The sequence below is a fragment of the Pseudomonas sp. NPDC088414 genome, assembly GCF_044753325.1.
Lineage (GTDB): Bacteria > Pseudomonadota > Gammaproteobacteria > Pseudomonadales > Pseudomonadaceae > Aquipseudomonas.
In genome coordinates, this window is sequence record NZ_JBIVMY010000009.1 from 43,734 (window position 1) to 101,404 (window position 57,671).

Annotated in this window: 49 protein-coding genes and 1 pseudogene (1 of these 50 only partly in view); 28 read left to right on the plus strand and 22 right to left on the minus strand. The window is 60.6% G+C overall.

The genetic code is table 11. The features are described from left to right. Positions 1 to 90: pseudogene (locus tag ACIP8I_RS11185) on the minus strand (HU family DNA-binding protein); the annotation flags it as partial. 531 nt (positions 91 to 621) lie between these two features. On the opposite strand from ACIP8I_RS11185, the gene yejK reads away from it, so the two are divergent. Then, positions 622 to 1,626: a nucleoid-associated protein YejK gene (gene yejK, locus ACIP8I_RS11190; RefSeq protein WP_400761000.1), complete on the plus strand. Its 1,005-nt coding sequence runs from the start codon at positions 622 to 624 to the stop codon at positions 1,624 to 1,626. Continuing rightward, entirely contained in the window at positions 1,626 to 1,976 is a 351-nt protein-coding gene (locus ACIP8I_RS11195) for a glutaredoxin family protein (protein ID WP_400761003.1), read from the plus strand. Before yejK ends, ACIP8I_RS11195 begins: the two co-directional genes overlap by 1 nt. Before the next feature lie 162 nt (positions 1,977 to 2,138). Here the strand turns inward: ACIP8I_RS11195 and ACIP8I_RS11200 are convergent, their stop codons facing one another. From ACIP8I_RS11200 to ACIP8I_RS11220, 5 genes are all read right to left on the minus strand, one after another. Then, positions 2,139 to 3,074, minus strand: coding sequence for a glutathione S-transferase family protein (locus ACIP8I_RS11200; RefSeq protein ID WP_400761005.1), 936 nt, complete (start codon positions 3,072 to 3,074; stop codon positions 2,139 to 2,141). Between the two features lie 84 nt (positions 3,075 to 3,158). Further along, a complete protein-coding gene (locus ACIP8I_RS11205; protein WP_400761007.1) occupies positions 3,159 to 3,461 on the minus strand; it encodes a GIY-YIG nuclease family protein in 303 nt (100 codons plus the stop codon). 39 nt (positions 3,462 to 3,500) lie between these two features. Beyond that, entirely contained in the window at positions 3,501 to 3,971 is a 471-nt protein-coding gene (locus ACIP8I_RS11210; protein ID WP_400761009.1) for a nuclear transport factor 2 family protein, read from the minus strand. A gap of 234 nt (positions 3,972 to 4,205) precedes the next feature. Next, positions 4,206 to 5,492: a CynX/NimT family MFS transporter gene (locus ACIP8I_RS11215; RefSeq protein WP_400761011.1), complete on the minus strand. Its 1,287-nt coding sequence runs from the start codon at positions 5,490 to 5,492 to the stop codon at positions 4,206 to 4,208. Continuing rightward, positions 5,482 to 6,141 (minus strand): FadR/GntR family transcriptional regulator, encoded by a 660-nt coding sequence (locus tag ACIP8I_RS11220; protein ID WP_400761014.1) that lies wholly within the window; start codon positions 6,139 to 6,141, stop codon positions 5,482 to 5,484. Before ACIP8I_RS11220 ends, ACIP8I_RS11215 begins: the two co-directional genes overlap by 11 nt. A gap of 262 nt (positions 6,142 to 6,403) precedes the next feature. Between ACIP8I_RS11220 and ACIP8I_RS11225 the strand changes: the two genes are divergently transcribed. After that, entirely contained in the window at positions 6,404 to 8,029 is a 1,626-nt protein-coding gene (locus ACIP8I_RS11225; protein ID WP_400761017.1) for a S8 family peptidase, read from the plus strand. Positions 8,030 to 8,095: 66 nt separating this feature from the next. Here ACIP8I_RS11225 and ACIP8I_RS11230 read toward each other — a convergent pair whose 3' ends face one another. From ACIP8I_RS11230 to ACIP8I_RS11245, 4 genes are all read right to left on the minus strand, one after another. Continuing rightward, positions 8,096 to 8,860 carry an amino acid ABC transporter ATP-binding protein gene (locus ACIP8I_RS11230; RefSeq protein ID WP_003221897.1) on the minus strand — a complete coding sequence of 255 codons (765 nt, stop codon included), beginning with the start codon at positions 8,858 to 8,860 and terminating at the stop codon, positions 8,096 to 8,098. Positions 8,861 to 8,873: 13 nt separating this feature from the next. Continuing rightward, complete coding sequence (locus ACIP8I_RS11235) at positions 8,874 to 9,971, minus strand: amino acid ABC transporter permease (protein WP_041064780.1); 1,098 nt, start codon at positions 9,969 to 9,971, stop codon at positions 8,874 to 8,876. Positions 9,972 to 9,981: 10 nt separating this feature from the next. Continuing rightward, complete coding sequence (locus ACIP8I_RS11240) at positions 9,982 to 11,163, minus strand: amino acid ABC transporter permease (protein WP_007965186.1); 1,182 nt, start codon at positions 11,161 to 11,163, stop codon at positions 9,982 to 9,984. 65 nt (positions 11,164 to 11,228) lie between these two features. Beyond that, on the minus strand, positions 11,229 to 12,260 hold the full coding sequence (locus ACIP8I_RS11245) for an amino acid ABC transporter substrate-binding protein (protein WP_007965188.1): 1,032 nt from the start codon (positions 12,258 to 12,260) through the stop codon (positions 11,229 to 11,231). Between the two features lie 468 nt (positions 12,261 to 12,728). Between ACIP8I_RS11245 and ACIP8I_RS11250 the strand changes: the two genes are divergently transcribed. From ACIP8I_RS11250 to ACIP8I_RS11270, 5 genes are all read left to right on the plus strand, one after another. Continuing rightward, the gene (locus ACIP8I_RS11250) at positions 12,729 to 13,385 is read left to right on the plus strand and encodes an alpha/beta hydrolase (protein ID WP_400761020.1); all 657 of its coding nucleotides are present in this window, start codon (positions 12,729 to 12,731) and stop codon (positions 13,383 to 13,385) included. Positions 13,386 to 13,481: 96 nt separating this feature from the next. After that, positions 13,482 to 14,954 carry an ATP-dependent RNA helicase RhlB gene (gene rhlB / locus ACIP8I_RS11255; protein ID WP_400761022.1) on the plus strand — a complete coding sequence of 491 codons (1,473 nt, stop codon included), beginning with the start codon at positions 13,482 to 13,484 and terminating at the stop codon, positions 14,952 to 14,954. 136 nt (positions 14,955 to 15,090) lie between these two features. Then, positions 15,091 to 16,035 (plus strand): ornithine cyclodeaminase family protein, encoded by a 945-nt coding sequence (locus tag ACIP8I_RS11260; protein ID WP_400761025.1) that lies wholly within the window; start codon positions 15,091 to 15,093, stop codon positions 16,033 to 16,035. Positions 16,036 to 16,184: 149 nt separating this feature from the next. Beyond that, positions 16,185 to 17,312: an NAD(P)/FAD-dependent oxidoreductase gene (locus tag ACIP8I_RS11265; RefSeq protein WP_400761027.1), complete on the plus strand. Its 1,128-nt coding sequence runs from the start codon at positions 16,185 to 16,187 to the stop codon at positions 17,310 to 17,312. A gap of 92 nt (positions 17,313 to 17,404) precedes the next feature. Further along, positions 17,405 to 18,031 (plus strand): transcriptional regulator, encoded by a 627-nt coding sequence (locus ACIP8I_RS11270; protein WP_400761030.1) that lies wholly within the window; start codon positions 17,405 to 17,407, stop codon positions 18,029 to 18,031. A 124-nt stretch (positions 18,032 to 18,155) separates the two neighbouring features. Here ACIP8I_RS11270 and ACIP8I_RS11275 read toward each other — a convergent pair whose 3' ends face one another. The 6 genes from ACIP8I_RS11275 to ACIP8I_RS11300 all read right to left on the minus strand — a co-directional run bounded on the left by ACIP8I_RS11275 (position 18,156) and on the right by ACIP8I_RS11300 (position 23,412). Beyond that, positions 18,156 to 18,932, minus strand: a complete 777-nt coding sequence (locus ACIP8I_RS11275) for an ABC transporter substrate-binding protein (RefSeq protein WP_108589921.1) — start codon at positions 18,930 to 18,932, stop codon at positions 18,156 to 18,158. Between the two features lie 263 nt (positions 18,933 to 19,195). Further along, complete coding sequence (moaE, locus tag ACIP8I_RS11280; protein ID WP_007965204.1) at positions 19,196 to 19,648, minus strand: molybdopterin synthase catalytic subunit MoaE; 453 nt, start codon at positions 19,646 to 19,648, stop codon at positions 19,196 to 19,198. Positions 19,649 to 19,651: 3 nt separating this feature from the next. Beyond that, the gene (gene moaD, locus ACIP8I_RS11285; RefSeq protein ID WP_007965206.1) at positions 19,652 to 19,894 is read right to left on the minus strand and encodes a molybdopterin converting factor subunit 1; all 243 of its coding nucleotides are present in this window, start codon (positions 19,892 to 19,894) and stop codon (positions 19,652 to 19,654) included. Next, positions 19,891 to 20,364 carry a cyclic pyranopterin monophosphate synthase MoaC gene (gene moaC, locus ACIP8I_RS11290; protein WP_367083210.1) on the minus strand — a complete coding sequence of 158 codons (474 nt, stop codon included), beginning with the start codon at positions 20,362 to 20,364 and terminating at the stop codon, positions 19,891 to 19,893. Before moaC ends, moaD begins: the two co-directional genes overlap by 4 nt. 239 nt (positions 20,365 to 20,603) lie before the next feature. Beyond that, positions 20,604 to 21,998 carry a PhoH family protein gene (locus ACIP8I_RS11295; RefSeq protein WP_007965210.1) on the minus strand — a complete coding sequence of 465 codons (1,395 nt, stop codon included), beginning with the start codon at positions 21,996 to 21,998 and terminating at the stop codon, positions 20,604 to 20,606. Between the two features lie 337 nt (positions 21,999 to 22,335). Further along, positions 22,336 to 23,412 (minus strand): polysaccharide deacetylase family protein, encoded by a 1,077-nt coding sequence (locus tag ACIP8I_RS11300; protein ID WP_400761161.1) that lies wholly within the window; start codon positions 23,410 to 23,412, stop codon positions 22,336 to 22,338. 375 nt (positions 23,413 to 23,787) lie between these two features. Between ACIP8I_RS11300 and yaaA the strand changes: the two genes are divergently transcribed. The 13 genes from yaaA to ACIP8I_RS11365 all read left to right on the plus strand — a co-directional run bounded on the left by yaaA (position 23,788) and on the right by ACIP8I_RS11365 (position 42,154). After that, positions 23,788 to 24,567 carry a peroxide stress protein YaaA gene (gene yaaA, locus ACIP8I_RS11305; RefSeq protein WP_400761033.1) on the plus strand — a complete coding sequence of 260 codons (780 nt, stop codon included), beginning with the start codon at positions 23,788 to 23,790 and terminating at the stop codon, positions 24,565 to 24,567. A gap of 811 nt (positions 24,568 to 25,378) precedes the next feature. Next, positions 25,379 to 26,695 carry a nucleotide sugar dehydrogenase gene (locus tag ACIP8I_RS11310; RefSeq protein WP_007965217.1) on the plus strand — a complete coding sequence of 439 codons (1,317 nt, stop codon included), beginning with the start codon at positions 25,379 to 25,381 and terminating at the stop codon, positions 26,693 to 26,695. Between the two features lie 97 nt (positions 26,696 to 26,792). Further along, positions 26,793 to 28,274, plus strand: coding sequence for a mannuronan synthase (gene alg8 / locus ACIP8I_RS11315; protein ID WP_400761035.1), 1,482 nt, complete (start codon positions 26,793 to 26,795; stop codon positions 28,272 to 28,274). A 35-nt stretch (positions 28,275 to 28,309) separates the two neighbouring features. After that, the gene (locus ACIP8I_RS11320) at positions 28,310 to 29,479 is read left to right on the plus strand and encodes an alginate biosynthesis protein Alg44 (RefSeq protein ID WP_098967301.1); all 1,170 of its coding nucleotides are present in this window, start codon (positions 28,310 to 28,312) and stop codon (positions 29,477 to 29,479) included. A gap of 9 nt (positions 29,480 to 29,488) precedes the next feature. Beyond that, the gene (gene algK / locus ACIP8I_RS11325; RefSeq protein WP_400761038.1) at positions 29,489 to 31,000 is read left to right on the plus strand and encodes an alginate biosynthesis TPR repeat lipoprotein AlgK; all 1,512 of its coding nucleotides are present in this window, start codon (positions 29,489 to 29,491) and stop codon (positions 30,998 to 31,000) included. Continuing rightward, positions 30,997 to 32,478 carry an alginate export family protein gene (locus ACIP8I_RS11330; RefSeq protein WP_400761041.1) on the plus strand — a complete coding sequence of 494 codons (1,482 nt, stop codon included), beginning with the start codon at positions 30,997 to 30,999 and terminating at the stop codon, positions 32,476 to 32,478. Before algK ends, ACIP8I_RS11330 begins: the two co-directional genes overlap by 4 nt. Positions 32,479 to 32,504: 26 nt before the next feature. Then, on the plus strand, positions 32,505 to 34,076 hold the full coding sequence (algG, locus tag ACIP8I_RS11335) for a mannuronan 5-epimerase AlgG (protein ID WP_097086741.1): 1,572 nt from the start codon (positions 32,505 to 32,507) through the stop codon (positions 34,074 to 34,076). Positions 34,077 to 34,086: 10 nt separating this feature from the next. After that, positions 34,087 to 35,547, plus strand: a complete 1,461-nt coding sequence (locus ACIP8I_RS11340) for an alginate O-acetyltransferase (protein WP_400761043.1) — start codon at positions 34,087 to 34,089, stop codon at positions 35,545 to 35,547. An 8-nt stretch (positions 35,548 to 35,555) separates the two neighbouring features. Continuing rightward, positions 35,556 to 36,680, plus strand: coding sequence for a mannuronate-specific alginate lyase (locus tag ACIP8I_RS11345; RefSeq protein ID WP_400761046.1), 1,125 nt, complete (start codon positions 35,556 to 35,558; stop codon positions 36,678 to 36,680). A gap of 392 nt (positions 36,681 to 37,072) precedes the next feature. Further along, positions 37,073 to 38,638: an MBOAT family protein gene (locus tag ACIP8I_RS11350; RefSeq protein WP_123587186.1), complete on the plus strand. Its 1,566-nt coding sequence runs from the start codon at positions 37,073 to 37,075 to the stop codon at positions 38,636 to 38,638. Between the two features lie 10 nt (positions 38,639 to 38,648). Next, positions 38,649 to 39,821, plus strand: a complete 1,173-nt coding sequence (locus ACIP8I_RS11355) for an alginate O-acetyltransferase (RefSeq protein ID WP_108589908.1) — start codon at positions 38,649 to 38,651, stop codon at positions 39,819 to 39,821. Between the two features lie 15 nt (positions 39,822 to 39,836). Beyond that, positions 39,837 to 40,493, plus strand: a complete 657-nt coding sequence (locus ACIP8I_RS11360; RefSeq protein ID WP_127651075.1) for an alginate O-acetyltransferase AlgF — start codon at positions 39,837 to 39,839, stop codon at positions 40,491 to 40,493. Positions 40,494 to 40,702: 209 nt separating this feature from the next. Then, a complete protein-coding gene (locus tag ACIP8I_RS11365; protein WP_007969551.1) occupies positions 40,703 to 42,154 on the plus strand; it encodes a mannose-1-phosphate guanylyltransferase/mannose-6-phosphate isomerase in 1,452 nt (483 codons plus the stop codon). Positions 42,155 to 42,228: 74 nt separating this feature from the next. Here ACIP8I_RS11365 and ACIP8I_RS11370 read toward each other — a convergent pair whose 3' ends face one another. Next, the gene (locus ACIP8I_RS11370) at positions 42,229 to 45,081 is read right to left on the minus strand and encodes an RHS repeat domain-containing protein (protein WP_400761051.1); all 2,853 of its coding nucleotides are present in this window, start codon (positions 45,079 to 45,081) and stop codon (positions 42,229 to 42,231) included. 178 nt (positions 45,082 to 45,259) lie between these two features. On the opposite strand from ACIP8I_RS11370, the gene ACIP8I_RS11375 reads away from it, so the two are divergent. Beyond that, entirely contained in the window at positions 45,260 to 45,724 is a 465-nt protein-coding gene (locus ACIP8I_RS11375) for a hypothetical protein (protein ID WP_007969553.1), read from the plus strand. 35 nt (positions 45,725 to 45,759) lie between these two features. Next, positions 45,760 to 46,584, plus strand: a complete 825-nt coding sequence (locus ACIP8I_RS11380) for an SDR family oxidoreductase (protein ID WP_400761054.1) — start codon at positions 45,760 to 45,762, stop codon at positions 46,582 to 46,584. Positions 46,585 to 46,717: 133 nt separating this feature from the next. On the opposite strand, the gene ACIP8I_RS11385 is transcribed toward ACIP8I_RS11380, so the two are convergent. Then, on the minus strand, positions 46,718 to 47,599 hold the full coding sequence (locus tag ACIP8I_RS11385; RefSeq protein WP_400761057.1) for a LysR substrate-binding domain-containing protein: 882 nt from the start codon (positions 47,597 to 47,599) through the stop codon (positions 46,718 to 46,720). A 109-nt stretch (positions 47,600 to 47,708) separates the two neighbouring features. Here ACIP8I_RS11385 and ACIP8I_RS11390 point away from each other — a divergent pair, with 109 nt between their 5' ends. Both ACIP8I_RS11390 and ACIP8I_RS11395 read left to right on the plus strand, forming a co-directional pair. Beyond that, positions 47,709 to 49,079, plus strand: a complete 1,371-nt coding sequence (locus ACIP8I_RS11390; RefSeq protein ID WP_400761059.1) for an MFS transporter — start codon at positions 47,709 to 47,711, stop codon at positions 49,077 to 49,079. Further along, positions 49,076 to 49,474 (plus strand): DUF4440 domain-containing protein, encoded by a 399-nt coding sequence (locus ACIP8I_RS11395; RefSeq protein ID WP_400761061.1) that lies wholly within the window; start codon positions 49,076 to 49,078, stop codon positions 49,472 to 49,474. The genes ACIP8I_RS11390 and ACIP8I_RS11395 overlap by 4 nt, the downstream gene beginning before the upstream one ends. Positions 49,475 to 49,621: 147 nt before the next feature. On the opposite strand, the gene ACIP8I_RS11400 is transcribed toward ACIP8I_RS11395, so the two are convergent. The 4 genes from ACIP8I_RS11400 to ACIP8I_RS11415 form a co-directional block, all read right to left on the minus strand. Further along, entirely contained in the window at positions 49,622 to 50,485 is an 864-nt protein-coding gene (locus ACIP8I_RS11400; RefSeq protein WP_041064862.1) for an HlyD family secretion protein, read from the minus strand. A 10-nt stretch (positions 50,486 to 50,495) separates the two neighbouring features. Beyond that, positions 50,496 to 50,696 (minus strand): DUF1656 domain-containing protein, encoded by a 201-nt coding sequence (locus ACIP8I_RS11405; RefSeq protein ID WP_003221811.1) that lies wholly within the window; start codon positions 50,694 to 50,696, stop codon positions 50,496 to 50,498. Then, complete coding sequence (locus tag ACIP8I_RS11410) at positions 50,686 to 52,878, minus strand: FUSC family protein (protein WP_400761064.1); 2,193 nt, start codon at positions 52,876 to 52,878, stop codon at positions 50,686 to 50,688. Before ACIP8I_RS11410 ends, ACIP8I_RS11405 begins: the two co-directional genes overlap by 11 nt. Positions 52,879 to 53,050: 172 nt before the next feature. After that, a complete protein-coding gene (locus ACIP8I_RS11415; protein WP_400761067.1) occupies positions 53,051 to 54,550 on the minus strand; it encodes an efflux transporter outer membrane subunit in 1,500 nt (499 codons plus the stop codon). A gap of 282 nt (positions 54,551 to 54,832) precedes the next feature. On the opposite strand from ACIP8I_RS11415, the gene ACIP8I_RS11420 reads away from it, so the two are divergent. The 3 genes from ACIP8I_RS11420 to ACIP8I_RS11430 form a co-directional block, all read left to right on the plus strand. After that, positions 54,833 to 55,801 (plus strand): LysR family transcriptional regulator, encoded by a 969-nt coding sequence (locus tag ACIP8I_RS11420; protein ID WP_258678510.1) that lies wholly within the window; start codon positions 54,833 to 54,835, stop codon positions 55,799 to 55,801. A gap of 384 nt (positions 55,802 to 56,185) precedes the next feature. After that, entirely contained in the window at positions 56,186 to 56,560 is a 375-nt protein-coding gene (locus tag ACIP8I_RS11425; protein WP_367083188.1) for a DUF6124 family protein, read from the plus strand. Between the two features lie 765 nt (positions 56,561 to 57,325). Continuing rightward, positions 57,326 to 57,671, plus strand: partial view of a 2-hydroxyacid dehydrogenase gene (locus ACIP8I_RS11430; protein WP_400761070.1) — the start only. 629 nt of this gene lie beyond the right edge of the window; the window shows 346 of its 975 coding nt (coding positions 1-346); it begins with the start codon at positions 57,326 to 57,328; its stop codon lies beyond the right edge, outside the window.

Genomic DNA, 57,671 nt, shown 5'->3' on the forward strand with positions numbered 1-57,671 from the left:
CAGTTGGTCCAGAGCGTTACGCGCGGTGGTTTTCGGCGCGTCGATAGCATCAGCGATGTCGGCGATCAGATGGTCTTTAGTAAGAGCCATGTAGTGTTCCTTCCCTATCAAATTCATATGGATTGCAGAGTGCAGTGTCAGCCATCGAGCCCGATCTTCTGGATCTGGCACCCTCGGCGATAACCACGACGAGTCGGGGTTATAGATGCCGAAATCAGGGTTTGGTTCGACCTGACAAATGCTGAATGCACGCTTAACGCAGTGACTTCGCGTAAGACCGGGCAAAACTAGCACAGAGACGGGGAAATATCCGCCTCTAGCTACCCATTTGGTCAGCTTTATTGCTCTAAATCGGTAAAAAACTGCATAAGGCCGGGCGCTTGCCCCGGATTTGCCCTTCCACCCCCTGATTACGCCGCCATGGGCCGCAATTTTTTGCTGCGCCCTGTTTTTGTAGGAGCTGCCGAAGGCTGCGATCTTTTGATCTTGTTTTTGAAAAATCAAAGTCAAAAGATCGCAGCCTTCGGCAGCTCCTACAGGGAGTCTCGGATGGAGTTTGCGGTACACTGGGCGCTTTTTCGGGGGAGCCTGCCCTCCTCCCTTCCACCAGCCGAGAAGCCCATGCCGATCCGTCATTGCATCGTCCACCTGATCGACAAAAAACCCGACGGCACGCCCGCAGTTCTGCACGCCCGTGATACAGAGCTCGCTGAATCCGCGGCCATCGAGAACATGCTCGCCGACCTCAACGAGAGCTACAACGCCAAACAGGGCAAAGCCTGGGGTCTGTTCCATCCGGAATCCGGTGCGTTCCCGTTCAGCGGCTGGTTGAAGGAATACATGGAAGGCGGCAAGGACTTCACCGCGTTCAGCAAAGTCGCGGTCGAGCATCTGCAGAAGCTGATGGAAGAGTCGAACCTGTCGGTCGGTGGCCACGTGCTGTTCGCCCACTATCAGCAAGGCATGACCGACTACCTGGCGATCGCCCTGCTGCACCACAGTGAAGGCGTGGCGGTGACCGATGAGCTGGACGTGACCCCGTCGCGCCACCTCGACCTCGGCCAGCTGCACCTGGCGGCGCGGATCAATGTTTCCGAGTGGCAGAACAACAAGCAGTCCAAGCAGTACATCTCGTTCATCAAGGGCAAGAACGGCAAGAAGGTTTCGGAATACTTCCGCGACTTCATCGGCTGCCAGGAAGGCGTCGACGGCCCGGGCGAGACGCGCACGCTGCTCAAGGCCTTCAGCGACTTCGTCGAAAGCGAAGACCTGCCGGAAGACTCCGCCCGGGAGAAAACCAAGACCCTGGTGGATTACGCCAGCAGCCAGGCCAAGCTCGGCGAGCCGATGGGGCTGGAGGAGCTGTCGGAGCTGATTGACGAAGAACGGCCGAAAGCCTTCTACGATCACATCCGCAACAAGGACTACGGCCTGTCGCCGGAGATTCCGGCAGATAAGCGCACGCTCAACCAGTTCCGCCGCTTCACCGGCCGCGCTGAAGGCCTGTCGATCAGCTTTGAAGCGCACCTGCTGGGTTCGAAGATCGAGTACGACGAAGAGGCTGGCACCCTGATCATCAAGGGCCTGCCGACCTCGCTCACCGATCAGCTCAAGCGCCGCAACTGATGCTCGGCAATGTGCTGAAGAAGGTTGCGCTGGTTCTGCTGGTGGTGGTGATCTATCAGAACTGGGGCAAGATCGAGCGGGTGTTCAACCCGTCGCAGATGGTCTCCGAGCAGACGCGGGCGCAGGCCCGCGTTGTGCTGTATGCCACCGACTGGTGTGCCTACTGCAAGCAGACCAAGCGTTTTCTCGACAGCAAGGGGATTCCCTTCAAGGAGTTCGATATCGAGAAGGACGCCGAGGCGCGCAAGGCGTATGAGGCGCTGGGTGGGCGCGGGATTCCGCTGATTGACGTGAATGGCACGTTGATTCGTGGGTTCGACCCGGACGAGATCCTCGCCGCCCTGAAGTAACACACACACCTGTGGCGAGGGAGCTTGCTCCCGCTGGGCTGCGAAGCGGCCCCCGCTTTTAAGGGCGAGAACACGTTCGCAGGTTTACGACTGCTGCGCAGTCGAGCGGGACGGTGCGACGATTCGACAAGCTCCCTCGCCACAGGATGTTGTGTGTAACCGTTACTTGGCTTCGATACGGAAACCAAAGCGCGGGAAGTGCACATGCACCCCACCGCCACGCGGATCTTCACGACGCAGGATCAGCTCTTCGCGGCCAGCAAACAGCAATTCACCCACCACCGGGTCAACCCCGTAGTCTGTCGCGGCAATCGCCACCTGCTGCCCCGCCTTGAAGCCGTTCGGATCGACAAACTGCTCATCCGGCAGCGCCGCCGGCGTGGAACTGCGCGCGACTTCCAGCGCCTCCTCGGCAGTCATCGCACTCGCTGCACCATGACCAAAGCCCAGCACACGCCCCAGCCAGGCAGTCACGGCCGGATATTCATCGACCAACGGCGCAGTGACGTGCGTCGCCTTGAGGAACCACAGCGGATGCGCCAGGGCGAAGTCGGCAATCGACGGCTCGCCGAACAGGAAGTCGCCCTGCTCGCGCTGCAGCTGCTGCTCCAGCCGCGCCATGAGCGTTGGCCATTGGTGCTTGGCCTGCTCGGCGGACAGTTTGGTTGCCGTGCCACCACTGAACAATCCAGCACGGTCAGCAATGAACGCCTTGATCGCTTCCGGCGGCAACTTGCCGAAACGCACCGCCACCGATTCCGGCTGGAACACCAGGCTGACGGCATGCTGAAACACCACCGAGTCGGCCCATGCCGCGAAACTGGCGCTGATCATTTCCTGGCCTTCGGGGAAAAACGCCGGCAGGGCCTTTTCCTGCTCCAGACGACGGGCGATCAGCGATGTGTCGCAATAGATATCGGCACCGATCTGCAGCACCGGGGTCTTGCGGTAGCCGCCAGTCAGCGCGGTCAGATCCGGCTTGGGCATCACCGGCGAGATGTGCACCGAGCGCCAGGACAAGCCTTTGAAACCCAACAGCAGGCGAGCCTTTTCGGCAAATGGAGAGGTCGGGTAATGATGCAGAATCAACTCGGACATACTCGGCTCCGCCGCACAGAAAGTGAGTCGGCAGCTTAGCGCGCATTTGATTAGCAGCCTACAGATCTGCCTGATGGGAACCGATCAGTCAGATTGATAAGACGCGACCAGACATTCTTTGGCGCTCTTGCGCAGTTTTTTGATCAGCTGTTCCTGACGCAATGCGTCGCTCTTGTCGCGGCAACGCTCGGTGTAGACCAGCGCCAGCGCCGGGCTGGACAGGAAGAAGCGTGCGCCCTTGCCGCTTTGATGCTTGGCGAAGCGGCGCACCGGGTCGTCGCTGATCCCGCAGTACAGCGAGCCATTGGCCGCGCGCACGAGGTAGACGAACCAGGATTTGCTCACTGGCTCGACGACTTCAACCGGTTTTTCGCTGAGGCTGGTCACTTCGGGATCTGGGCATGTAGGAAACAGGCCGCGATCTTATCAGCGACCGGCCTGAAATGCCTTCAGCCCTTTCAACGCCTGCGCGCGGACCGCGTTGCGCACCAGCGGCGTCCAGCCCAGCAGCAGGCCCTTGAACCCCAGAGCCTGTCGCGACCAGCGCCACAGGTCGAAGTGGTCGTGGTGCTCGCAGATCTTGCCGTCACGAAAGACGAAGCGCGCCTGAATGTCGTTGATTACCACGTTGCCGGTCTGGCTGAACAGATACGTCGCCACCCAGTGCGCGCCGCCGCTGCGCTCGTCGGCGCGGACATTGTCGAAGGTCAGGGAGAAGTCCTTGGCGCGGGTGGTGAGCATGCGCCACATGTCGCCGGCATCGCGCCCGCGCAGCTCACCGAAGGCCGGATCGCTGAATACCACATCGTCGGTGTAGCACGCGGCCATGGCCTCGGCGTCGAGGCGCTGGAAGGCCTGATAGAAGTGGGTGATCAACGCGGCGTGGGCTTCGCTCATGGGCAAACTCCGGGAAATGGACAGATTGCCAGCACGATAAGCTGCAAATCGAAGAAACACTATCGGCATTCGCAGAGCGAATACCACGCAAGATTTAAAGCACCGCAAAAACTGTGGGAGCGAGCTTGCTCGCGAAGAGGCCGGCACATTCAACATGATCTGTGCCTGAACCACCGTCTTCGCGAGCAAGCTCGCTCCCACATGGGATATCACGCCCCAAAAAAGGGTTACGCGTCAGATCTTCTCGCTTTGCACTTGTACGTACAGCGCACGCCCGGCACCAAGGCCAGCAATGATCGCACCGGTGCCGATGATGCCGAAGATCCAGCCCACGGCATTCCAGCCGCCGGTCCAGTCATGCACCACGCCGACCGCGAATGGCCCCATCGACGCCAGGGTGTAGCCGAAGCCCTGGGACATGCTCGACAGGTTCGCCGCGACGTGTGAATCCCGTGAGCGCAGCACGATCAGGGTCAGCGCCAGACTGAACGTACCGCCCTGCCCCAGACCCAGCAGAATCGCCCAGCCCCACAGCCCTTCAATCGGCGCATACAGGCAACCGAACAGACCACCGAGGGTCAGCGCCATCACCAGCACGATCGCCAGACGCTGATCCTTGCCCCGGGTCGCCAGCCACGGTGCGGCCAGCGAACTGGCGAGCTGGATGATCACCGAGCCGGACAGTACCAGACCGGCCTGGGTCGGAGTCAGGCCGCGGCCGATCAGGATCGACGGCAACCAGCCGAACACGATGTACGCCAGCGACGATTGCAGGCCCATGTACAACGTCACTTGCCAGGCCAGCGGATCGCGCAGCAGCCCACGCACCCGATAGGCGACGTTGTGCGCGCCGTGTTTCTGCCCGACCTGCGGCAACCAGAACATCGCCGCCACCAGCGCCGGGATCACCCAGAAGCCCAGGCCCAGCGCCCAGCTGTTATCAAAATGTTCGCTCAATGGCACGGTCGAACCCGCCGCCATCGCCGCACCCAGGCACAGGGCCATGGTATACACGCCGGTCATGGTCCCGGCGTGTTTGGCGAAGTCGCGTTTGACGATGCCCGGCAGCAGCACACCGATGATGCCGATGCTCGCACCGCCAAGCACGCTACCTGCAAACAGCCCGATCTCACCGAAGTTGCTGCGCACAATGATCCCCGCGGCCAGGGTCAGCAGAATCCCCAACACCACCCGTTCAGCGCCGAAACGCCGCGCCAGAATCGGCGCCAGCGGCGCGAACAGTCCCAGGCACAACACCGGCAACGTGGTCAGCAAACCGGCCTGCGCCGCAGACAGACCAAGGCTTTTCGACACTTCGCTGAGCAGCGGCGCCATGCTCGACAGCGCCGGGCGCAGGTTCAGCGCCACCAGAATCAGCCCCAGCAACAACAGCCACGGCCGGCGCACCAGCGGATGGCTTTGCTGCACTTGCTCGTCGTCAGCCTCGGCGTCGATCAGCAATTCTTCAAGCTCGGCAGTTCTTTTGGGGATGGACAGGTTTTTTTCGCTTTCAAGGTTCATTGATCAACTGCCTCGATATGGCTTTGGCCCGTTCCGGGTCGCGTTGTTCGACGGCATCGAGCAACTCGATGTGCAGGTCGAACACTTCCTGACGGCGCGGGACGATGTTCAGCGTCTGGCGCAATTGCGCGCCGACGATGCTGGAGAAATAGCGATACAACTCGCTGAGGGTCGGGTTGTGCGCGGCGTCCACCAGACGGCGGTGGAACACCAGATCGCAGGAAATATAAGTGTCGAGATCGCCGTGGTAGTGGCTGCCGCTGGTGCCGAGCGCTTCGCGCAATGCGCGCAGGTCTTCATCGGTGCGACGTAACGCGGCCAGGCCGATCGCTTCCACTTCAAGGATGTGCCGGGTCTCACGCGCCTGCTCCAGCGAGCAACGGGACAACGCTTTGAGCGTGTCCATCGGATCGACCACCGCGCGCAGGTAACTGCCATCGCCCTGACGGATTTCGATCAACCCGGAAAACGCCAGCACGCGCATGGCTTCGCGCACGGTGTTGCGACTGATGCCCAAATCGGCGCACAGCTCAGGCTCCGTCGGCAGCCGTTCGCCGACCTGCCACACGCCATCGGTGATGCGTTGGCGCAACTGATCCAGGGCCTGATCGACCAGGGATCGCTTGATCAAAGGTGAAATGTCTGTCATGGAATTCGCCCTTTCATCCAATCATAGGATGAATTTTCTGACATGGTAGTCAGCTGCGGCGCTCCCCACAACCCCATGCAGGAAAGTACAACCTAGACATCAATCCTACTCGACCAGTTGTAAAAACCGCTGACAGGCGAAGTGATTTCCCACAGTCCGCAGGAATACTGCCGACATCTCTTGCAGACGCTGGACTGCAGACTTTGGACATTGATCCAGGGGCGTGTTGCCCCGTCATTATCCAAAGGAAGATGCACCGCTCATGGTAGAAGTCAATTTCGGCAAGCAGCACGACCGCCCTTTTGTTCTGCAGAAAAATCGCCAGTTGCTGGCAATCCGCAGCCATGCGGGAACGCAGTTGGAGCAAACGCTTTGCTGCGAATCTGCACACGCAGCGCTGGAAGGCTGCGAGCTGTTGCTGCATGTCGAGGACGCTGATGTGCAGATTTTCAAACTGCCCGGGCACTCGGACGCATCGCAACGCAAGGCGCGGTTACGCGAATTGCCCGACGTGCGCTTCGCGGGCAGCGTGCTGGTGGATCCCATCACTCAGGAGCCGGTGCTCTATACCGAAAATATCTTTTTGAAGTTCATCGACTCGCTGAGAGCCACTGAGTGCATGGTCATACTTGAAGAGCTGGGCCTGATGATCAAACAAGAAGTGCCGTATGCAAAAAATGCTTTTTTCGTCCATCACCCCGCCACCCATGGCATCGATATCTGCACCCTCACGAGTAAATGGCTGGAACGCGACGAAATCGAGTACTGCCACCCGGAGCTGCTGCGCCAGGGTCAACGCCGAGCGATCCATGCCAATCAGTGGCACCTGAAGAAAACCACCGTGACCTATCAGGTGGAAATCGATGCCAGCGCCAACGTCGAGGCCGCACATGAGCTCGCGCAGGGCGAAGGCGTCGTGATAGCGGTCATCGACGATGCATTTGATATCGACCATCCCGAGTTCGCCGGAGAAGGCAAAATCGTCGGCGCGCAGAACTTCGACCGGCGTAACTCGAAACAGGGCCCACGGCCGAAAAATGCCCAGGAACGTCACGGCACAGCCGCCGCCGGCGTGGCCTGCGCCAATGGTGAGGACGGCGCCAGCGGTGTCGCCCCCAAAGCCAGCCTGATGCCGTTGAAACTCACCAAACCCTTGGGCGCCCGCGCCGAGGCCGACGCCTTTTTCTGGGCTGCCGATCAGGGCGCCGACGTCATTTCCTGCAGTTGGGGGCCGGCTGAAGGGCATTGGGCCGACCCGGCGGACCCGCGCCACACGCAAGTATTCCCCCTGGCTGCCAGCACACGTCTGGCAATCGAATACGCCGCCACCAAGGGCCGCAATGGCAAAGGCTGTTTGATCTTTTTTGGCGCGGGAAACGGTAACGAATGTGCCGACAATGATGGCTACTCCAGCCATCCCCATGTGATTGCGGTAGGTGCCTGCAACGACCAGAACCGGCGCAGTGCCTACAGCGATTATGGCAAGTCACTCTGGTGCTGCTTTCCCAGCGGCGATCAGCAACACCCCGACCCGACGTTCAAACCTGCAACTTCTATCCCGCAGACCCGGGGCATCCGCACCACTGATTTGAGCACACAGTTTGCCGCAGCAAATTTGCCGGCCTACACCGACACCTTCAGCGGCACCTCCAGCGCATGCCCCGGCGCCGCGGGCATCGCTGCGCTGGTGCTCGGCGTCAATCCGGAGCTTGATCGCTCTGCGGTACGCCAGATCCTTGCCGATTGCTGCGACAAGATCGGCCACCCCGATGACGGGCCGCTCGGTCAATACGATGAAAACGGCCACAGCCACTACTACGGGCATGGGCGCCTCAATGCATTGCGGGCAGTGCAAATCGCACTGGGGCTCAAGGCCCGTGCGGGTTGATTCGCAGCATGAAAAAAGCCCCGCCGGGTATCCCGGTGGGGCTTGGTTCACTCAGCCGCTAAGCCATCAATGCAGGATCTGGCTCAGGAACAGCTTGGTACGGTCATTCTGCGGATTGTCGAAGAAGTCATTCGGTGCCGCCTGTTCGACGATCTCGCCCTTGTCCATGAAGATCACCCGATTGGCCACGGTGCGGGCGAAGCCCATTTCGTGGGTCACGCAGAGCATGGTCATGCCGTCTTCGGCGAGGCCGATCATGGTGTCCAGCACTTCTTTCACCATCTCCGGATCGAGGGCCGAGGTCGGTTCGTCGAACAGCATGATTTTCGGTTTCATGCACAGCGCACGGGCAATCGCCACACGCTGTTGCTGACCGCCGGACAGTTGCCCCGGAAATTTATGCGCCTGCTCCGGAATGCGTACGCGCTCCAGGTAATGCATGGCGATTTCCTCGGCCTTGCGCTTGGGCATCTTGCGCACCCACATCGGCGCCAGCGTGCAGTTCTGCAGGATGGTCAGGTGCGGGAACAGGTTGAAGTGCTGGAACACCATGCCGACTTCGCGGCGAATCGCTTCGATCTGCTTGAGGTCGTTGGTCAGCTCCACGCCGTCGACAACGATGCGACCCTGCTGGTGTTCTTCCAGACGATTGAGGCAGCGGATGGTGGTCGATTTGCCGGAACCCGACGGGCCGCACAGGACGATGCGCTCGCCCTGTTTGACGTTGAGGTTGATGTCTTTCAGCACGTGGAACTGACCGTACCACTTGTTCACGCCCTGCATCTGGATAATGCCTTCAGGGCCGACAGGCTTTTTGATTGCTTCGCTCATTTACAAAGAACTCCTAACGCTTGTGGCCAGTGTCGAGCTTGCGTTCCAGATGCATGGAATAGCGCGACATACCAAAACAGAAAATCCAGAACACCAGGGCGGCGAACACGTAGCCTTCGGTGGCCATGCCCAGCCATTTCGGATCGGCAGCGGCTTGCTTGACGCTGTTGAGCAGGTCGAACAGGCCGATGATGATCACCAGGCTGGTGTCCTTGAACAGCGCAATGAAGGTGTTGACGATGCCGGGGATAACCAGCTTCAGGGCCTGCGGCAGAATCACCAGGCCCATCGCGCGCCAGTAACCGAGGCCCATCGCCGCAGCCGCTTCGTACTGACCTTTGGGGATCGCTTGCAGACCGCCGCGCACCACTTCGGCGACGTAGGCCGACTGGAACAGGATCACCCCGATCAACGCCCGCAGCAGCTTGTCGAAGTTCATGCCTTCGGGCAGGAACAGCGGCAGCATCACCGAGGACATGAACAGCACGGTGATCAACGGCACGCCGCGCCAGAACTCGATGAACGTCACGCACACCACGCGAATCGCCGGCATGTTCGAGCGCCGGCCCAGCGCCAGAATGATCCCCAGCGGCAAGGCGCCGGCGATACCCACGGTGGCGATGACCAGGGTCAGCATCAGTCCGCCCCACTGGCTGGTCGCCACGGCGTCGAGGCCGAACACGCCGCCATGCAGCAGGCACCAGGCGACAATCGGGTAGATCACCAGAAAGCTCAGGCCGTACACCGCTTTGCGCGGGAAGCGCGAGATGAACAGTGGCGCCACGCCGAGCACTGCCAGCCATACGGTGAGGTCGACGCGCCAGCGCAGTTCCACCGGGTAGTAGCCGTACATGAACTGGCCGAAACGCTGCTGAATGAACACCCAGCAGGCGCCATCCTTGGTGCAGTCGGCGCGGGTGGTGCCGACCCAGTTGGCATCGAGGATCGCCCAGCTGAGGATCGGCGGCACAACGAGATAAATCAGGTAGAACGCAAACAGGGTCAGCAGGGTGTTGAGCCAGCTGGAGAACATGTTCGCGCGTATCCACGCCATCGGGCCGAAGACCTTGGCCGGCGGTGGCATGTCGGGTTTGAAAGTATGGGTTGTCATGCGCGTTTCCTCACCGCTCGATCAGCGCAATGCGCTTGTTGTACCAGTTCATCAGCAGGGAAATGCTGATACTGATCGCCAGGTACACGCTCATGGTGATGGCAATGACTTCGATCGCCTGACCGGTCTGGTTGAGCACGGTGCCGGCGAACAGCGAAACCATTTCCGGGTAACCGATACCGGCGGCCAGCGACGAGTTTTTCGCCAGGTTCAGGTATTGGCTGGTCAGCGGTGGAATGATCACCCGCAGGGCTTGCGGAATGATCACCTTGCGCAGGGTCGGGCCGTTGCGCAGGCCGAGCGAACGCGCCGCCTCGGTCTGGCCATGGCTGACCGACTTGATCCCGGAGCGAACGATTTCGGCGATGAACGCGGCGGTGTACACAGTCAGCGCCAGGGTCAGCGCCAGCAGTTCCGGGATCAACACCCAGCCGCCGACAAAGTTGAAGCCCTTGAGCTGCGGCAGTTCCCAATGCAGCGGAGCGCCGAAGATCAGCGCGCACAGGGTCGGGATCACCAACAGGATCGCCAGGCCAGTCCAGAACTTGTGAAACGGTACGCCGGTGTCTTCGAAACGCTTGTTGGCCCAGCGGCACATCAGCACGATGGCAACGATGGCCAGCACCACACTGATGACGAACGCCCAGAAACCGTCAGCCATTTGCGCGGCCGGCATGTTCAGGCCCCGGCTGCTGACGAAGAAGGTGTCGCCGAAGTTGTGGCTGTTGCGCGGTCCCGGCATGGTCAGGAACACCGCGAAGTACCAGAACAGGATCTGCAGCAGCGGCGGAATGTTGCGGAACACTTCCACATACACGGTCGCCAGTTTGCTGATGATCCAGTTCGGCGACAGTCGCGCCACGCCGATGATGAAGCCCAGCAGGGTCGCCAGGATCACGCCGATAACGGTCACCAACAGGGTGTTGAGCAGGCCGATCACGAACACCCGGGCGTAGCTGTCCGCTTCGGTGTAGGAAATCAGGTGTTGAGCGATGCCGAACCCAGCACTGCGCTCCAGAAAGCCGAAACCAGAAGTGATGCCCCGATGTTGCAGGTTGGTCTGGGTGTTGTCGAACAGATACCAGCCCATGGCGACGACCGCCACGACGGTGATGATCTGAAACAGCCACGCACGCACTCGCGGATCGCTGAGGCTGAACCTCTGCTTTGGTGCGCCGATTGAATTTTGCATGAAGTGCCCCGGAAAAAATGGAACAGAACATCACCCGGCGGTTGGCCCGCCGGGTGACAGAACCATTAGCGCACTGGTGGTGCGTACTGAATGCCGCCGTTGGTCCACAGCGCGTTCAGGCCACGGTCGATTTCCAGCGGAGTGCTCTTGCCGAGGTTTTTCTCGAAGATTTCACCGTAGTTACCGACCTGCGAAACGATCTTCACAACCCAGTCCTTCGGCAGTTTCAGGTCCTTGCCGTATTCACCGTCAGCACCCAGCAGACGGGCGACGTCCGGGTTCTTGGTGGACTTGGCTTCTTCCAGCACGTTTTTCGAGGTCACGCCGGCCTCTTCGGTGTTCAGCAGCGCGTAACCCACCCAGCGCACGATCGCCAGCCACTCGTCGTCGCCGTTACGCACGACCGGGCCCAGCGGTTCTTTGGAGATGGTTTCCGGCAGCACCACGTAGTCTTTTGGCGAGGCCAGTTTGCTGCGCTGTGCGTACAGCTGCGATTTGTCGGAGGTCAGCACGTCGCAACGACCGGATTCCAGCGACTTGGCGCTTTCATCGGAGGTGTCGAAAGTGATCGGGGTGTACTTCAGGCCGTTGGCACGGAAGTAGTCGGAGACGTTCAGTTCGGTGGTGGTACCGGCCTGGATGCAGATGGTTGCACCGTCCAGTTCCTTGGCACTTTTCACGCCCAGCTTGTTGTTGGCCAGGAAGCCCACGCCGTCGTAATAAGTGATGAAGCCCGGGAATTTCAGGCCCATGCCGGCGTCACGCGAGCTGGTCATGGTGGTGTTGCGCGAGAGCAGGTCGATTTCGCCGGACTGCAGCGCGGTGAAGCGCTCCTTGGCGTTCAACTGGCTGAACTTGACCTTGTTGGCGTCGCCGAATACGGCAGCGGCCACAGCGCGGCAGACGTCAGCGTCGATCCCGAGGATCTTGCCCGAAGCGTCCGGCACCGAGAAACCCGGCAGACCGTCGCTCACGCCACATTGCACGAAACCTTTCTTCTGCACGGCATCCAGGGTTGCACCCGCCTGAGCGAACCCGCTGACGCCGAGTACTGCTGCTGCAGTCACGACCGCCAGAGTGGATTTCAACATCTTCATTCAAACCTCCAGTTTTGCTCTTGTTGTGTCGGAGCTTGAGTCCAGTCGCACCCTTTTGAGGCGTTGTTGACCCGTGTTGGCTTTTTTTGGGGTCAACCGACGTAAGACCTTCGCTATGAGTCTAGTAGGAGAAAATCCACATCATGGACAACTCACTTCTCACCAATCGGCCGAACGGGCTGTAGCCCTTTCACGTTCGCTTTGCCCGTAGCGGCCAATGGCGAACATCCATCACCGGATTCTTTGCAATCCCTTCGCACGACGTACACTGATAGTGTTACCGCCACACGCGAGATCGGTTGCACGCTGAGAGCCATAGCAAAGCCCGTACCACACCGCTTGCTGAAGCGATTGCGCGACAGGTCAATAGCAAAACTTGTAGCCTTGCGACATCTTGTTAACGGATCGACCGGGCGCGCACGCAAATCACGCACTTATTGAGAGCGCCCGCACATTTTTGGAGCAGCCATGACCGAGCCCCTGATTCTTGAACCCGTAAAGCCTGCAGACGCCTGCGTTATCTGGCTGCACGGCCTGGGCGCTGACCGCTATGACTTTCTGCCGGTGGCCGAAGCGCTGCAGGAAAGCCTGCTGACGACACGCTTTGTCTTGCCGCAGGCGCCGACCCTGCCCGTCACCATCAATGGCGGTTATGCGATGCCGAGCTGGTACGACATCAAGGCCATGAGCCCGGCGCGGGCGATTGACCGTGAGCAGTTGGAAGCATCGGCGGATCGCATCATTGAATTGATCGAAAAGGAGCGCGCCAGCGGAATAGACGCTTCGCGGATTTTTCTCGCCGGGTTTTCCCAGGGGGGCGCCGTCGTTCTGCACACCGCTTATATAAAGTGGCAAGGTCCGTTGGGTGGCGTCCTTGCCCTGTCCACCTACGCCCCGACCTTCACTGACGAGATGGAGCTTTCAGCCAGTCAGCAGCGCATTCCAGCGCTGTGCCTGCACGGCCAGTTCGATGGCGTGGTGCAGAACTCCATGGGCCGCAGTGCTTACGAGCATCTGGTGAAGCATGGTGTCACCGTGACATGGCAGGAATACCCAATGGAGCACGAAGTGTTACCCGAAGAAATTCGCGACATCGGCGCCTGGCTGGGCGAACGCCTGCGTTGAATCTGAACGTTTAAAAACCCTTTGATCCGTCCCACTACGCCGCGCCCGTTTCTTGCATTACACTGGCCGGCGTACATTCCTTAACCAATTGATGAGATGACCGTGCTCAAAGCACTCAAGAAAATGTTCGGTAAAAGCGAGGCTGAGCAGCTCGCGCCAGTCCCCAGTGCGCCGTCGCACGCCCCCGGCCCTCGCAGTGAAGCGCCCAAGGTTGAACGTCCGGCTCCGGTAGCGACACCCCAGCCCGAGCCGAAACCCGCCAGCGCCACCGAACCGGTCCGCGCCGAAGCGCCGAAACCACCCCGGCCGCGCCGCGAACCGAAGCCCAAGGCACCGGTCATCCCCTGGAAGCTCGAAGACTTCGTCGTCGAACCCCAGGAAGGCAAAACCCGCTTCCACGATTTCAAACTCGCTCCGGAACTGATGCACGCCATTCAGGATCTGGGCTTCCCGTACTGCACGCCGATCCAGGCGCAGGTGCTGGGTTTCACCCTCGCCGGCAAAGACGCCATTGGCCGCGCGCAGACCGGTACCGGCAAGACCGCCGCGTTCCTGATCTCGATCATCACTCAGTTGCTGCAGACGCCGCCGCCGAAAGAACGCTACATGGGTGAACCCCGTGCGCTGATCATCGCGCCGACCCGTGAGCTGGTGGTGCAGATCGCCAAGGATGCGGCCGACCTGACCAAGTACACCGGCCTCAACGTGATGACGTTCGTTGGCGGCATGGACTTCGACAAGCAGCTCAAGCACCTTGAAGCGCGCCACTGCGACATCCTCGTCGCCACCCCGGGCCGTCTGCTCGACTTCAACCAGCGCGGCGACGTGCATCTGGACATGGTCGAAGTGATGGTGCTGGACGAAGCCGACCGCATGCTCGACATGGGTTTCATCCCGCAAGTGCGGCAGATCATTCGTCAGACCCCGCCGAAGTCCGAGCGTCAGACCCTGCTGTTCTCCGCGACCTTCACCGAAGACGTGATGAACCTGGCCAAGCAATGGACCACCGATCCGGCAATCGTCGAAATCGAAGTCACCAACGTGGCCAACGAAAACGTCGAGCAGCACATCTATGCCGTGGCCGCGGCCGACAAATACAAACTGCTCTACAACCTGGTCAATGACAACGGCTGGGAACGCGTGATCGTCTTCGCCAACCGCAAGGACGAAGTGCGTCGCATCGAAGAGCGCCTGGTGCGCGACGGCATCAACGCCGCGCAACTGTCCGGCGACGTGCCGCAGCACAAGCGCATCAAGACCCTCGAAGGCTTCCGTGAAGGCAAGATTCGCGTACTGGTGGCCACCGATGTTGCCGGTCGCGGCATCCACATCGACGGCATCAGCCACGTGATCAACTTCACCCTGCCGGAAGTCCCGGACGACTACGTGCACCGTATCGGCCGCACCGGTCGCGCGGGCGCCGATGGCGTATCGATCAGCTTCGCCGGTGAGGACGACTCCTACCAGTTGCCGTCGATCGAAGAGAAGCTCGGTCGCAAGATCAGCTGTGAAACACCGCCGACTCACTTGTTGCGTGCAGTGGAACGCAAGCGTCCGCAGCCGCAATAAGCGATCTGTAACGAAAAAAGCGCAGCCGGCGACGGACTGCGCTTTTTTTTGCCCGGCGTTTCAGCAGGTGCTTGCGATAGAAAACTAAAAGTCCATAATAGACAAATTAGTTTATTTCCAGATGGTGGAGCCTGACATGTCCAGTACACCCTGCGTGATCGACCAAACCCAGGCCCGCGAGCTGCTGGCGCGCATCGACGTGCCGCAGATCCTGCGCAAACTGTTCCGCGACCTCGCCGCCGGTCACGCCGTGCAACCGGCGCAGCAACTGGTGGAGTTTCCGCAAGGCGCCGGCGACTTCATCAACTATCTGGGGGTGCTGGCCGAGGACGGCGTGTACGGCGTGAAAACCTCGCCGTACATCGTCCGCGAGCAAGGTGCACTGGTGACAGCGTGGACACTATTGATGTCGATGAAAACCGGCCAACCGCTGCTGTTATGCGATGCCGGCGAGCTGACCACCGCCCGTACCGCCGCGACCACTGCAGTGGCGGTCGATGCCCTCGCCCCGCTGAATGCCTCGCGACTGGCGATCATCGGCAGCGGCAAGGTCGCTCAGGCGCATCTGCATTACGTGAAAGGTCTGCGTGACTGGCAGAGCATCAGCGTGTATTCGCCGAGCCTGTCTGAAGACGCTGAAACCCGGGCGCAGTTGCAGGAGATATTCCCCGGGGTGCAGATTGCCGACAGACGCGAAACCGCCCTCGACGAGGCCGACGTGATCATGCTTTGCACCTCATCCGCCGGCCCGGTGATCGACCCGGCCACCTTGAGCAAACCAGCGCTGATCACCTCGATCAGCACCAACGCCCCGCGTGCCCATGAGGTGCCGCCGCAGAGCCTGGGCGACATGCAGGTGTTCTGTGACTATCGTCTGACCACACCGGGTTCGGCGGGTGAGATGTTGATCGCGACCGAACAGCATGGCTGGGACAAGTCTGCGATTGTCGGTGACCTTGCCGATCTGCTCAGCGAGAAAGTGCCGCGCCCCGGTTACGACCGTCATGTGTTTTTCCGCTCGATCGGCCTGGGCCTGGAAGACATCGCGTTGGCCAATGCGGTTTATCACTTGACCAACTAACACCACAAATCCCCTGTAGGAGTGAGCCTGCTCGCGATAGCGGTATACCAGTCAACGATAATGTTGAATGTAAAAGCGCTATCGCGAGCAGGCTCACTCCTACAGGAGATCGCGAACTCCTTGATATTGCGTCCACACCGGAGACTTTCATGAGCCAGGCAGACTTCATCATCATCGGCGGCGGGATTGCCGGCGCTTCCACCGGTTTCTGGCTGTCGCCCCACGCCAAAGTGATCGTGCTCGAACGTGAGTCGCACCCGGCCTATCACTCCACCGGACGCTCGGCGGCGTTGTACACCGCAGCCTATGGCACGCCGCAAGTGCGCGCGCTGACCCTGGCCAGCCGCGAGTTTTTCGACCATCCCCCGAGCGGCTTCTGCGAGCATCCGCTGCTCACGCCGCGTGGCGAAATGACCGTGGATTTCACCGGTGATGCCGCCGAACTGAACAACCAGTACCTCAGCGCCAAGGCCACGGTGCCGGAGATGCAGTTGCTCAGCGCCGATGAAGCCTGCGCCCGTCTGCCGATTCTGCGTCGGGAAAAAGTCCACGGCGCGATCTACGACCCGACCGCCAGCGACATTGACACCGACGCCCTGCACCAGGGTTACCTGCGCGGTATCCGCCGCAACAATGGCGAAGTGCACACCGACTGCGAGGTGCTGGGTCTGACGCGCGACGCCGATGGCCTCTGGCAGGTGCAAACCAACGGTCAGAGCTTCAGCGCGCCGGTCATCATCAACGCCGCCGGCGCCTGGGCCGACCAGATCGGTGCACTGGCCGGCGCGCCAGCGCTGGGTCTGCAACCTAAACGTCGTGCGGCATTCATTTTCGCCGGCCCCGAGGGCGTGGACATTCATCACTGGCCGATGCTGGTCAGCCTCGACGAATCGTTCTACATGAAGCCCGACGCCGGGATGTTCCTCGGCTCGCCGGCCAACGCCGACCCGGTCGAACCGCATGACGTGCAGCCGGAAGAGCTGGACATCGCCATGGGCATCTACCAGATCGAAGAAGCCACGACCCTGACCATCCGCCGCCCGACCCGCACCTGGGCCGGTTTACGCAGCTTCGTCGCCGACGGTGATCTGCTCAGCGGTTTCGATCCGCAGGTACCAGGATTGTTCTGGGTCGCGGCTCAGGGCGGTTACGGCATTCAGACTTCACCAGCCATGGGTCAGGCCAGTGCGGCATTGGTGCGTGGGCAGGCGTTGCCTGAACACCTGCAACAGTTCGGCCTGACGAGCGCCATGCTCTCCCCTTCACGACTGCGCTGATGGCCCCTGCGGATGACGCGCCCAACGGATTGCGGCACACTCGCAGCGCCCCCGTGCACGGGGGCGCTGACGCCGCCTGGAGCTCCACAATCATGACCGCCCCCGAAATCGATCCGGCCCTGGATAACTTCCGTGCCATCGCCGACGCCATCGCCACGCTGTTCTTTCCCCACGCCGAAGTGGTGCTGCACGACCTGCGCACACAGAAGGTCGACTACATCGCCAACAACCTGTCCAAGCGCGAGATCGGCGACGATTCATCGCTTGAAGACATGCTCAGCGAGGAGATCAGCGAGCGCAACATCGGCCCGTACGAAAAGCTCAATTGGGACGGCCAGAAGATCCGCAGCCTGAGCACCGTACTGCGCGACGGTGAAGACCGGCCGCTGGCGGTGCTGTGTATCAATCTGAATATTTCGCTGTTCGAGAATGCCAAGGCCGCGCTCGACCTGTTCCTGTCGCCGAGCAAGCTGATCCCGCAGCCGGATTCACTGTTTCGCGATGACTGGCAGGAACGCATCAACACCTTCCTCCACGCCTGGCTGCGCGAGCGCCAGCTGAGCCTGAATCTGCTGACCCGCGATCACAAGCGCGAACTGGTGCTGGCGCTGCACGCCGAAGGCGCGTTCAAGGGCAAGAGCGCCTCGAACTATGTGGCCAATGTGCTGAACATGGGGCGGGCGACGGTGTACAAGCATTTGAAGGAATTGAAGGGCTGAAGATCTGCATTGGCGGTTCCGGCCCCATCGCTGGCAAGCCAGCTCCCACAGTTTTTTTGGTGTACACAAAATCTGTGCACGACTCGATCACTGTGGGAGCTGGCTTGCCAGCGATAGCAGACTATCAGTCGCCGTAGATGTCGGACTTGAAGTACTTCTCGGAAATCTTCTGATATTCGCCACTCGCCCGAATCCCGTCGATGGCCGTGTTCAACTCGCTGACCAGCTCGGTATTGCCCTTGCGCACCGCAATCCCCGCGCCCTCGCCCACGTACTTCGGATCCTTCAGCTCCGGCCCGACAAACGCATAGCCCTTGCCGCGCGGCATCGACAGGAAGTCGGTCAGCGGGATGGTGTCGGCAAAAATCGCATCGAGCCGCCCGGCCGCCAGGTCCATGTAGATTTCTTCGTTATTGCCGTAGCGCTTGACGTTGATGCCCTTCGGTTCAAAGACCTCGGTGGCATAACGGTCGGTGGTGGTGGCGCGCTGCACACCGACGGTCTTGCCCTTGAGGCTGGCGTACTGGTCATCGACCGTGGCGCCTTCCTTCATCACCAGCCGCGACGAGGTGAAGTAGTACTTGTGGGTGAAATCCACCGACTTCTTGCGGTCTTCGTTGATGGTCATCGACGACAAAGCCATGTCGATTTTCTTCACTTTCAACGAAGGAATCAGGCCATCGAACTCACCCTCGACCCACACACACTTGACCTTCATCTGCGCGCACAGGGCGTTACCGATGTCGTAGTCGAAACCGACGATTTCGCCCTTGTCGGTTTTCGAAGCGAACGGTGGATAAGCGGCCTCGATGCCGATGCGCAGGGTTTTCTCGGCGGCAAACGAGCTGGTGCACGCCAACAGGCTCAGGGCCAGACCGGTGATCAGGGGGAGTTTCTTCATGTTCGTTCTCTCGCGGGTTGTTGTTGGTTTGGCAAGACAGAAGAAAAGAGCTGAAATGGTTTTTTTGTACTTATAAATCCATATTGGACTGATGTGTACAAATCGTCAATTAGAGGAAAGAGAGGTTGTGGTGTTGCAGATGGCCTCATCGCTGGCAAGCCAGCTCCCACACGGTTCAGTGGTGTACATAAAATATGTGCACGACACAAAACACTGTGGGAGCTGGCTTGCCAGCGATGGCTGACTAAAGGGCGATGCAGAGATTACTTCTTCCAGCGATCCGCAGCAGCATGATCACTGTCACGCCCTTCGACCCAACGCGGGCCGTCGCTGGTGTTTTCTTTCTTCCAGAACGGCGCGCGGGTTTTCAGGTAGTCCATGACAAAGGCGCAGGCGTCGAACGCTGCCTGGCGATGGGCGCTGGCCGCGCCGACAAACACGATCGGCTCGCCCGGCTCCAGCGCGCCGATGCGGTGCAGCACTTCGAGCTTCAGCAGCGGCCAGCGCTGCTCGGCCTCGACGGCGATCTTGCCCAAGGCTTTTTCGGTCATGCCCGGATAGTGCTCGAGGAACATCCCCGCCACATCCAGCCCGTCGTTGAAGTCGCGCACATAACCGACAAAACTCACCACCGCGCCGACACCGACATTCGCCGCGTGCATCGCGTTGACTTCAGCACCCGGGTCGAATGCCGTGGACTGCACACGAATCGCCATGGCTCAGCCTCCGGTCACGGTGGGGAAAAACGCCACTTCGTCGCCATCGCTGACCGGCTCGTCGAGCTGGCACAGGTCTTCGTTACGCGCACACATCAGGTTCTGTTCGCTGAGCACCTCGGCGCCATCACGTTGCGCGAGCAGCGCACGCACAGCGTCGACCGTGGCGAAATCGCCTTCGACCTCGACCGCGTCCACGCCCAGCGCTTCACGATAACGGGCAAAGAATTTAACCGTCAGCTTCATGGCTGCTCCGCCTGAAAATGCCCGCTCTTGCCGCCGACCTTCTCCAGCAGTTTCACGCTTTCGATGGTCATGCCGCGATCGACGGCTTTGCACATGTCGTAGAGGGTCAGGGCGGCAACACTGGCGGCGGTCAGCGCCTCCATCTCCACGCCGGTCTGCCCGGACAGTTTGCAGCGGGCGACGATGCGCACGCTGTCGGCGCCCTCAGCGCTGAGTTCGACCTTGACCCCGGTCAGCATCAGCGGATGGCACAGCGGAATCAGATCACTGGTTTTCTTCGCCGCCTGAATGCCGGCAATGCGCGCCACGGCAAACACGTCGCCCTTGGGATGGCCGCCGCTGACGATCATCTGCAGGGTTTCGGGGAGCATGCGCACCAGCGCCTGGGCCGTCGCCTCACGGAATGTCACGGCTTTTTCGGTGACGTCGACCATGTTGGCGCGACCTTGGGAATCGAGATGAGTCAGCACGGGATTACTCCTGATCAGGAGCGTGGATTGTAAACCTGCGGGTCAAATTTCCGCATCACTGATTATGAATTCACCGTTGCCCCTGTGGGAGCGAGCTTGCTCGCGAAGGCGGTGCATCAGGCTACATCGATGGTGACTGACACACCGCATTCGCGAGCAAGCTCGCTCCCACATTGGGTTGTGTATCTATCCATAAAAAAACCGGGCGGCTTTTGGGCCGCCCGGTTCTGGTTGAAGGATTACAGATGCGATTCGGCGTATTCGGCCAGAATCGAGCGTGGCACCCCTTGCAGGGTGATGTGCACACCGTTGGGGAAATCCTTGAAGCGTTCGGTCAGGTAGGTCAGCCCGGAGCTGGTCGCGGACAGGTAAGGGGTGTCGATCTGTGCCAGGTTGCCCAGGCACACCACTTTGGAACCGGCGCCGGCCCGGGTGATGATGGTTTTCATCTGGTGCGGCGTGAGGTTCTGGCATTCGTCGATCAGGATCAGGCTCTGCTGGAAGCTGCGACCGCGAATGTAGTTGAGCGATTTGAACTGCAACGGCACTTTGCTGAGGATGTAGTCGACGCTGCCATGGGTGTTTTCGTCATCCATGTGCAAGGCTTCGAGGTTGTCGGTGATGGCGCCCAGCCAAGGCTCCATTTTTTCCGCTTCGGTGCCGGGCAGGAAGCCGATTTCCTGATCCAGGCCCTGCACGCTGCGGGTCGCGATGATCCGGCGATAGCGTTTGCTGACCATGGTCTGCTCAATCGCTGCGGCCAGCGCCAGAATGGTTTTACCGGAACCCGCTGCACCCGAAAGGTTGACCAGGTGAATGTCCGGATCCAGCAAGGCGTACAGCGCCAGACTCTGGTAGATGTCCCGTGGTTTGAGACCCCAGGCTTCCTGATGCAACAGCGGTTCCTGATGCAAGTCGAGGATCAGCAGCCTGTCTTCCTGAATTTCCTTGATCCAGCCGACAAAGCCTTGTTCGTCAATGATGAACTCGTTGATGTGCACCGCCGGCAGGTTGTCGATCAACTGCACCTGATGCCAGGTGCGGCCGTGATCCTGACGGGTTTCGACTTTGCTGACGCGGTCCCAGAAGGAGCCGGTCATGTTGTGGTAGCCGTTGGGCAGCAGGGACACGTCATCGACCAACTGGTCGGTGCTGTAGTCCTCGGCATCGATCCCGCAGGCGCGCGCCTTGAGGCGCATGTTGATGTCTTTGGTAACCAGCACCACGGCCTTCTTCGGATCACGGGTGTGCAGGTCGATCAACTGGTTGATGATTTTGTTGTCGTTCAGATGCTCGGGCAGAATCAGGTTCGACTCGGCCTGTTTGCTCATCAGAATTGACAGCAAGCCCTTTGGCCCGCCCTTGCCGCGCTGGATCGGCACACCCAGTTCAACGTCCTCGGGGGAGGCATCGCCCAGGGTCTTGTCGATCAGCCGGATCGCCTGGCGGCATTCGGCAGCAACGCTGTGATGGCCGCTCTTGAGCTTGTCCAGCTCTTCGAGCACGGTCATCGGGATCGCGACGTGGTGTTCTTCGAAATTCAGCAGGGCATTTGGATCGTGAATCAATACGTTGGTATCGAGTACATAAAGGATTGGCTGGTTGGAAGAAGGGCTACGTCCGTGATCATCCATACTCGGTCACCTTTGTGGGAGCCATTCGACGCAATACCTGGGCGGTGCTGCGCCTCGAAGTGACTGCCGAATTCATCCACGAGGGCCTGGATGAACTGCACACAAAAGGAGTCTTGGAAGACGCCACCTGTGTTGCAGGTTTCGGCGGTCTGTCTTCGTAATACTCCAAAACCCATGACATAAAAAAGCACTTTGACGGTTTTTTTAAGTTTATTTTGCAGAGTGACGAAAAGCCCTTGGCTGACCGTCCAGACCCCGCTAAAGTCGGAAGTCCGCCTGCATCGAATTCTCTAGAAAAATCACCCCAAGCCCAATATTTCCGGGCTTTTTCCGTTTGTCAGCGAAACCCGTCCTGACAATCTTCAAAGCCGATGCCGCTTTGCGCAGTTTGCGTGATCAGCCACGGCAACGCGGTCTTCACCGCGTCCTGTTTCATGTTGAAATTGATCACTCCGTGACGCCACAAGAGCATCAGGGTCAGCACCCGCTGCGCGCTCTGTGCGCCCTTGAGCTTGCCGGCGCCGTCCTGGGCATCGATATCCCACAGCGCCACTTGCAGGCCCTGATTGCGGAAGAAGCTGCCGGCATCAGGGCGGCGCTGACCCTCCGGCGGACGGAACAGCGGCACGTAGTTTTCCGGCAACTTGTTCTTCACCAGATCGGCGCTGCGGCGCACCGAGTCCTGCCAGTCCTGCCAATGGCTGTGGGAACGGAACTCCCAACCCTGCACGCCGACGCACTGTTTCGAGAACTCCGATTGCAGGTTGCTCACCGAGCGATCCGCCAGCCGCGCCTGCACATCCTTGCCCAACAGAAAGAACGTGCCGCTGAGGCTGGATTTGCGAAGGTAGTCGGCAATCCAGTCTGTGTTGTCCGGTTGCAGATTGGCGGCGCTGTCGAAACTCAGCAGAAACAGCCGGTCGTGCATCTCGTCGCCACCGCGCTCGTAGTCGCCAAAACGATCGACTTCGCTGCTGGTCTGCGGCGACAGCGCGGCCTTGCGCATCAGCTCGTCCAGGTACTGCAGATGAAACAGCCGGCTCGGCTCGGCCCACTTGGTGTAATAGCTGTCGTCGCTGACCACGAACTTGGCGGCCTGCTCGCGCAGGGTCGGCAGGTCTTCGACAAGGAAGCAGAACGAGGCGTCCTGATCGCAGCTCTGCTGGGCGAAGTTGTAGTTGGCCAACAGACGTTCCCAAAGCCGCTGCCGCAGGCGGCTGATCGCGTCGACGTTGATCGTGCGCAGCCCCAGACGCTGGGCCAGCGCAGCCTCGTCCAGCGCTTCGGTGCCCAGCAGCCCACGGGCGAACATGAGGATTTCCGCGCGCGAGGCGACGTCGAACAGCGTCGGGCTGCTCAGTTGTTCAGGCCAGGTGCTGCGATCCAGCGTCGCCACATCACCCGGCGCCGCCATGGCCCCGAAGCTCAACAGCCACGCGGTGAATAAAAGAACAATGCGCAAAGGGGTGTCTCCATTACCAAACCCGCGCGGCACTATAGCTGAAATGCTCCCCACTCCTCCTGAGGGATGACGCATTCTGTGGCGAGGGAGCTTGCTCCCGCTGGGTTGCGCAGCAGTCCCAAAAAACATCGAGCGCATTCCAGCACGAGGATTGGAGATACCGGTTTTTACGACCGCTGCGCGCTCGAGCGGGAGCAAGCTCCCTCGCCACAGAAAGATTTGCCAGCCGTTTCGAATATTTTGCCGTCGATCACCTATGGGCTTGATAGCTGGAGTCAACCCGGCCAACCCCCTAGAATCGCCCCCACGATTAAAGGAGACGACTTCATGCTGATGGTGATTTCCCCCGCCAAGACCCTCGATTATGAAACACCGCCGGCGACCCAGCGCTTTACCCAGCCGCAATACCTCGACCATTCCCAGGAGCTGATCCAGCAACTGCGCGAACTGAGCCCGGCACAGATCAGCGAACTGATGCACGTGTCCGACAAGATCGGCGGCCTCAACGCCGCACGTTTCGGCAGCTGGACGCCCGCCTTCACCCCGGAAAACGCCAAGCAGGCCCTGCTCGCGTTCAAGGGTGACGTGTACACCGGGCTTGACGCGCAATCGTTCAGCGAAGCCCAGTTCGACTACGCGCAAAAGCACCTGCGCATGCTCTCCGGCCTTTATGGCCTGCTGCGTCCACTGGATCTGATGCAGCCGTATCGTCTGGAAATGGGCACCAAACTGGCCAACGCCCGTGGCAAGGATCTGTACGCGTTCTGGGGCACGCGCATCAGCGAATGGCTCAACGAAGCGCTGGCCGAACAAGGCGATGACGTGCTGCTGAACCTGGCCTCCAACGAGTACTTCTCGGCGGTCAAGCGCAGCGCACTGAACGCGCGGATCATCAACACTGATTTCAAGGATCTGAAGAACGGTCAGTACAAGATCATCAGCTTCTACGCGAAGAAGGCCCGCGGCCTGATGAGCCGTTTCGTGATTCAGGAAAAAATCAGCGATCCTGCCCTGCTCAAGCAGTTCGATGTGCAGGGTTATCGCTACAGCGCCGAGCAATCTAAACCGGACAATCTGGTGTTTTTGCGCGACCACGCCCCGGAATAAAGCATGCCCATTGCACGACTCTTTCTATAAAGAGTCGTGCAGCTCGCACGACGTCAAAAATCCCTCGCAACATTTCGCCGTTTTATTGGCGCCATAAAATCGTCCTGCCCAATTCTAATTTTAGTTTCACTCGACAGCCGCACTTTTTTTCAGTAGTGGCACGTAAATTTTTTTACGGTAGTGGCACAAAACTATCTAGCTCGATTACGCACCGATTAACAAAGGCCCAAATCGAAAGTGCTATCAAATTGAGACCAGTGCCATCTTTGGCAATATTTCAAAAAATTTCAGATTTCGCGATGAGCGGGTAGGAACTATGTCCAAATGCATAGCTCATACCACCGGTAACGATTCTCGCCGAGTTTGTACGAGATAACTTACGCAGAGCGGAGAACCATGTAACCAAGTTGTCACAGCAACTTGCCTAGATGGTTCACTCATCTGATCAACTAACGATGGATAGGTGATACGCACCATAAACATCCTCTACAAGGCCAAGGCTGCGCCCCTGTAATTGTGCTCGCCTGAGCACCCAACCGCTTGATCTACGGGCCTTTCGTCCGACATCAGGTGGACTGAACACATGCACAAGAGTCTTCCAGCAAGAAGATCCGCTGCATAACAGGGCAAGTCATAACAACTAAGGCCTAGTTGCGCACATCTTGAGTGCACTTATTTAGACACTCGGAACTTAGTATGCCTGCACACGGCATTGTGGCGCCTGTATGCCGCACTTTCGAGTGCACTATGACCGCTGAACACCATTAACTCCGGCCATCTAATGGCTTGATAAAACACAGAGGTAATTGCGATGCGCATCAGCATATTTGGTTTGGGTTACGTTGGCGCAGTGTGTGCCGGTTGCCTGTCTGCACGGGGCCATGACGTGGTTGGCGTCGATGTTGCCAAAGACAAGATCGACATGATCAACGCCGGCAAGTCGCCGATTGTGGAACCGGGTCTGGGCGAACTTCTGGCTCAAGGTATCGAGACCGGTCGTCTGCGCGGTACGACCAACTTCGCCGAGGCGATCCGTGACACCGACCTGTCGATGATCTGCGTCGGTACGCCGAGCAAGAAGAACGGCGATCTGGAACTGAACTACATCGAGGCTGTGTGCCGCGAGATCGGTTTCGTGCTGCGTGAAAAGACCACCCGCCACACCATCGTGGTGCGCAGCACCGTGTTGCCGGGCACCGTCGCCAATGTGGTGATTCCGATTCTCGAAGACTGCTCGGGCAAAAAGGCCGGTGTCGATTTCGGCGTCGCGGTCAACCCGGAATTCCTGCGTGAATCCACCGCGATCAAGGACTACGACCTGCCACCGATGACCGTCATCGGCGAGTTCGACAAGGCCTCGGGCGACGTTCTGCAATCGCTGTACGAAGAGCTCGACGCGCCGATCATCCGCAAGGACATCGCCGTCGCCGAGATGATCAAGTACACCTGCAACGTCTGGCACGCGACCAAAGTGACCTTCGCCAACGAGATCGGCAACATCGCCAAAGCAGTCGGCGTCGATGGCCGTGAAGTGATGGACGTGGTCTGCCAGGACAAGACCCTCAACCTGTCCCAGTACTACATGCGCCCGGGCTTCGCCTTCGGCGGTTCGTGCCTGCCCAAAGACGTGCGCGCCCTGACCTACCGCGCCGGTTCCCTGGACGTCGAAGCGCCGCTGCTCAACTCGCTGATGCGCAGCAACGAATCGCAAGTGCAGAACGCCTTCGACATCGTTGAAAGCCACGACAAACGCAAAGTCGCCCTGCTCGGTCTGAGCTTCAAGGCCGGTACCGACGACCTGCGCGAAAGTCCGCTGGTGGAACTGGCCGAAATGCTGATCGGCAAGGGCTACGACCTGAGCATCTACGACAGCAACGTCGAGTACGCCCGTGTTCACGGCGCGAACAAGGACTACATCGAGTCGAAGATCCCGCACGTGTCGTCCCTGCTCAACTCGGACTTCGATTCGGTGATCGACAACTCCGACGTGATCATCCTCGGAAACCGCGACGAGAAATTCCGCTCGCTGGCCCAGGAAGCACCGCAAGGCAAACAGGTCATCGACCTGGTCGGCTTCATGGCCAAAGCCACCAACCCGGGTACTCGCACCGAAGGTATCTGCTGGTAAAGCAGCGCCAAGCGACAAGCCTCGAGCTGCAAGCAAAGCGTTTCGCTTGCAGCTTGAGGCTTGCAGCTCGAAGCCTCTCTTACCTTGGATGACGTCGATGACCAAGCTCAAACATTTCTTTCTGCAATCCGCCGGCTGGCTTTTGTTTCTAAGCCTGTTGTTGGGCCTGGCCTTGATGCTGCCCACGTCCACGTTCGACTCCGAGTCGAAGGACTTTATTTTCCTGATTGGCGCCGTGGGTATCTGGCGCTACTCGATGGGTGCAACGCACTTTGTGCGCGGCATGATTTTTCTCTACATCGTTTACCCGCACCTGCGCCGCAAAGTGCGCAAGCTGGGTAAGGCGGCGGATCCGTCGCATGTGTTTCTGATGGTCACCAGTTTCCGTATCGACGCGCTGACCACTGCGCAGGTCTACAGCTCGGTGATCCGCGAAGCAATCGACTGCGAACTGCCGACCACCGTGGTCTGCTCGATCGTGGAAATGTCCGATGAGCTGCTGGTCAAGGCGCTGTGGGCGCGGATGAATCCGCCAGACCGGGTGAAGCTCGACTTCGTGCGCATTCCCGGCACCGGCAAGCGTGATGGCCTGGCCTACGGTTTCCGCGCGATCTCCCGCCACCTGCCGGACGACCGCGCTGTGGTGGCGGTGATCGACGGCGACACCGTGCTCGGCGAAGGCACCGTGCGCAAGACCGTGCCGTGGTTCCAGCTGTTCGGCAATGTCGGCGGCCTGACCACCAACGAATTCTGCGAAGTGCGCGGCGGCTACATCATGAGCGAATGGCACAAGCTGCGTTTCGCCCAGCGCCACATCAACATGTGCTCGATGGCCCTGTCCAAGCGCGTGCTGACCATGACCGGGCGCATGTCGGTGTTCCGCGCCACCGTGGTGACCGACCCGGAATTCATCGCCGACGTCGAAAGCGACTCGCTGCAACACTGGCGCCTGGGCCGTTTCAAGTTCCTCACCGGCGACGACAAGTCGAGCTGGTTCAGCCTGATGCGCCTGGGCTACGACACCTTTTACGTACCGGACGCCGCGATCAACACCGTTGAGCACCCGCCGGAAAAGAGCTTCATCAAGGCCAGCCGCAAGCTGATGTTCCGCTGGTACGGCAACAACCTGCGCCAGAACTCGCGAGCGCTGGGCCTGGGTGTGAAACGCCTCGGCGCCTTCACCTCGGTGGTGCTGTTCGACCAGCGCGTGTCGATGTGGACCTCGCTGCTGGGCCTGACCGTGGCGATCATCGCCAGCTTCAAGTACGGCGGCGCGTTCATCCTCGCCTACCTGCTGTGGATCGGCATCACCCGCCTGATTCTGACCCTGTTGCTGTCGTGCTCCGGTCACCGGATCGGCCCGGCCTATCCCGTGATTCTGTATTACAACCAGATCGTCGGTGCGCTGGTGAAGATCTACGTGTTCTTCCGCCTCGACCAGCAATCCTGGACGCGCCAACCCACTTCCCTGACCCGTGATCTCGCCAGCTTTCAACGTTGGTTCAACACCTGGTCGTATCTGAACATGACCTTCTCCTCCGGCAGCATTTTCGTCGCCGTGCTGCTGATGATGGTCTGACCTGCCCCTATTGAATTAACAAGGAAATTGCCCCCATGAATACCGCCGTCAACGCCAACGTAGTGCATGAATCCGAAGCCCAGCGTCAGCACGCCCGAGTGAAAATCCCGGCCAAACTGCGCTTCTTCGGCCCGGACCGGACGCCGGTCGAAGCGCGGGTCCTGGACCTGTCCGCCGGGGGTCTGGCGTTCAACGCCGGGCAACTGCCGCTGACCCTCGGCGAGGTGTACAAGGCACGCCTGCAATTCGTCATCGACAACCTCGGCCTGGCCATGGACGTCGAACTGCAAGTGCGCTCCTACGACCGCCAGAGCGGCCGCGCCGGTTGCCAGTTCCAGAACCTGGAGCCGCAGGACATCTCGACCTTGCGTCACCTGATCACTTCGCACCTAGCCGGCGACATCGTCAGCATGGGTGAAGTGCTGGCGACCCTGCAGCGCGACAACTTCACCAAGGCGCGCAAGGTCAAGGACGGCGGCAGCGGCATGACCCCGTTCGGGCGGCTAAAAGCGGTGACCTTCAGCGCCGGCATTTTCGCCATCGGTCTGGTCGCGTTCGGTTTCGTCTTCAAGTCGGTGTACGGCATGTACTTCGTCAGCCATGCGCAAGCAGGTCTGGTCAGCGTGCCGGGGATGAACATCACCATGCCGCGTGACGGTACCGTGCAGAGCCTGGTCAAGTCTGACGGCGTGGCCGCCAAAGGCGCGCCGCTGGCGACCTTCAGCACCAGCATGCTCGACGTACTCAAGGGCCATCTGGACGAAGACCAGTTGCAACCGGCCAAGGTCGAAGAACTGTTCGGCAAACAAATGACCGGCACCCTGACCTCGCCGTGCGATTGCACCGTGGCCCAGCAACTGGTGGCTGACGGTCAGTACGCGAGCAAGGGCGACGTGATCTTCACTCTGGTACCGCGCAATACACAGGCCACCGTCGATGCACGCTTCTCCTATCGCCAGTTCGGCGACGTGCGTCCGGGTACGCCAGTGAGCTTCCAGATCGCCGGCGAAGACCAGACCCGCACCGGCAAGATCGTCAGCAGCACCAGCCTGAAAAGCGCCGACCTGTCCTCCGACATCCGCGTGCAGATCCAGCCGGACGAACCGCTGGACAGCAGCTTCGCCGGGCGCCCGGTGGAAGTGAACAGCGACCGTGGCCCGAACCTGAACTGGCTGATCGACAAAGCCATGGCTGCCGGTCTTTAAGTCGAGGACATGCCTGTGACCATCATCAGTCTCCTGAAAACACCGCGATCCCTGTGGGAGCTGGCTTGCCAGCGATTGGATCAACGCGGTCTGTCTGACACACCGAGCCGCCTGAATCGCTGGCAAGCCAGCTCCCACAAAGGTCACATGGTGTGCTCGCTGGCATTGGCCGTCAGCCTCGCCGGATGCGCCGGCCTGCCCGACCAGCGTCTGGCCAACGAAGCGCTCAAGCGTGGCGACACCGCCACCGCCGCGCAGAACTACCGTGCGCTGGCGGATCTGGGTTACAGCGAGGCGCAAGTCGGTCTGGCCGATATCCAGGTCGACAGCCGCGACCCCGAGCAGATCAAACAGGCCGAGGCGACCTACCGCGCCGCCGCCGACGTGTCGCCACGGGCTCAGGCCCGTCTCGGTCGCCTGCTGGTAGCCAAACCGGGTTCCACCGAAGCCGAGCACCACGAAGCCGAAAGCCTGTTGAAAAAAGCCGCCGCCAATGGCGAAGGCAACACGCTGATCCCGCTGGCGATGCTGTACCTGCAATACCCGCACAGCTTCCCGAACATCAACGCGCAGCAGCAGATCGATCAGTGGCGCAAATCCGGCTACCCGGAAGCGGGTCTGGCGCAGGTGCTGCTGTATCGCACCCAAGGCACTTACGACCAGCATCTGGATGACGTGGAAAAGATCTGCAAAGCCGCGCTCAACACCACCGACATCTGCTACGTCGAACTGGCCACGGTCTATCAGAAACGTGCCCAGCCGGAGCAACAGGCCGAGCTGATCAAGCAGATGCAGGCCGGTTACAGCCGTGGCACGGTCAGCGCGCAGCGCGTCGATTCGGTGGCCCGCGTGCTGGCCGATTCGACCCTCGGCAAGACCGACGAGAAAACCGCGCAGTCGCTGCTCGAACCGATCGCCCCGGGCTACCCGGCGTCGTGGGTGACCCTCGCGCAACTGCTTTACGACTTCCCGGAACTGGGCGACGTCGAGCAGATGATGAAGTACCTGGACAACGGCCGCGCGGCCGACCAGCCGCGCGCCGAACTGTTGCTGGGCAAGCTCTACTACGAAGGCAAACTGGTGCCGGCCGACGCGAAAGTCGCCGAAGAACACTTCCAGAAAGCCGTCGGCCGCGAAGTCGCCGCCGACTACTACCTCGGCCAGATCTATCGCCGTGGTTACCTGGGCAAGGTCTATCCGCAGAAGGCTCTCGACCATCTGCTGACCGCCGCGCGCAACGGCCAGAACAGCGCCGATTTCGCCATCGCCCAACTGTTTTCCCAAGGCAAGGGCACCAAACCCGACCCGCTCAACGCCTACGTATTCAGCCAATTGGCCAAGGCGCAGAACACCCCGCAAGCCGATGAACTGGCGACCACCCTGGCCGCGCAATTGCCGCCCGAGCGTCTGGCCGAAGCCCAGCGCCTGCTGCAACAGGAACAGGCCAGCCGTGGCGCCCTGAACCAGAACACGCTGCAACTGCACGCCCTGCAAGAAGAAGACGGCGAGGAATCCCTATGAAGTTGAATCCCTTTGTGAAGGCCGGCATTGGCCTCACGTTCGCGCTGATCTGGTCTTGCCCGACACTGGCCGCGATCACTGAAACCAAAAACTTCGGCCTGGAAGTGAAAATCACCGGCCAGTCCGAAGACGACCGCGACCTCGGCACCGCCAGCGGCGGCGACGTCAACGGTGTGGGCCTCGACCTGCGTCCTTGGATCTACGGCGAAAGCGGCGCGTGGAGTGCCTACGCCATGGGTCAGGCCGTGACCTCGACCGACATCATCGAGACCGACACCCTGCAGCAGTCCGACGGTGAGCAAACCACCGACAACAGCGACCGCAAAACCAAGAAAAACTACCTGGCGATGCGCGAATTCTGGGTCGGCTACAGCGGCTTCACGCCGTACCCGGGCGAGATGCTCAAGTTCGGTCGCCAGCGTCTGCGCAATGACGACGGGCAATGGCGCGACACCAACATCGAAGCGCTGAACTGGACCTTCGACACCACCCTGTTGCGCGCCAACGTCGGTGTCGCCGAACGCTTCAGCGAATACCGCACTGACCTCAAAGAGCTCGCGCCGAAAGACAAGGATCGCCTGCACGCCTACGCCGATGCCGCCTACCAGTGGACACCGGGTAACTGGGTCGGCATTCGCGGTCATCACACCCACGACAACGGCAAGCTCGATTACGCCGAACCGGGCGTGCCCCGCGACACCCTCGACAAAACCCAGAACGGCGACATCAGCTGGCTCGGTCTGACTGCTGACAGCGATGCCTACAACTGGCGCAACACCAACACCGTCAACTACTGGGGCAGCATCACCGGCATGAGCGGCGACCTCGATTCGGTCAATCCGCTGAACGCCGATGGCAGCCGTCCGGCACAAGCCAAGCGCAGTGATGACATCAACGGCTGGGCCACCGACCTTGGCGTGCGTCTGCGCCTCGATCCGCAGTGGCAGGTCGGTGCGGCCTACGCCCGCGCCAGCGCCGATTACCAGCAGAACGGTCTGGAGAGCAACCGCTCCAACTACACCGGTACCCGCTCGCGCGTGCACCGTTTCGGCGAAGCGTTCCGTGGCGAAATGAACAACATGCAGACCGCCACCCTGTTCGGTTCGTGGATGCTCAACGACCAGTACGACGCCAGCCTGATCTACCACAAGTTCTGGCGCGTGGACGGCAACAAACCGGTAGGCAGCAACGGCATCAACGCCGTGGAAAACAACACCGACGACGTCACCGGCGCAATCCTCTCCAGCACCTCGCTGCCACTGCAGGATGGCAACAAGGATCTGGGTCAGGAAATGGACCTGGTGGTGACCAAGTACTTCAAGCAAGGCTTGCTGCCGGCAGCCCTGAGCCAGTCGATCGACGAACCGTCGGCGCTGGTGCGCTTCCGTGGCGGTGTGTTCAAGCCCGGTGATGCCTATGGCAGCCAGGTCGATTCGTACATGCACCGCGCGTTCATCGACGTGATCTGGCGCTTCTGATGCAAACCGCCAAGGGAGTGCCCGACATGCACCATGCAAGGAAAGGCTCGCTCAGCCTGTTGGCCGGCGCCATGCTGCTGGCCTCCGCTGGCGCGTTCGCCACGGTGGAACCGGCCAAGCCGGTGACCACCGCCAAAGAGCTGCAACAAGCCAAGACCTACACCGTCAGCAGCGCGCCGACCGAGGCGCTGGAACTGGCCAAGCCGAAACTGCCCGACCTGTCCGGCTTCACCGCCGAAGCCGCTGCCGCGAAGATCAATCGCAGCAAACCGGGCAAGATCAGCGTGCGCCGGATGATGCAGGAAGACGCCCTGAAGGACTTCATCGGCGGCGACAACAAGATGGCCGAATGGGTGGTGCGTCAGCACGGCATCCCGCAGGCGATCTTCGTCGACGACGGTTACCTGAACCTCAAGGATCTGGCGCAGAAGCTGCCCAAGCAGTACTTCAGCGAGACCTCGCCGGGCGTGTACCTGGCGAAGCTGCCGATCGTGGTCGGCCGTAAAGGCATCCTCGAAATCGACGGCCAGACCCAGGAGTTGCGTCTGTCGCAAGAGGCCGGTTCGTTCCTGGTCAACGACGGTCAGCTGTTCGTGCGTGACACCAAAGTCACCGGCTGGCGCGAGAAGGACAACGGCCCGGCAACCTTCCGTTCGCCGAAGGAATTCCGTCCGTTTCTGCTGGCCTGGGGCGGCACCGAGACCTACATCGTCAACAGCAAGATGGCCAGTTTCGGCTACGCCAACAGTAAGTCGTACGGGGTGAGTATTTCCCAGTACACGCCGAACATGGCCAAAGTGCTCAAGCGTCCCGAGCCGACCGGCTGGATCGTCGGCTCCGAGTTCTCGGACATGTGGTACGGCTTCTACTGCTACGAGACCCGCGACTTCGTGGTCAAGGGCAACACCTACAAGGACAACATCGTCTACGGCATCGACCCGCACGACCGTTCCCACGGTCTGATCATTGCCGAGAACACCGTCCACGGTACGAAGAAGAAGCACGGCATCATCATTTCCCGTGAAGTGAACGACAGCTTCATCTTCAACAACAAGAGCTACGACAACCACCTCTCGGGCCTGGTGATCGACCGTAACAGCGTCAACAACATCATTGCCTACAACGAGATCTACAAGAACCACACCGACGGCATCACGCTTTACGAGTCCGCCGACAACCTGCTGTGGGGCAACAAGGTCATCAGCAACAAACGCCACGGCATCCGCATTCGTAACAGCGTGAACATCCGCCTCTACGAAAACGTCGCCATGGCCAACGGCCTGACCGGCGTCTACGGCCACATCAAGGACCTGACCGACACCGACCGGGACATCAAGCTCGACCCGTTCGACGCGCAAGTCTCGCTGATCGTGGTCGGCGGTGAACTGGCGGCCAACGGCAGCGGGCCGATGGCCATCGACTCGCCGTTGAGCGTCGAGCTGTATCGGGTATCGATGCTGGCGCCGACCAAATCCAGCGGCATCAGCTTCAACGGCATCCTCGGCGAGCGCCAGGATGAAATTCTCGACCTGCTGGTACGCCAGCAGAAAGCCGTGCTGATCGACCCTGTCGAACGCCAGACCGAATTGCAGGACTGAGGATAATTTTATGCACCCACACTTGATCAAATTACTCAGCCTGTCGGCCCTGACCGTGGGCATTCTGGCGGCCAGCAATGCTGCCCGCGCCGATGACACGGCGGGCGCCACCCCGCCAAAATTCAGCGCCGAACCGTGCTGCAACCTGTGCCCGGCCGCCCATGACGCGAAGAACTACACCACGCGCTACCAGCAGAACTTCACCACCCTGGTGCAGGCGCAGGGCGACTGGCTGTTCCGTACCCAGGAAGATTTGCGCACCGAGTTCAACACCACCCCGGCCGGCTACAAACGCCTGCAACAGCTGCACGATGCGTTCAAGGCCAAAGGCGTCGAACTGGTGATCGTCTACCAGCCGACCCGTGGCCTGGTGAACCGCAACAAGCTCAACCCGCAGGAAAAAGCCGCGTTCGATTACGAGAAAGCGCTGGGCAACTACAAGACCATGCTCGGCCGTTTCGCGCAGATGGGTTACGTGGTGCCGGACCTCTCGCCGCTGACCAACGAATCGCTGCCGGACACCCTGCCCGCCCACGATTTCTACTTCCGCGGCGACCAGCACTGGACCCCGTACGGCGCGCAGCGCACGGCGAAAATCGTGGCCGAGAAGGTCAAGCAGATCCCGGCCTTCGCCGACATTCCCAAGCGTGAATTCGAGACCAAGCGCACCGGGCGCATGGGCAAGACCGGCACCCTGCACAACATGGCCGGGCAACTGTGCGGCACCAGTTACGCGATCCAGTACATGGACCAGTTCACCACCGAGCCGAAAGGCGAGGCCGGTGACGGCGACCTGTTCGGTGATTCCGGCAACCCGCAAATCACCCTCGTCGGTACTTCGCACAGCGGCAAGAACTACAACTTCGCCGGCTTCCTCGAAGAGGCCATTGGCGCTGACATTCTCAACGTCGCCTTCCCCGGCGGTGGTCTGGAAGGTTCGATGCTGCAGTACCTCGGTAGCGACGAATTCCAGAAGACTCCGCCGAAGATTCTGATCTGGGAATTCTCGCCGCTGTACCGCCTCGACCAGGAAACCATCTACCGCCAGATGATGTCGCTGCTCGACAACGGCTGCGAAGGCAAAGACACGCAAATGTCCGCCAGCACCACGCTCAAGCCTGGCGGCAAACAGGAACTGCTGGTCAACAGCAAGAACCTGAATCTGCAGAACAGCAGCCATCAGGTCGACATACGCATAGCAGACACCTCGGTGAAAACCCTGCAAGCCACCCTCTGGTACATGAACGGTCGCCACGAGGACATCAAGATCGAGAAACCGGAAACCTCCGACACCGACGGTCGTTTCGCCTTTGAGTTGCGCACGGACGAAGACTGGGCCTCGCAAAACCTGCTGGCAGTCGAAGTCCAGGGCCCGGAAGCGGGCACCGCGCCACAAAAAGTCGAAGCGAAAATCTGCAAACGCAACGTATTCCCGGGCGCTGGGCCACAAACCGCTCAGCTCGGGCAATGAGGTCTGCTATGCGAAATCGAACGATCAAACACTTGCTTGCGCCATCCCTGCTGACCCTGGCGATGTTCGCCGGGGCCACTCAGGCCGCCGCGCCACTGCGGCCGCCGCAGGGCTACTTTGCGCCGGTGGATAAATTCAAGACCGGCGACAACAGCGAAGGCTGCGACGCGATGCCGGCGCCGTACACCGGGCCGCTGCAATTTCGCAGCAAGTACGAAGGCTCGGACAAGGCCCGCGCGACCCTGAACGTGCAGTCGGAAAAAGCCTTCCGCGACACCACCAAGGACATCACCACCCTGGAGCGCGGCACCGCCAAACGCGTCATGCAGTTCATGCGCGACGGTCGTCCGGAGCAGCTCGACTGCACGCTGAACTGGTTGACTGCATGGGCCAAGGCCGATGCGTTGATGTCGAAAGACTTCAACCACACCGGCAAGTCGATGCGCAAATGGGCGCTGGGCAGCATGGCCTCATCGTACATTCGCCTGAAGTTCTCCGATTCGCATCCGCTGGCCACGCATCAGCAAGAAGCGCAGCAGATCGAGGCGTGGTTCAGCAAGATGGCCGATCAGGTGGTCAGCGACTGGGACAACCTGCCGCTGGAAAAAACCAACAACCACTCGTACTGGGCCGCATGGTCGGTGATGGCTACCGCCGTCGCCACCAACCGCCGCGACCTGTTTGATTGGGCAGTGAAGGAATACAAGGTCGGGGTCAATCAAATCGACGCCGACGGCTTCCTGCCTAACGAACTCAAGCGCCAGCAACGCGCCCTCGCCTATCACAACTACGCCCTGCCGCCACTGGCGATGATCGCCAGTTTCGCCCAGGTCAACGGTGTCGATCTGCGTCAGGAAAACAACAGCGCGCTCAAGCGTCTGGGTGACCGGGTGCTGGCCGGGGTGAAAGACCCGGACCAGTTCGAGAAGAAGAACGGCAAAGAGCAGGACATGACCGACTTGAAAGAGGACATGAAATTCGCCTGGCTCGAACCGTTCTGCACCCTCTACACCTGCCCGGCGGATGTGATCGAGAAGAAGCACGGCATGCAACCGTTCAAGACCTTCCGCCTGGGTGGCGACCTGACCAAGGTCTACGACCCGTCGCACGAGAAGGGCAACAAGGGTTCATGAAAGGCGAACAGCAAAAGCCCCTCACCCTAACCCTCTCCCGGAGGGAGAGGGGACTGACCGAGGTGTTTTTTGAGAAATCCGCCGACCTGATACATCGAGTCGATCTCAGGTGTTGAAAAACAATCGAGATCAGGCTGCGCAGAAATACCGAGTTGATCTCAGGTGTTGAAAAACAACCGAGATCAGGCTGCACAGAAATACCGGGCCGATCTCCTCTTCTGAAAACCATGGAGATCAGGCTCCCTCTCCCTCCGGGAGAGGGCGGGGGGTGAGGGCAAGTTTTCAAGGCCCTGCACAACCCTGACAGAAACACCGTTTCACCCCTCCAATAGCACGGGGGGTTTGGGGGGGCTTTGGCCCTTGACTGTTGGTTCAAACATGGAGAGATCGGGATGGTATTTTCATCCAACGTGTTCCTGTTTCTGTTCTTGCCGATCTTTCTCGGCTTGTACTACCTGAGCGGGCAACGCTATCGCAACCTGTTGCTGCTGATTGCCAGCTACGTGTTCTACGCGTGGTGGCGGGTGGACTTCCTGGCGCTGTTCGCCGGCGTCACCCTGTGGAACTACTGGATCGGCCTGAAAGTCGGTGCCGCCGGCGTGCGCACCAAACCGGCACAGCGCTGGCTGCTGCTCGGCGTGGCGGTCGACCTGTGCATCCTCGGCTACTTCAAATACGCCAACTTCGGCGTGGACAGCATCAATGCGATCATGACCTCGTTCGGTCTGGAGCCGTTCATCCTGACCCACGTGCTGCTGCCGATCGGTATCTCGTTCTACATCTTCGAGTCGATCAGCTACATCATCGACGTGTATCGCGGCGACACCCCGGCCACCCGCAACCTGATCGACTTCGCGGCGTTCGTGGCGATCTTCCCGCACCTGATTGCCGGCCCGGTCCTGCGTTTTCGCGACCTCGCCGACCAGTTCAACAACCGCACCCACACCCTCGACAAGTTCTCCGAGGGCTGCACGCGGTTCATGCAGGGTTTCATCAAGAAGGTGTTCATTGCCGACACCCTCGCGGTGGTCGCCGACCACTGCTTCGCCCTGCAAAACCCGACCACGGGTGACGCCTGGCTCGGCGCGCTGGCGTACACCGCGCAGCTGTATTTCGACTTCTCCGGTTACAGCGACATGGCCATCGGTCTGGGCCTGATGATGGGTTTCCGCTTCATGGAAAACTTCAAGCAGCCGTACATCAGCCAGTCGATCACCGAGTTCTGGCGCCGCTGGCACATCAGCCTGTCGACCTGGCTGCGTGACTACCTGTACATCACCCTCGGCGGTAACCGCAAAGGCACGCTGATGACCTATCGCAACCTGTTCCTGACCATGCTGCTGGGTGGTCTGTGGCACGGCGCGAACATCACTTACATCGTCTGGGGCGCCTGGCACGGCATGTGGCTGGCGATCGAAAAAATGCTCGGCATCAACACCTCGCCGCGCAGCCTCAACCCGATCCGCTGGGCGCTGACCTTCCTGCTGGTGGTGATGGGCTGGGTGATCTTCCGTGCCGAAAACCTGCACGTCGCCGGGCGCATGTACGGCGCGATGTTCAGCTTCAGCGACTGGTCGCTGTCGGAACTCAACCGCGCCAGCCTCACCGGTCTGCAAGTGGCAACCCTGGTGGTGGCGTACGCAACCCTGGCGTTCTTCGGCCTGCGTGATCTGTACACCAATCAGCCTCCGGTCAAAACCAAGCCAGTGGTCAACGTCGAAACCGACGGCCCTGCCGCTGCGACCCCGGGCATGATCAAAGCCGCACCCGGCGAAAACCCGGCGAGCATCCACGAGCCTGGCTACACCGTCGGCGTCGAAGCCCAGGTGCAACCGGCTTACTGGAGCGCGGACTGGTCGCGCTACGTGATGCGCGGGCTGATCCTGCTGCTGTTCATCGCCTCGATTCTCAAACTCTCGGCGCAAAGCTTCTCGCCGTTCCTTTACTTCCAGTTCTGAGGGATCTGACATGACCCGCTCATTACGCATCTTCTACATCGCGCTGTTCCTGCTGACCCTGCTAGTGCTCGGTCTGTGGTCGGTGCGCAGCTTCTTCGGCTTCAGCACCAACGCCGATGCGACCGTGCTTAACGGTCGCTGGACCAAAGCCGTGGAAACCCACTACGACGATCAGTTTCCGATCAAGCGTCTGGGCACCAACCTCTGGGCGGCACTGGATTTCAAACTGTTCAACGAAGGGCGTCCAGGCGTAGTGCTCGGTCGCGATCAGTGGCTGTACAGCGATGAGGAATTCAACCCGATCGTCAACGAAGAACTGAACCTGCAAGGCAACTACGCGCTGGTCGAAGGCGTGCGCCAGACTCTGAAAGAGAAAGGCGTGAAACTGGTGATGGCGATCGTGCCGGCCAAGGTGCGCCTGTACCCGGAACACCTGGGTGAAGTGAAACCGGCGAGCATCCACGCCAACCTCTATCAGGACTTCCACGCCCGTGTCGCGGCAGACAAGATCCTCGCCCCGGATCTGCTCGGCCCGCTGCAAAAAGCCAAGCAGAACGGTCAGCAAGTGTTCCTGCGCACCGACACCCACTGGACCCCGGAAGGCGCTGAAATCGCCGCCAACACCCTGGCGAAAACCATCGCCGACAAGTTCCCGCTCAGCGGCGAGCCGCAACGCTTCGTCACCACGCCAGCGGAGAAGGTCACGCACAAGGGCGACCTGCGTCTGTTCCTGCCGCTGGATCCGCTGTTCGAAAACCTGATGCCGGCGCAAGAGCCGCTGCAAAAGCGCAACACCGTGGCCGCCGAGCAACCTGCCGGTGACGACGCACTGTTCGCCAGCAGCGAAGTACCGGTCGCACTGATCGGCACCAGCTACAGCGCCAACCCCAACTGGAACTTCGTCGGTGCGCTGAAACAGGCGCTGCACAGCGACGTCGTGAATTACGCCGAAGACGGCCACGGCCCGATTCTGCCGATGCTCAGCTACCTGAAAAGCGATGACTTCAAGAACAGCCCGCCACAGGTGCTGATCTGGGAGTTTCCTGAACGATATCTGCCTGTGAACAACGAAATCGGCGACGCCGACCCACAGTGGGTCGCAGAGCTCAAACAAGCCGGTGCTCGCCAACAAAACGTAGCCATCAACACTAAATCCGAGACGCCCGATCGGGCGCAAAACTGAAAGAGAGGTAACACCATGACTTTCACAACTACTCCTCGTCGTCTCGCAAAACGCTTCGCACTGGTTGCTGGTCTGAGCGTGCTGTCGGTCCAGGCTTTCGCCGGTGGTGACGCCGCGCTGTACGGCCCGACCGCGCCGAAAGGCTCGACCTTCGTGCGTGTCTACAACGCCAGCAACGCGGAAGTCAGCGCCACCGTCGGCAGCACCAACCTGAGCGACGTTGCACCACTGGCCAGCAGCGACTTCAGCTTCATGCCGGGCGGTGATTACAGCGCCAAAATCGGCAGCCAGACCCTGCCGGTCAAACTTGCCGGTGATCATTACTACACCCTGGTCAACAACGCGTCCGGCGCGCCGCAACTGATCGAAGAGCCGCCGTTCAAGAACAAGCAGAAATCCCTGGTGCGCGTGCAGAACCTCAGCGACAAGCCGCTGACCCTGAAGACCGCCGACGGCAAGACCGACGTGGTGCCGAACGTGGCCGCCAAGGGCCGTGGCGAACGTGAAATCAACCCGGTGAAAGTCAGCCTGGCGCTGTATGAAGGCGACAAGAAAGTCGGCGACGTAAAACCGGTCGCGCTGGAGCGTGGTGAGGCAGCGGTGCTGTACGTCACCGGTTCCGGCAGCAGCCTGTCGCCAGTCTGGGTGAAACGCCCGGTGTCTACTCGCTAACAGATTTTCCGAACTGACCCGGCTCCCTGTGGGAGCTGGCTTGCCAGCGATGCAGACACCTCGGTTCTGCAGATACACCGAGGTGATGCCATCGCTGGCAAGCCAGGCTCCCACAGGGACCGAGGTGAACGTTCAGAACGAGACAAAAACAAGAGTGAAACGACACAACGTTCGTGCCTCTAACCAATCGATTTTATGGAGTAAACAATATGATTCCGGTGATCTTGTCAGGTGGTAGCGGTTCACGTCTTTGGCCGCTTTCGCGCAAGCAATTCCCTAAACAATTCCTCGCCCTGACCGGTGAACACACGCTGTTCCAGCAAACCCTGGAACGTCTGGTGTTCGAAGGCATGGACACGCCGATCGTGGTCTGCAACAAGGATCACCGTTTTATCGTCAACGAACAGCTGGCCAACCGAAACCTCGAATGCCAGCGCATCCTCATGGAGCCGTTTGGCCGCAACACCGCACCAGCGGTGGCGCTGACCGCGATGATGCTGGTCAATGAAGGTCGCGACGAACTGATGCTGGTGCTGCCGGCCGACCACGTGCTGGAGGACCAGAAAGCCCTGCAACGCGCATTGGCCCTTGCCACTGTCGCCGCCGAAAACGGTGAGATGGTGCTGTTCGGCGTGCCGGCGACCAAACCGGAAACCGGTTACGGCTACATCAAATCCACCGGCGATTCGCTGCTGCCTGAAGGCGTCAGCCGCGTTTCGCACTTCGTCGAGAAACCTGACGTCAAACGCGCCACCGAATATGTCGAATCCGGCGGCTACTACTGGAACAGCGGCATGTTCCTGTTCCGCGCCAGCCGCTTCCTCGAAGAGCTGAAAAAGCACGATCCGGACATCTACGACACTTGCCTGCTGACCCTCGAGCGCAGCCAGCAGGACGCCGACACCATCACCTTTGACGAAGCCACCTTCGCCTGCTGCCCGGACAATTCCATCGACTACTCCGTCATGGAAAAAACCCAACGCGCCTGCGTGGTGCCACTGACCGCTGGCTGGAGCGATGTCGGCTGCTGGTCGTCGCTGTGGGAAGTCAACGAGAAAGACGCCAACGGCAACGTCAGCAAGGGCGACGTGGTCATCCAGGACAGCAAGAACTGCATGATCCACGGCAACGGCAAACTGGTTTCGGTGATCGGTCTGGAAAACATCGTCGTGGTCGAAACCAAGGACGCCATGATGATCGCCCACAAAGACAAGGTTCAGGGCGTCAAGCAGATGGTCAACACCCTCAACGAGCAGGGCCGCAGCGAAACCCAGAACCACTGCGAGGTCTACCGTCCGTGGGGTTCCTACGACTCGGTGGACATGGGCGGGCGTTTCCAGGTCAAGCACATCTCGGTAAAACCGGGCGCGTGCCTGTCGCTGCAGATGCACCACCACCGCGCCGAGCACTGGATCGTGGTCAGCGGCACCGCTGAAGTGACCTGCGATGAAAATGTGTTCCTGCTCTGCGAAAACCAGTCGACCTACATCCCGATCGCCTCGGTGCACCGCCTGCGCAACCCGGGCAAGATCCCGCTGGAAATCATCGAAGTGCAGTCGGGTTCGTACCTGGGTGAAGACGATATCGAACGCTTCGAAGATATCTACGGTCGCTCCACCCCGATCGAACGCGGCGTGTCGGTGAAAACCATCGCGCAGTAACGATCTGCAGAACAAGAAGCCCCCGTCCAGCCCGCTGCGTCCCCTATCCGCAGTGGGTTGGGCGGGGGCTTTTTTCAACTCAACGAATGTTGTCGGGTCAGCCTTGGCCGGGAATGTCCCCCCAGCGATTGCTGCCTTCCCGCGTAAGGAGCCGGTGCGAGCAGTCCGATAAAGTCCTGGGTCCGCTGCAGGCCCTGCACCGTACTGGACGTTTGTATCGACAAGTCGGAGACCGCTTCGAAAAGCTCCGGATCCGAGCTGCCGGTGGTTGCCAGCTCGGTCAGGATGGCTTGCGTCCTGAACTCGACCATGTCGATGTCTGCCGAAAGATGTTCGTAAGTGTTGCTTAACGCCTCGGCATTCATCCCCTGCGCTGCATGGATGAATTCCCGTCCCGTCTGGAACAGCCCCCGAGTTTGCGCTCCCAGTTTTTCAGAGACTGCCTCGATCACTTTGTCCTCGACCTTGGCGCGCGCCATTTTGGTCAATCGTGATCGACCGTCGGCTGTGCGCGGATCATGCGCTGCCAATTCCAGTTTCACTGTGGCAAGACTCAGCTTCTTTTTCGGCTCGACGCTTTCAACCAAAGCCTTGGGATTCAATTCGCTGCCTTTGAAATGGATAGGTCGGTTCAACTGATAGGTGTCCACCAATTTGTCGATGGCTGCACCCGCCAACTTATCGCCGACCTTGGTGCCAATCTTGCCCCCAAGCGAACCGGCTACCGGTCCGAACACGTTGCCCATTGCAGTGCCAATCGTGCCCCCTGCGGCTTGAGCGCCTGCGCTGAACATGCTGCTGGCCAGTTGCGTCCCGACGCGCCTGACAAGGGCCTGAAACCGGTGTCGCGCCTGAGTGTGATTGAGCAATGAATTTCTGACGTCCGCTGCCGCCGAGGTCATCGTGCTCATTAATGCCTGCTGCTTTTGCACACTGTCAGCCAATTCAGATGTGGCGGTCTTTCCGCCACCATCGGTGTCGACATGGCCCATGGGCGAGTTACCCACCATCTGGTACAGGTTCGGCCCGTCGATAAAACCTTTCGGGTCAGGATTCAACCAACGCTGCAACCACGGCATGTAATAGCGATAGCCATAATAATAGAGACCTGTGGCATCGCGTTCCTTGCCCGAATAACGCAGGGTTTTGTAACTGGCCTCGGTGTCCTTGCTCCACGCCGCTTCACCGAACGGGAAGAATGTTTCTTGACTGATGAGCCGGGCATCCTCGCCCAGTTCCAGGCAGGTCGATCCGAGATGATCCGTCAGCGTGTACCGATAATGGTCATTGGAACCGGTGGGCGGAGCACTTTCCCAGTGCAGCACGTGTACACGGCTGATGTGGCCCTCGACGCAGATCACTTGCAATTGCTCACCGGTGGCCGTGTCGGTGCGCAGCTCCAGTCCAGGCAAATAGCGCACCTGGGCCGTGACGCCGCGGGCATTCGTCTGTGACGAGCGAATCTTGCGCACACGTTGACCGGCACCGTCGTAGCAATAGTGTTCACGGTCATTGGGTCCGCTGGCACGTTCGACCGGCGTGACCGATTGCAACTGATTACGCAGATTCCACGCCAATGAACTCCCCGCATACAGCGCTCGCAAATTGCCACGGGGATCGAACGCCGCGGCAATCTCCTCTTCCGTCGGTGGCACGCCATTACGGTAAGGCAAACAGCGATTACTCGATCGCGCAGCTTTGAGCTCGCGGCCATTGCGCGCGCCAACATGCGTCAGCAGTAACAGATTGCCGGATTCATCGTAGTTGAAGGTCTGTCGATAATTGCTCACTGCTGCCGGATCGTCACGTCCGATGGACGCCGGACCTTGAGTAGCAGCACCTGCTTTCCAACCGGTGGCCACATACAACTGGTAGAAGCTGTCGTAATCGAAACGACTGACAGGATCGATACGCTGGTTGGCGAAATACCGGATCGGCAGTGCCTTGTCCTCGATGCTCAGCAAGTTGCCCATCGGGTCGTAGTCGTAGATCAGATGTTGCAATACCTCGGCCCCGGCTTTCCTCGCATGGCGGGTTAGCAGAAGACCGTCCTCGGGCTGATAGGTCAGCGTCGTCAGCACACCATTGCCCGCCAGTTCCTGAGTGACTTGCCCATCAGCGTTGTAACGAATGTCGCTCACCAGCGTTAGCGCTTTGGTCTGGTGCCGCAATTGCAGATGGCAGGCGCGCAACTGACCGTCGAGCGTCAACTCGCGGCCATGGTGATTATCACGCGCATCGACTTGTTCGAGTACCTGCCCCAGCGGCCCGAAGCGCCAGCGGGTCTTGGCACCGTCGCCGGGTTCCAGCAAGCGCTGGCGGTCATCAACATTTTGCGGCCAATCGGCGACGCTGGGGTCGAGGGTGAAGTGCCGTGTGCTTTCAATGCACTGCCCACTGATTGCAAAGCTTTGCGAGCACACACTACCCGCCGGATCATCGTGCCGAATCAACTGGCCCAGCTGATTCCGCGAGGTATCACCCGCGCCGGGTTGGCCGTAAGTGAGACGTTCGACGCACCGCCGAGGCTCGGATGCACCTTCTTCGAACACGGCAATCGGACGCAGCAGCGGGTCGTGTTGCACCTCGCGCCAGGTTTCTCGACTGTCCCAGTCGTACAGCGTCTCGGCACCTGGCCCGTACAACGCCAGCTGCGTACCGGCATCGACGCTGTCGGAGCGCAGCGTTTGCCCGATCAACGAATAAAGGGTGCGCAGATTCGCAGGCGTCAGCGGCTCGGTCGTTTGTAGTGCCCACAGGCGCGGATCCCACTGTTCAACAACCCTTCCGGCAGCGTCACGCATCGTGCGATTGATGCGGGCTTGAGCAGGGCAAAGGTCTTCGGCACGCCAATAACCAACCGTCCGAATCTGCAATCCGCGCGGGTCGCTTACCGAAAGCGTCGGTGTTTTGCCATGCTTGTTCATCAGCTTGCTCCCGGCACTACCGTTAACCATGCTTCAGGGCATCAGAGCATCCGCGCTTTGCGATTTTCAACTGTCAGAAATTACAGTATCGACTGACGGTACATTCGGAATACGCGCGAATGTCCATTGTGCCGGCCCTCCGGTAGGATGGTACTCACGAACCAAGGAGCGTTCCCTCATGTTCATCGGCATCCTGCTGATCATCACCTGGTTGATTCTGCTGCTGCGCTATCCCGCCAAGGCTGTGCCGGTCTCCGTGGCCGCGGCTATCGGTCTGGGCCTGGTGGCCGTGTGGGTGGTGTGGCTGGACAACCGCGAACTCAAGCAACTGGCGCGTCTGGAGATGCGCATTGCCTACGCCCCTGAACAGTGCCCGGCGGATCGCCCGTTGCAACTGAAAATGAAAAACGGCAACGACGTGCCTTTGACCGAATTGCGCTGGCGCATCGCAGCCTATGCGCCGGGTGACACGGTGAATCTGGCCGACAACCAATACACCGCGCCACGCTATCGCGGCCCCGGTGAATTGCAGGCCGGCGGCGACTGGGAAGACTGCCTGCCGATGCCACCGCTGCGCCCCGGTTACCGTCCGCAAACCCTGGAGTTTCGCGCCGAGCGCTTGCAGGGCAGTTTCTCCGACTGATCCCCTTCCCCACTTTTTTGCACAAGGAATGCGCCATGCCCGTTGCGTTGATTACCGGTTGCTCCAGCGGCATTGGCCGCGCCCTCGCCGATGCGTTCAAAGCCGCCGGTTACGAAGTCTGGGCCACTGCGCGCAAGAGTGAGGACGTCGCAGCGCTGACCGCCGCCGGGTTCACCGCGATCGCGCTGGACGTCAATGACAGTGTGGCGCTGGAACAACTCGCCGAGCGCATCAACAAACAACACGGCGGCCTCGACATACTGATCAACAACGCCGGTTATGGCGCCATGGGCCCGCTGCTCGACGGCGGCGTGCCGGCCATGCAGCGTCAGTTCGAAACCAATGTGTTCTCGATTGTCGGCGTGACTCGCGCACTGTTCCCGGTGCTGCGCCGGGCCAAGGGGCTGGTGGTGAATATCGGCAGTGTGTCGGGGGTTCTGGTGACGCCGTTCGCCGGCGCCTACTGCGCCTCGAAAGCGGCGGTGCATGCGCTGAGCGACGCGTTGCGCATGGAGCTGGCGCCGTTCGGCATTCGCGTGATGGAAGTGCAACCGGGGGCAATTCAGTCGAGCTTCGCCAAGAATGCCGGGCATGAGGCCGAGCAACTGATCAACGAACAGTCGCCGTGGTTTCCGTTGCGTGAGGGGATTCGCGCACGGGCCAAGGCCTCGCAGGACAAACCGACGCCGGCCAGTGAGTTTGCGGCGAAATTACTCAAGGCTGTGCAGCAGGGCACGCCGCCACGCTTGATCCGCATTGGTAATGGCAGCCGCGCGTTGCCGTTGCTGGCGACGTTCTTGCCCAAGGGGTTGCTGGAGTCGACGTTGATGAAGCGGTTCGGGTTGCGCGCAAAGCTCTGAGACCGAGGTACTCCTATCGCGGGCAAGCCACGCTCCCACAGGGTTTTGCGGTGTACACGGATATCCAGAGCGACACAAAAACTGTGGGAGCGTGGCTTGCCCGCGAAGAGGCCGGAACAATCACTCGAGATCCTCAGCCCCAACGCTTCATGAAATCAATAAACGCCCGCACCTTCAGCGGCAAATGCCGGGTATCCGGGTACAACGCGTAAACACCCTGTTGGGCAAAGCGGTAATCGGCGAGCAATCGCACCAATCGCCCCGCCTGCAGATCCTCCTGAATCAACCACTGCGGCAGAATCGCCACACCCTGCCCTGTCAACGCAAACGCCCGCAAAGTCGCCGAGTTGTCGGCGACGATGGCGGTGGTTCCCGGTTTTGGCTGGTAGACATGCTCACTGCCGGTCGGGTCGGTAACGGTCATTTCCGGGACGCGGCCATGGCCCAGCGTCGGCATCGACTCCAGCGTCGCCAGCGTGGCAACCGGCGCAAAGCGCTCGACCAGCTGCGGCGCGGCCACCGCAAACACTTCGAACGTCGACAACTGCACCGCGCGCAGGTTGGAGTCGTGCATGCGCCCCAGACGGATCGCCATATCGAAACGTTCGGAGATCAGATCGGCGTGGGTCGAGGACGTCGACAGGTGAATGTTCAATTGCGGCTGTTGCTGGCGAAACACTTCCAGCGCCGGCACCACCTGGGCCAGGGCAAACTCCACGGTGGTGGTGATGCGCAACGTGCCCTTGAGTTGCGAATGCTCGGAACGCGCCTCCTCGATCGCCAGTCGCGCTTCGTCGAGGGTGCGCAGGCAACGCCGATAGAAGCGCTCGCCGGCATCGGTCAGGGCCAGTTGCCGGGTGTTGCGCGTGAGCAAGGTGACGCCCAGTTCTTCTTCCAGGCGTTTGAGATTGAAGCTCACCACCGCCCGGGTCTGGCCCAGGGTATCGGCGGCGGCCGTCAGCGACCCGGCCTCGACCACGGCTTTGAAGGTGTCAAAACGGTCAAGGCTGACCATGTCCAGCGCACTCCTTGTCAAAATAATTTTGACAAACTAGCAGGCAAACCAGCGTTTTCCTAACGCCACAAGCGCCCTACCCTGCACGTCTCATCACAGGGAAGCTGCCATGGCCTATCGCTCGAAAGTCGCGCTGGTGTATCTATTCGGGTTCGCCCTCGACCTGTTGAACATGTTCGCCGCGAGCATTGCCTACCCGGACATCGCCCGGGAATTACAGGCCTCGGTGACGCAATTGGCGTGGATCACCAACGCCTACATGCTCGGGCTGACGCTGATCATTCCGCTGAGCGTGTGGCTGGCAGCGCGGCTGGGCGAACGGTGGCTGATACTCGGCTCGCTGCTGCTGTTCGGCATCGCCTCGGGGCTGGTGGCCCAGGCCGGGTCGATTGAAAGCCTGATCGGCTGGCGTTTGCTGCAAGGGCTCGGTGGCGGCTTGTTGTTGCCGATCGGTCAGGCCTTGGCCTATCGGCAATTTCCAGCGGCGCAACGCGCGCACCTGACCGGCGTAGTGCTGATGGTCGCGTTAATGGTGCCGGCCCTGTCACCGGCGGCGGGTGGCCTGATCGTCGAGGCGTTGTCGTGGCGCTGGATTTTCTACCTGAACATGCCAATGGCGCTGCTCGCGTTCGGTCTGGGTCTGCTGTGGTTGAAAGCGGATCAACCCGGTACGCAACGCCCGACACTGGATGTGCGCGGTTTGCTGCTGGCTGTGACAGCCCTGAGTCTGTTGTTGATTGCCGTGAGCCTGGCAAGCGCCGCCGCTACCCGTCACCTCGCCGGCGGCGTTCTGCTGCTCGGCGCCGTCACCTTGGGGCTGTACCTGCGCGATGGCTGGCACAAACCCGACGCGGTGCTCGACTTGCAACTGCTCAGGAGTCCGTCGCTGCGCCTGGCGATGTTGATCTACCTGTTCGTGCCCGGGGTGTTTACCGGCACCAACATGATTGCCGTGCTGTATCTGCACGACCTCGGTTTCGGCGCCGCGCAGACCGGTGCGCTGATGCTGTCCTGGGCGGCCGCATCGGGGGTGGCGATCATGCTCGGCAAACGCAGTTTCAACCGCATTGGCCCCAAACCGTTACTGATCACCGGGATGCTTTTGCAGTGCCTGGGGATTGTCCTGCTGATGCGCATCGAACAACCCGCCGCCGCGCCGCTGGTCATTGCCTATGCCTTGATGGGACTGGGCGGCAGCCTGTGCAGCGTGACCGCGCAGACCCTGGCATTTGTCGGCATCGCGCCGGAAAAAATGGGCCACTCCAGCGCCCTGTGGAACATCAATCGCCAGCTCGGTTTCTGTCTTGGCGCCGCGCTACTCAGTTCGCTGTTGGGCGCACTGGGCGGCAACGGTTTCCGCTACTGCTTTCTCGCCGCCGCTCTCCTGACGCTGTTGCCGATGGTCGCCGTGCTGCGTTTCGACGCATCCAAAGTGCTCGCCCTTTTGAGCTCACCTCCCCTTCAGGAAAAATCCACATGATTGACTACAACGAATATTTTGATGAAGTGATCCAGGCCCACCTGGTCATCGAACGCTGGTTTGCCGTCGAGCAGGATTCAGTGGAACTTGAGCGCTTGCTGAGCCGGTTCTCGGCGGATTTTTCCATGGTCACGCCGCTGGGCCGGGTGCTGGATATCGAAGCCCTGCGCGGGCTGTTTCAGGCGGCGGGCGGGAACAAGCCCGGGTTCCGGATCGAGCTCAGTGAGCTACACGGGATTGCGCTGCATGCGCATGGCGCGACGCTGAGTTATCGCGAGCAGCAGAGCGATGCGGGCGGGTTGCGCACCGATCGCCGGTCGACGGTGGTGTTTGAAAAGACCGAAGCCGGGCGGGTGCTGTGGCGGCATTTGCAGGAGACGTTTTGCCAAGGTTGATGGAAATCCATTGTGGCGAGGGAGCTTGCTCCCGCTCGGCTGCGCAGCAGCCGCCAAACCTGTCTACGCGCTGTGCCAGACCTCACTGGCGAGCAGGATTTGGGGCTGCTGCGCAGCCCAGCGGGAGCAAGCTCCATCGCCACAGGCTTACTCGACAGCGTCCTGCTTCACCACCACCGTGCAAGTAATCCCCGCCGCCAGCAACACCCCCTCCGGCACTTCATCGATGTGAATGCGCACCGGCACCCGCTGCGCCAGACGCACCCAGTTGAACGTCGGGTTGACGTCAGCGATCAGCTCGCGGCTTTCCGGGTTGTCGCGGTCGTAGATGCCGCGAGAGATGCTCTCCACGTGGCCCTTCAATACTTCGCCGCTCATCAGTTGCATGTCGGCCTTGTCGCCTACGCGCACGTGCGGCAGTTTGGTCTCTTCGAAGAAGCCATAGACCCAGAACGAGTTCATGTCGACCACGGCCATTTTCGCTTCGCCGATGCGCGCGTAATCGCCGCGATGCACGTTGAGGTTGGTCACGTAGCCGTCCACCGCCGCGCGCACTTCGGTGCGTTTGAGGTTGAGTTCGGCGGCTTCCAGTTGCGCTTGTGCGTGTTGATAATCGGCCAGCGCGGCGTCGGCGATGTTGCTGGCGTCATCGCGGTTTTCCTTGGAGATCACCAGATTGTCGAGGTCGGCGCGACGATGGGCGTTGACCTTGCGCATCTCCCAGGTCGACTTGCGCGACGCCACCAGCGACTGCGCCTGCTTGACCGCGATGCGGTAGTGCTCCGGGTCGATCTGCATCAGCAGGTCGCCCTTCTTCACCAACTGGTTGTCGCGCACCGGCACATCAATGACTTCACCGGTGACGTCGGCGGCGACGTTGATGATGTCGGCACGAACGCGGCCGTCACGGGTCCACGGCGTGTTCATGTAGTGCTCCCACAGGGTCCGGCCGATCCACAGTGCCAGGGCCAGCACCAGCAGGGTCGCGAGCAGGCTGAAAAACTTTTTCATCAGAGCATTCTCAACGGTAGACAGTCAGCGCCATGGCGCCGAACAGACAGGTAAACAGACTCAAGCGCAGCAGCGCCGGGTGCCAGAAAAAACGGTACAGATCGAACCCCGACAGGAACCGGTCCAGCGCCCAGGCCAGCGCCGCAGCGACGAAAAACATCAGGGTCATGGTCGGCATGTACACGCCGTGGAAGGCGATTTCACGAGGCATGGGCAAGTCCTTCGGGCTTGGCGACGGCATAGGCGGCGAGTGGTGATTGCGGGTCGAGCAACGAGGTGCGGATGAAGTGCAGATAGCTCTTCACCCGGCGCAACGCGGACGTGTCGAAGTGCGGCGCGAACGGCTCGTCGGTTGCAGCGACCCGGCTGATCGCGTGATCGACCGCCACCAGTGCGCGCTCCAGATTGCTCGGGTTCGGTTGCAGGAACAGGCGCACCAGCGCCCGGCCCATCACACGAATCGCCTGACGCCACGGCTGCGATTCGGCGTACGCCGGGTGCACCGGGAGGATCGCCTGTTCCTTGCGCAACTCGATGATCGCGTGGCCGACTTCCAGCACCACGAACATCCAGCGCAGCAGGTTTTTCTGCACGGTCGGCTGACCTGCCGCCAGACCGTAAGCCTGGTGCAGCAGATCACGGGTACGACTCTCGAAACTCGACGCCAGGCCCTTGAGTTTGCCGCTGATCGCATAGACCACTTGCTCACGCAGATCCTGCTCCAGGCGCTTCCACAACCAGCGGCTGTTCGGCGGCAGAATGATCGCCCCCGCCGCCGCGCACACCAGCATGCCCATGACCATGGCGATGTAGTCATTGATGAAGGTGTAGGGGTTGTAGATGGTCAGGTTGTCCGGCACCGAACCGGTGCTGAAGAAGATCAACAAACCGAGACCGACCCCGGCATATTTCGGCCGCGAAGCGAGGAACGAGCCGAGCACGATCACCGGCGCGAGCATCACGCACAGCAGCGGAAAACCGTCGATCCACGGGAAGATGAAAAACATCTCGACGAAGCCGATCAGCGCCCCGAGGAACGTCCCGCAGGCCATTTGAAAAGCCATGCGTTTGGGGTTCGGCGTGGCGGCGGACAGGCCCACGGTGGCGGCAGCGATCAGGGTCATGGTCGCGCCGCTCGGCCACGCGGTGGCGACCCAGTAACTGCCGAGCACAATCAGGATGAACGACGCGCGAATCCCCGAAGCGGCAGCAGCCCACCAGTTGGTTTGCGGGGTGAACGGCTCGTCCCAGCGCTCGCGTTCGTGGCGGTGATCGGCCAGGGACGCGTGGGTCTGTGCATAACTGTGCAGGTCATCGACGAAGCGATAGAGCAGCTCGTACGCGGTATGGAAATCCAGTTGTTCGGCTTCACTCGGATCGGTTTCCTGGAAAATACCGCGCAAGGTTCGCACGCGCGTCGGCAGGCCTTCCTTGTACGCGGCCAATGCCGTCGCCAGACGTGCGGCATCCGGGCTGGTCAGGGCGCGGCCACTGAAGCCGTCGAGCACTTCGGCCAGATCCTGCAGACCCGGCCGGATCGCGGCCACCACGTGTTCTTCACCATTGCCACGCAGACGTTCGAGCAACTGATGCAGCGCGTTGAAGCGGGTGGTGATGCCCATGAATTCGCTGTTCAAGCGGCTGAGGCGACCGTTGCGCCGACGCATGTGCGGGTCTTCGAACACGGTCACGCTGCGCAACCCTTCCAGGCCCACGGCTTCGGCGATGAAGCGCACGTTGCTCGCTTCGAACGACTCGGCTTTGCTGCGCCCGCGCAGGCCATCGGTGACGAACAACGCGAACACGCCGAAGCGCTGATACAGCGCGTTGCGCATCGCCGCGCTGGCGGTTTGCGGCAGGATCGCGGCGCTGACCACGGTCGAGCAGAGAATCCCCAGCGAGATCTCCAGCACCCGCCACACGGCGGCCATGAACGCGCCGTCCGGATGCGCCAGCGCCGGCAATCCGACCATCGCCGCGGTGTAGCCGGCAAGGACAAAACCGTAGGCGCGAAAGTTACGGCAACGTGCCGCACCGGCCGAGCAGATGCCGACCCAGATCGCCAGCGAACCGAGGAACAACTCGGTGTTCTGCGCGAACAGCGCGATCAGCGTGACCATCATCGCCGACCCGGCCAGGGTGCCGAGGAAGCGATAGAAACTCTTGGCGAACACCTGGCCGCTCTGCGGCTGCATGACGATGAATACGGTGATCATCGCCGTACGCGGTTGCGGCAACTCCAGGCGCATCGCCAGCCACAGCGTGAGAAACGCGGCGAGCAAGACCTTGAAAATATACACCCAGGTCACGCCATCGCTGCGCGCCCAGTCAAACAAACCCCGACGCCATTCCAGGGAGTAGAGCCAGCGTAGAGGTGCGGGCAAGGGAGTCATTTGGACTTGCTCGATAAATGAAGGAAAAATTCTGTGAATCACGCAATTCCTGTGGCGAGGGAGCTTGCTCCCGCTTGAGTGCGCAGCGCTCACAAGATTTTTGGGGCTGCTGCGCAGCCCAGCGGGAGCAAGCTCCCTCGCCACAGGTTTGCGCATGCCGTTGAGGTGGTGTTCACCGCAGCAGGGCCGGGGTTTTCGGGGCTGCCGTTTGCTCGGCCGTCGGCACGTCATTGCCAGCCCCGAGGCCGCCACCCAGCGCCGTCACCAACTCGGCATGCGCACTCAAGCGCGCCGCCTGCACCTGCTGCTGCACTTGCTGCTGCTTGAACAGCAAGGTCTGCGCATTGAGCACGTTGAGGTAATCGGTGAGCCCACGCTGATAAGCGATCATCGCGATGTCGTAGGTCTTCTGCGCAGTAGCCACCGACTCGGTGGCGAAGGCTTGCTGCTTGTCCATCGACTCGCGACGGATCAACTGGTCGGAGATGTTCTTCAGCGCATTGACCAGCGTCTGGTTGTAATGCGCCACGGCGATGTCATACCCGGCGGACGCTTCGCCCAGCTCACTGCGCAAACGCCCACCGTCGAAGATCGGCAGCGAGATCGCCGGGCCGACGTTGTAGTTGAGTTTCTTGCCAGTCAAAAACTCCAGCGCCCCGCCGCCGGTGGCCATGTAGCCGAGGCTGCCGACCAGATCGACGTTGGGATAAAAACCGGCATGCGCGACATCGATGCCGCGTGCCTGCGCCGCCACTTGCCAGCGACTGGCAACCACGTCCGGGCGCTGACCGAGCAGCTCGGCAGGCAAGGCCGATGGCAGTTTCAACGCAGCACCCAGCGCCAGCGTCGGCCGCTGCAACTGCGCACCGTCGCCCGGGCCTTTGCCCGCCAGCGCGGCGATCTGGTTACGGCTGAGGGCGATTTCTTCGTCCAGCGCATCCAGTTGCCGATGGGTCTCCGGCAACGGCGTTTCGGCCTGACTGACTTCAAAGTGCGTGCCGATGCCGCCGTCCAGACGCTTCTGCGCCAGGTCGAGAATCTGCTGTTGCTGTTTGAGCATCGCGGCGACGATGTCGCGCTGGGCGTAATGCAGCGACAGCTCGATGTAGGCACGCACGAGGTTGTTCTGCAATTCCAGCTGCGCCAGCCGCGCTTCGGCGGCGCTCATGTGCGCCAGATCCACCGCGCGTTCGCTGGCATTGCTTTCCCGCCCCCAGAGGTCGAGGGCGTAGCTGAAGCCCAGCGCGGCGTTATTGTCCCAAGTGGTGGTGTTGGCCAGCTCGCCCGGGCCGTAGAACTGGTCGGTCGGCCAGTTGTGGCGCTTGAGCGTCGACTCGCCATTGATCTGTAACGACTCGGCGGCCTCGGCGACACCGGCCAGCGCCTTGGCCTGACGCACTCGTGCAGCGGCCATGGCCATGCTCGGACTGCCCTGCACGGCGAGGTCGATCCAGTGATTGAGTTGCGGGTCGCCGTAGGCTTGCCACCATTGTGCGGTGGGCCAATTGGCGTCTTTGGCGGCGTGGGCAATCGAGTCGTCAGTAGCCAGTGCGTCGGCTTCCAATGCCTTGCTATGCGGGGCAATTCCTTGCGTTGAGATGCAGCCGCTGAGACCCAGAGTAAAAGCCAAAACACTGAGCGGCAAAAGCGCTCCGAAGATGCGACGCGGCACAGCTGCGAATTCCTGAGAAGAGGATAAGGCGGGGCGTGCTCCCTCTGTAGGAGCTGCCGAAGGCTGCGATCTTTTGACCTTGATTCCCTTAAAACAAAATCAAAAGATCGCAGCCTGCGGCAGCTCCTACAGGGAACGGCGCAATTCTAGGTGGGCGCCTTGGTGGCGATAAGCTGGGATTCCTGTGAATCTTTGTTACCGTTAACGAGATAATCCGTTGGTCGGGGGTCTCAGCCCCTGAAACTTCGTGTCACAATTTGCCATCTCCCTTGAGAGCACCCCATGGACACATTGCAAAACATGCGCGCCTTCAGTTGTGTGGCCGAAGCCGGCAGCTTCACCGCCGCCGCCGTGCAACTCGACACCACCACGGCCAACGTCTCGCGCGCGGTCTCCAACCTGGAAGCCCACCTGCAAACCCGCCTGCTCAATCGCACGACCCGGCGCATCGCCCTGACCGAGGCCGGCAAGCGCTACCTGCTGCGCTGCGAGCAGATCCTGGCCTATGTCGAAGAAGCCGAAGCCGAGGCCAGCCAGGCCCACGCGCGCCCCGCCGGCCAGCTGAAAGTGCACACCATGACCGGTATCGGCCAGCACTTCGTGATCGACGCCATCGCCCGCTACCGCAAGACCCACCCGGACGTGACCTTCGACCTGACCATGGCCAACCGCGTGCCGGACCTGCTCGACGAGGGCTACGACGTGTCCATCGTGCTGGCCAGCGAACTGCCGGACTCGGGCTTCGTCTCGCAACGCCTGGGCATCACCTACAGCATCGTCTGCGCCTCCCCGGCCTACGTGAAAGCCAACGGCTGCGCGCAAAAACCCAGCGACCTGCTGAACCATGCCTGCCTGCGCCTCGTCAGCCCGGTGATCCCCCTGGAAAAATGGGCCTTCAACGGCCCCGAAGGCCAGGAAATGGTCACCATCAACAGCTCGCCGTTCCTGGTGAACTCCGCCGACGCGATGAAAGCCGCGATCATCAGCGGCATGGGCGTCGGCGTCCTGCCGGTGTACGCCGCCATTGAAGGGCTGCGCAACGGCACGCTGGTACGGATGATGCCCAACTACCGCTCGCAGGAACTCAACCTGTACGCGATCTACCCGTCGCGGCAATACCTGGACGCGAAGATCAAGACCTGGGTCGAGTACTTGCGCGGGTCACTGCCGGAAATCCTCGCCGCGCATCAGGCAGAACTGGCCGCCTACGAGTTAAGCGGCAGCCTCGCCGGAGCCCGTGTCGCCAACTGATTTTCAACACACGGTGCTCACTGTAGGAGCTGCCGCAGGCTGCGATCTTTTGCTCTTGATGTTTAAAAATCAAAAGATCGCAGCCTACGGCAGCTCCTACAGAAGCGGTGATTTGGAGGGAGTTTTCCGACAGGTTTTGACGGTTGTGGGTCGGAAGTGGGGTGGATAGGCTCAGGGGGTCGTTGACGAATCAACGACCGGACTTGGTCGTCCGGGGTTTAGAATGGCGCACTTTTCAAGCTTGCTTAATGGCGAGCTGTGCGTGGGAGGGCCTTGGCCCTGCCGGGTTTCCATTCCCTGGTCGACCAACCTGCGTACGGTTCGCCACCCCTATTGCTTGGTCGCAGTGCGTGGCGAACTCCACATCCCGAATGGAGTTCCACCATGATCAAACCCACACCCAATCCGCCCCAAGCGGAAAGCACCTCCCCCTACGAATCCCTCGATTCAAAAAAACTCCACGACGCCGCCGAACGCGCCCTCGACCACTACCTGAAACCTTCCGCCGCCGCGGTGAGATTCCACAAACCCAGCAGCATGTTCCAGGTCGCCCCCGACATGGACAACGAAAGCCTGCTGGTCCACGCCTGCGAATCACTGGCTTCGGCAAGCATCATGACCAGCGACATTGCGGCCTATGTCGAAAGCCCGCAGCGGCAGACGATACTGGCGATTCAGCAGATCATCATGCTGGCTGAACTGGCGGTGAATCGGGTGCTGGATAACCACGAAATCTCGCAGTCTTCAACACACAACTAATCCCCCTGTGGGGGCGAGCCTGCTCGCGAAAGCGTCAGCCCATTCAATATTTTTGGTGCCTGACACACCGCTTTCGCGAGCAGGCTCACTCCTACAGTTGGAATGGGTTTGGTCTGTTGGAGAATGGTCGGCTCGTAGGCCGCCATCGCTGGCAAGCCAGCTTCCACAGTGACTGGATGCATTCAGTTGAAGTCTGGTCGGCTGTCAGGCCGCCATCGCTGGCAAGCCAGCTCCCACAGGGATTGAGTGAATTCAGTTAGATCCAGGTCGGCTGTCAGGCCGCCATCACGAGCAGGCTCACTCCTACAGAAAAGCAAAGCAGTCCAGACAGACCGCATGCTCTTCACCACTCAAATGGCCGAGTGTCAGCTCGCCGAAAGCTCTTGATCTTGCCGTGCCGGCCCCATCGGCAGGCTGAGTGGAGGGGTTTATCCGGGGGTAGGCGCGCAGCGCCATGCGGCGAAGCCGCATACATCGAGAGGAGGTGCAGCGAAGCAAACCGGAGGCGATGCCCCCGGATGAACCCCGCAACGAAGGAACCCGAGCCTAAGCGAGGGCCGTACGCCGGGGCCCAGACTTTTGGTTACTTTGGGGCGTTTGCCAAAGTGACTCGCTGTAAGAGCGAAACCGTCAGCCGCCACACCCGAAGCAACGGATATGCCCCCCATCAACCCAAAGCATGGTCGGCCCAGAGGCCGCCAAGACAACCCAAAACAGAAATGTTAGCTTGCTTGGCAATAAAGCCCCGAAGCCGAGCCCATAGCGATGAAAAAAACAGTCCTGGCCTTCAGCCGCATCACCCCGCCCATGATCGAGCGCCTGCAGCAAGAGTTCGATGTCATCGTCCCCAACCCAAAGAACGGCGACATCAACGCCCAATTCAACGAAGCCCTGCCCCACGCCCACGGCCTGATTGGCGTCGGCCGCAAACTCGGCAAAGCCCAACTCGAAACCGCCGAAAAACTCGAAGTAGTCTCCAGCGTCTCCGTCGGCTACGACAACTACGACCTCGACTACTTCAACGAACGCGGGATCATGCTCACCAACACCCCGGACGTGCTCACTGAAAGCACCGCCGACCTCGCCTTCGCCCTGATCATGAGCAGCGCCC

Bases quoted from the DNA above. Each gene is read 5' to 3' on its own strand.
- algK (WP_400761038.1), top strand. From the start codon at position 29,489: ATGCCTGTGACCATCATCAGTCTCCTGAAAACACCGCGATCCCTGTGG.
- ACIP8I_RS11225 (WP_400761017.1), top strand. From the start codon at position 6,404: ATGGTAGAAGTCAATTTCGGCAAGCAGCACGACCGCCCTTTTGTTCTG.
- ACIP8I_RS11215 (WP_400761011.1), bottom strand. From the start codon at position 5,492: ATGAACCTTGAAAGCGAAAAAAACCTGTCCATCCCCAAAAGAACTGCC.
- ACIP8I_RS11260 (WP_400761025.1), top strand. From the start codon at position 15,091: ATGTCCAGTACACCCTGCGTGATCGACCAAACCCAGGCCCGCGAGCTG.
- rhlB (WP_400761022.1), top strand. From the start codon at position 13,482: ATGACCGTGCTCAAAGCACTCAAGAAAATGTTCGGTAAAAGCGAGGCT.
- ACIP8I_RS11275 (WP_108589921.1), bottom strand. From the start codon at position 18,932: ATGAAGAAACTCCCCCTGATCACCGGTCTGGCCCTGAGCCTGTTGGCG.
- ACIP8I_RS11355 (WP_108589908.1), top strand. From the start codon at position 38,649: ATGACCCGCTCATTACGCATCTTCTACATCGCGCTGTTCCTGCTGACC.
- ACIP8I_RS11330 (WP_400761041.1), top strand. From the start codon at position 30,997: ATGAAGTTGAATCCCTTTGTGAAGGCCGGCATTGGCCTCACGTTCGCG.
- ACIP8I_RS11385 (WP_400761057.1), bottom strand. From the start codon at position 47,599: ATGGTCAGCCTTGACCGTTTTGACACCTTCAAAGCCGTGGTCGAGGCC.
- ACIP8I_RS11265 (WP_400761027.1), top strand. From the start codon at position 16,185: ATGAGCCAGGCAGACTTCATCATCATCGGCGGCGGGATTGCCGGCGCT.
- ACIP8I_RS11380 (WP_400761054.1), top strand. From the start codon at position 45,760: ATGCCCGTTGCGTTGATTACCGGTTGCTCCAGCGGCATTGGCCGCGCC.
- ACIP8I_RS11370 (WP_400761051.1), bottom strand. From the start codon at position 45,081: ATGAACAAGCATGGCAAAACACCGACGCTTTCGGTAAGCGACCCGCGC.
- ACIP8I_RS11230 (WP_003221897.1), bottom strand. From the start codon at position 8,860: ATGAGCGAAGCAATCAAAAAGCCTGTCGGCCCTGAAGGCATTATCCAG.
- ACIP8I_RS11245 (WP_007965188.1), bottom strand. From the start codon at position 12,260: ATGAAGATGTTGAAATCCACTCTGGCGGTCGTGACTGCAGCAGCAGTA.
- ACIP8I_RS11360 (WP_127651075.1), top strand. From the start codon at position 39,837: ATGACTTTCACAACTACTCCTCGTCGTCTCGCAAAACGCTTCGCACTG.
- ACIP8I_RS11220 (WP_400761014.1), bottom strand. From the start codon at position 6,141: ATGACAGACATTTCACCTTTGATCAAGCGATCCCTGGTCGATCAGGCC.
- ACIP8I_RS11235 (WP_041064780.1), bottom strand. From the start codon at position 9,971: ATGACAACCCATACTTTCAAACCCGACATGCCACCGCCGGCCAAGGTC.
- ACIP8I_RS11320 (WP_098967301.1), top strand. From the start codon at position 28,310: ATGAATACCGCCGTCAACGCCAACGTAGTGCATGAATCCGAAGCCCAG.
- algG (WP_097086741.1), top strand. From the start codon at position 32,505: ATGCACCATGCAAGGAAAGGCTCGCTCAGCCTGTTGGCCGGCGCCATG.
- moaE (WP_007965204.1), bottom strand. From the start codon at position 19,648: ATGGCGATTCGTGTGCAGTCCACGGCATTCGACCCGGGTGCTGAAGTC.
- moaD (WP_007965206.1), bottom strand. From the start codon at position 19,894: ATGAAGCTGACGGTTAAATTCTTTGCCCGTTATCGTGAAGCGCTGGGC.
- ACIP8I_RS11300 (WP_400761161.1), bottom strand. From the start codon at position 23,412: ATGGCGGCGCCGGGTGATGTGGCGACGCTGGATCGCAGCACCTGGCCT.
- alg8 (WP_400761035.1), top strand. From the start codon at position 26,793: ATGACCAAGCTCAAACATTTCTTTCTGCAATCCGCCGGCTGGCTTTTG.
- yejK (WP_400761000.1), top strand. From the start codon at position 622: ATGCCGATCCGTCATTGCATCGTCCACCTGATCGACAAAAAACCCGAC.
- yaaA (WP_400761033.1), top strand. From the start codon at position 23,788: ATGCTGATGGTGATTTCCCCCGCCAAGACCCTCGATTATGAAACACCG.
- ACIP8I_RS11390 (WP_400761059.1), top strand. From the start codon at position 47,709: ATGGCCTATCGCTCGAAAGTCGCGCTGGTGTATCTATTCGGGTTCGCC.
- ACIP8I_RS11350 (WP_123587186.1), top strand. From the start codon at position 37,073: ATGGTATTTTCATCCAACGTGTTCCTGTTTCTGTTCTTGCCGATCTTT.
- ACIP8I_RS11345 (WP_400761046.1), top strand. From the start codon at position 35,556: ATGCGAAATCGAACGATCAAACACTTGCTTGCGCCATCCCTGCTGACC.
- ACIP8I_RS11410 (WP_400761064.1), bottom strand. From the start codon at position 52,878: ATGACTCCCTTGCCCGCACCTCTACGCTGGCTCTACTCCCTGGAATGG.
- ACIP8I_RS11250 (WP_400761020.1), top strand. From the start codon at position 12,729: ATGACCGAGCCCCTGATTCTTGAACCCGTAAAGCCTGCAGACGCCTGC.
- ACIP8I_RS11210 (WP_400761009.1), bottom strand. From the start codon at position 3,971: ATGAGCGAAGCCCACGCCGCGTTGATCACCCACTTCTATCAGGCCTTC.
- ACIP8I_RS11400 (WP_041064862.1), bottom strand. From the start codon at position 50,485: ATGAAAAAGTTTTTCAGCCTGCTCGCGACCCTGCTGGTGCTGGCCCTG.
- ACIP8I_RS11405 (WP_003221811.1), bottom strand. From the start codon at position 50,696: ATGCCTCGTGAAATCGCCTTCCACGGCGTGTACATGCCGACCATGACC.
- ACIP8I_RS11200 (WP_400761005.1), bottom strand. From the start codon at position 3,074: ATGTCCGAGTTGATTCTGCATCATTACCCGACCTCTCCATTTGCCGAA.
- ACIP8I_RS11425 (WP_367083188.1), top strand. From the start codon at position 56,186: ATGATCAAACCCACACCCAATCCGCCCCAAGCGGAAAGCACCTCCCCC.
- ACIP8I_RS11195 (WP_400761003.1), top strand. From the start codon at position 1,626: ATGCTCGGCAATGTGCTGAAGAAGGTTGCGCTGGTTCTGCTGGTGGTG.
- ACIP8I_RS11295 (WP_007965210.1), bottom strand. From the start codon at position 21,998: ATGGATGATCACGGACGTAGCCCTTCTTCCAACCAGCCAATCCTTTAT.
- ACIP8I_RS11365 (WP_007969551.1), top strand. From the start codon at position 40,703: ATGATTCCGGTGATCTTGTCAGGTGGTAGCGGTTCACGTCTTTGGCCG.
- ACIP8I_RS11375 (WP_007969553.1), top strand. From the start codon at position 45,260: ATGTTCATCGGCATCCTGCTGATCATCACCTGGTTGATTCTGCTGCTG.
- ACIP8I_RS11240 (WP_007965186.1), bottom strand. From the start codon at position 11,163: ATGCAAAATTCAATCGGCGCACCAAAGCAGAGGTTCAGCCTCAGCGAT.
- ACIP8I_RS11340 (WP_400761043.1), top strand. From the start codon at position 34,087: ATGCACCCACACTTGATCAAATTACTCAGCCTGTCGGCCCTGACCGTG.
- ACIP8I_RS11420 (WP_258678510.1), top strand. From the start codon at position 54,833: ATGGACACATTGCAAAACATGCGCGCCTTCAGTTGTGTGGCCGAAGCC.
- ACIP8I_RS11270 (WP_400761030.1), top strand. From the start codon at position 17,405: ATGACCGCCCCCGAAATCGATCCGGCCCTGGATAACTTCCGTGCCATC.
- ACIP8I_RS11395 (WP_400761061.1), top strand. From the start codon at position 49,076: ATGATTGACTACAACGAATATTTTGATGAAGTGATCCAGGCCCACCTG.
- ACIP8I_RS11310 (WP_007965217.1), top strand. From the start codon at position 25,379: ATGCGCATCAGCATATTTGGTTTGGGTTACGTTGGCGCAGTGTGTGCC.